Raw genomic sequence first — 56,404 nt, forward strand, 5'->3', positions numbered from 1 at the left:
TGTCGCTCGATTTTTACGAACAGGCGGGGGAGATCCGGTCGCAGCATTACGCGTTCCTGATCGACGAAGCCAGCTTCGATCGCGTGCTCGCGCGCATCCGCGAACGCGGGTTGCCGCACTGGGCCGATCCGGCGAAGCGGCAAGCCGACGACATCTACCGCCACAACGGCGGACGCGGCGTGTACTTCGACGATCCGGACGGCCACTTCCTCGAAGTGATGACGCAGCCGTACGCGCTGAACGGTTAGTGGAAGAAGGCCGGCATCGCGCCGGCCACGGGGCGGCGGGCCTCGCAACCGCGCTGCTTCATGCAAAACGCGCGGCCTCTGCCTGCGCCCCATCCGTCCCGCACTCCACGGCGGCGCGACGGATGGCGCTTCAGCAGGCAGGCCCTTAGTCGGCAGCCTCGGCCGTCTTGCGCGGCCGCCGCGCGCGCGGCGCCGCCTTGCGGGCCGGCTTCTTCGGCTTGGCCGGAGCCGGCGCGTCGGCGACCGCTGCGACCGGTTCGGCGTGTACGGGAGCATCGTGCGCGGGCTCCCCGACAGCATCGCCGCCGGTTTCACCGCGTGCCGGCGCCGCGCCGGCGGCTCGCCCGTCGTCATGTTGCCCGTCGCGATGCATCGCTTCGGCATGCTTGCCGCCGCCGTGCTTCGCGTCGCCCCGCGGGGCGTCGCCTTCCTGCACCGCCGCCTGCCGGCCGGCGTTCTTGCCGTCGCCGCCCTTCTTCGTACCGGCCTTCTTCGCGGGGGTCTTGCGAGCACGCTTGCGTGCGGTCTTCGCATCATCGTGCCCGCCCGCCGGTTCGCCGTGCGCGGCCGCGGCTTCACCGACGGTCACATCGGCTTCGTCCGCTTCGGTGAATTCGACCGCCGTCTCGACCGGCTCGTTCTCCTGCACGAACGGCGTGCCGAACGGCTCGCCGAATGGCGCGCCGAACGGCTCGCCAACCGGCTCGCCGTGCCGCCCACGTCCGCGGTGATGGCGCGGCTCGCGCTCGGCCTGCACCGGCTCCGCCGGGCGCCGGCCGTGCTGGGCCGGTGCGTGGTCGGCCGCCACGGCGTGCTCCGCAGCCGACTGGCGGGCCCGCGACACGAACGCGCCCGACTTGTCGTCGCGCCCCACTTCGAGCAGGCCGCGCGCCTGCGCCTCGTCGAGCAGGTTGCCGAACGCGCGGAACCCGTAATACGACTCGTTGAAATCCGGCTTGCGGCGCTTGATCGCGCTCTTGAGCACCGACGCCCAGATCTTGCCGACGTCGTCGCGCTCCGACGCGAGCGCGTCGAACGTCTCGACCGCCAGCGCGATCGCCTCGGCCTTGCGCGCCTCCATGTCGTGCTTGCGCGACGGCTCGTCGGGCCGCTTCGCGCCGCCGTTGCCCGCGCGCTGCTGCTGTTCGCGCTTCGCGAGCGCACGCTGCTGCTCGCGCACCAGATCGTCGTAGAAGATGAATTCGTCGCAGTTCGCGACCAGCAGGTCCGACGTCGATTTCTTCACGCCGACGCCGATCACCTTCTTCGCGTTCTCGCGCAGCTTCGACACGAGCGGGGAAAAATCCGAATCGCCGCTGATGATCACGAACGTATCGACGTGCGACTTCGTGTAGCAGAGGTCGAGCGCATCCACGACGAGCCGGATGTCGGCCGAATTCTTGCCCGACTGGCGCACGTGCGGAATCTCGATCAGCTCGAAGCTCGCCTCGTGCATCGACGCCTTGAAGCCCTTGTAGCGATCCCAGTCGCAATAGGCCTTCTTCACGACGATGCTGCCTTTCAGCAGCAGGCGCTCCAGCACGGGCTTGATGTCGAATTTCTCGTACTTCGCGTCGCGCACGCCGAGCGCGACGTTCTCGAAGTCGCAGAACACGGCCATGCTGACGTTGTCCAAGGGTAATGCCATGTGTACTCCAACCGGTGGGCCGACGCGTTATTCACGCGTAGCGGCGAAAAATGCATCGCGCACATGATAGCCGGTCGGCGCGTCATTCCCGCATCCGGGTGAATGAATGCACGCCGGCATGCGTCGTGCCGGTACGCCCGCAGCCGGTCGCCCACGCCGGTACGCTCGCGCCGGTACGCCCGCGCCGGTACGCCCCTTATTACGCCCCCACCGCCGGGCCGATTCGACATTACACTTGAGTTATCGGTCGTCCGTCCCTATCTGCACGGATGACGCATCGAGCAAGGAGCGCTTTCATGACGACGAAGGTACTGCTGATTGGCGCGACCGGACGAACGGGCCAGGCCTGCGCGGATCTGCTGCTCAAGCAGCCGGAGTTCGAGGTCACGGCGCTCGTGCGCCGGCACGGCTATGCGCTGGCGGGCGCACGGGTCGTCGAGGCCGATCTGACGAACGATTTCTCGCACGCCTTCCAGGGCATCACGCACGTGATCTACGCGGCCGGCTCCGCCGAATCCGAGGGCGCGGCCGAAGAGGAGCAGATCGACCGCGACGCGGTCGCCCGCGCGGCCGACTACGCGCTCGCGTTCAACGTGCAGAAGCTCGTGGTCGTCAGTTCGTTGTCCGCATACCGGCCGGAGCACGGGCCCGACGCGCTGCGCCACTATTCGCAGATGAAGCGCGAAGGCGACGACCGCGTGATCGCGTCGGGCGTCGATTACGTGATCCTGCGCCCGGGCCCGCTTACGGACGATCCGGGCGTCGGCAAGATCGCGCTGACCGACACGTGGCTCGATCCCGCGCCGCCCGTGTCGCGCCAGGACGTTGCATGGGCCGCGATCGAGGCGATCAAGCTCGGCATCTCGCGCAAGATCGTCGGCTTCGTCGGCGGCGGCGTGCCGATCGAGCAGGCGCTGCGCGCGTAACGGCAACGGGCGGCCACGCACAGGCCGGGCGTTCCGGTGCCCGCGGCCCGCACGACGGGCCGTTTTCACGCGCGCGGGCAGCCGCCTACTGCTTCGGATGCGCGTCGGCCCACGCCTTCACGGCGGCGAGCGTGTTCTCGACGTGCTTGTCGGGCGACAGGCTCGTGTATTCGTAGAGAACCTTCCCTTCCGGCGAAATCACGTAGGACACGCGGTTCGCCCGGTCGAGCGCCGGCAGCTTCGCGTCGTATTCGCGGATGATCTTCGCGTCCGGGTCGGCCGCTACCGGGAACTTGCTGCGGCATTCGCTCACCGAGAACTTCGTCAGCGTGTCGATGTTGTCGGCCGACACGCCGATCACCGTCGCGCCGTAAGCCTTGTAACGGTCGACCGCGTCCGCGAACGCATGCGCCTCGATCGTGCAGCCCTTCGTGAACGCCGCCGGATAGAAGTACAGCACGACCGGCCCCTGCTTCAGCGCGTCCGCGAGCGAGTACGTATACGTCTTGCCGCCCAGCGACGCCTGCGTCGTGAAATCGGGCGCCGCGGCGCCCGGCTTCAGTTGCGCCTGCGCCAGCAGCGCATGGCCGGCCACCAGCGCCGCCATGGCGCCCAGCAACAGTTTTCTCTTCATCTGCGTCCTCATTTCTTATAAAGTCAGCCTCGATGTAGGCCACGTGGGCGTTCGCCTGCCGAACACCGCATCGATGATCCGGACCCGCGGCAGCGCCGCGCGTGGCCGGCCCGTTAAAGATTTCTGACAGTCTGCCGTTATTCCTTCCGGACAACCGGTTCCAGCCCTTCACGTCAGCGAGAAACATGGAAGCCAACAGGAAACAGACGTCACGCAAGGGCTCCTGGCGCAGCGCCTTGCATACGCTGCGCCGCTTCGCTCGGTCGGGCGGCGCGCTGATGCCCGCACGCGCCGTGGCGCCGCGCCGCGACGACTCCGTGCGCGACTGGCTGGAACAGACGGTCGGCACGGTGGATTTCCTCGCCCATGTCGACCGCGAGCTGCGCTTTCTGTACGTGTCCGACGCGAGCCTGCGCTTCATCGGCTACCACCGCGACTACCTGCATACGCTGACGCTGCGCGACCTGATCGCCGAACAGGATACCCCGGCGCTCGAAGGCCTGCTCGCCCGCGCCGCACGCTCCGGCCAGGTCGAGAAGGCGACGATGTGCATCGTCAAGTCGCTCACCTACCCGCTGGACGTCGCGGTCCGCGCGTTCAAGAGCCGCCACCACGGCGTCGACGGCTTCGCGATCGCGGCATTCGACGTGTCGTCGTGGCGCGCGCTCGAGGCACGCCTGACGTACGAAATGCACCATGACCCGATGACGGGGCTCGACAACCTGTCCGCGCTCGTGCCGGCGCTGATGCGCGCGCAGCAGACCGCCGACGAGGACGGCACCTGCGCCGCGCTGCTGCTGCTCGACCTCGACGACTACCAGCGGATCAACCGCGCGCTCGGCTACGACGCGGGCGACACGCCGCTGCGCGAAACCGCGCAGCGGCTGAAGGCGCTCGTCACGCCGAACGAGCAGCTCGCGCGCGTCGCGAGCGACAAGTTCGCGGTCGTGCTGGGCGCACCGGACCGCACGCAGGCGAGCCATGCCGCCGACGCGCTCGCGCGCCGGCTGCAGGCCGCCGTGCGCGAGCCGTACGTATTCCAGGGGCAGACCGTGCACCTGTCCGCGAGCATCGGCATCGCGCTCTACCCCAACGAACGTGCCGCGCCGCATCGGGCGCAGCATCACAGCCCGCTGCTGCGCCGCGCCGACCACGCGCTCGCGCAGGCGAAGGCCTCGGGCGGCAACGCGCTCGCGTTCCACGCGCCCGTCGACGATCCGGCCGACGCCGAACGGCTCAAGCTCGAAGCCGACCTGTACGACGGCGTGCGCAACGGCGAGTTTTCGCTCCATTTCCAGCCGATCACCCACAGCCAGTCGGGCGCGGTGGTCGGCGTCGAGGCGCTGATCCGCTGGCGCCATCCGGTACACGGCCTCGTGCCGCCGGCCACCTTCATCCCGCTCGCCGAATCGATCGGCCTGATCAACTACCTCGGCAACTGGGTGCTCAAGGCCGCGTGCATGCAGCTCGTCGCCTGGGACGGCCAGGGGCTCGCGCTGCAATACGTGGCGGTCAACGTGTCGCCACAGCAGTTCCGCGACCCGCGCTTCACGCAGAGCGTGCGCGAGGCGATCGCGCTGACCGGCATCGACCCGCGCCGTATCGTGCTCGAAATCACCGAAAGCCTGCTGATGCACGATCCCGCGCACGCGAAAATGCTGCTCGAGGAGCTGACCGATCTCGGCATCCGCTTCGCGATCGACGATTTCGGCACCGGCTATTCGAGCCTTGCCTATCTGCAGCGCTTCCCGCTCGCGAAGCTGAAGATCGACCGCAGTTTCGTCGAGAACCTGCTGACGTCGCGCAACGACCGCGCGATCGTGTCGGCGGTGGTCGGCCTCGCACAGACACTCGATCTCGAGCTCGTCGCCGAGGGCGTCGAGACCGAGGCGCAGCGCGAGCTGCTGACGGAGATGGGCTGCAATCACATCCAGGGCTGGCTCGTCTGCCAGGCGCTGCCGTCCGAGGAGCTCGCGCGGCGCTTCGCGGCGCAGCAGCTGCACCTGCACGCCGCCGCCTGACGCGCGCGGCGAACCGGACGGATCCGTATGTCAATCACCGAACACCTGCCCCGCACCGCGCTGCTCGACAAGCTGTGGGCGCGGATGAACGAACGGGGCGATTTCCCGCTGCTGTCGGAATCGCTGCGCGCGACGATGGCCGCGATGAAGAACGACGATCTCGACTTCACCGCGCTCGTGCGCGTCGTGCTGTCGGATTTCGCACTCACGCAGAAAGTGCTGCGGCTCGCGAACTCCGCGATGTACATGGCGTTCGGCGGCAACATCACCACCGTGACCCGCGCGCTGATGGTGCTCGGCATGGATGCCGTCGGCCATCTCGTGGTCGGGCTCAAGCTCGTCGACCATTTCCATCAGAGCACGCCGCGGCGTATCGACGCGAAGCTGGAGCTGAACCGCGCGCTGCTGTCCGGCTGCGTCGCGCGCAAGCTCACCGAGCGCGCCGAACTGCGCGCGGGCGAGGAGGCCGTCGTCTGCACGCTGATGCGCCAGGTCGGCAAGCTGCTGGTGGTCTGCTATCTCGACAGCGAGTGGGACCGCATCCGCCGCCGCGCGGCCGAACTGAACGGCGACGAATCGGCCGCCTGCACCGACGTGCTCGGCGTCGGCTTCGACGAGATCGGTCTCGAGGCAGCCGCGCGCTGGCGGCTGCCCGACGTGATCCGCGCGGGGATGGCCGACGGCGACCACGCGGCGCACGCCGACGCATTCGACGACGAAGACGGCGACGCCCGCCACGCGGGCCCGGCCGCCGACGACGGCCCGGCAGAGCGCATCCGCTGGCTGCGCGCGGTGAGCCGCTGTTCGACCGACGTCGCCGGCGCGCTCGTCATGCCTGCCAGCGCGCAGCGCGACGCGCGCATCGCGGCGCTCGCGCAGCACTACGGCGCCGAGCTCGACATGGAATCCGAGGCGATCGTCGAAATCGCCGAGCGGCTCGCGCGCGAGGAAGCGAGCGACACGGTGATGCGCGAGATCGTCGAGCTGCGCGCGAACGCCGATGCGATCGCGCGCGCGCAGGCCGAACCCGAGGCATGCCTCGAAGCCGGTCTTGCCGACCTGCGTGCGCTGCCGTCCGAGCACGTGCTGACGCCGGTGCTCGCGCTCGCGTCGGAAAGCCTGCTGGCCGGCCTCGCGTTCACGCGCACCGTGATGTTCGTGCGTCACGACGACGGCACGTTCGCCGCGCGCCTGGGCTTCGGCCCCGGCGTCGATACGGCGCTCGACCGGCTGCGCTTCGACGAGCGCTTCGAGCCGGACGTGTTCCATCTCGCGATCACGAACTCGGTCAGCATCTTCATCGAGCAGGCGCGGGAGCCGAAGATGGTGAAGCGCCTGCCCGCGTGGTATCTCGACGCGTTCGACGACACGCGCGCATTCGTGCTGCTGCCCGTACGCGTCGGCGCGACGAGCGTCGCGCTGCTGTACGGCGACTGGGCCGGCGCGCAGCCCGCGCGCAAGATCTCGCAGCAGGAGATGGCCGTGCTCAACGAGCTCGCACGCGAGCTGGGGCGGTTCTTCGCCGCGCAGCCTGGCTGACGGCCGGCCCGCCGCTGCCGTTTTCGCTGCCGAAAAGCAAACCGGCCGCATCGGCGGCCGGTTTTTTACATCGCGCGCGTACGAAACGCTTACTTGAGCGTGACGGGCACGCTGAAGTACTTCTTCGCGAGGTTGTCGATCGTACCGTCGGCCTTCAGTTCCTTCAGCGCCTGATCGAGCGCGGTCTTCAGCGCCGCGTCGTTCTTGCGCAGGCCGAAGCCGACGCCCGAGCCGAGGATCTCGGCGTCGCTGACCGTGCCGCCCGCGAACCCGAAGCCCTGGCCTTGCGGCTTCGTCAGGAAGCCCTTCGAGCCGGCTTCCGAATCCTGGAAGGTCGCGTCGAGACGGCCCGACTTCAGGTCGGCATAGGCCAGATCCTGCGTCTGGTACGGCACGACTTCAACGCCGGCCGGCGCCCACTTCTTCTTCGCGTACGCTTCCTGGATCGTGCCCTGCAGCACGCCGACGCGCTTGCCCTTCAGCGCTTGCGGGGTCGGCAGCAGGCCGCTGCCCTGCTTCGCGATCAGCTGGTTCGGAATCGTGTAGATCGGATCGGTGAACGCGATCGCGTGCTTGCGCTGGTCGGTGATCGTCATGTCCGAGTTGATCGCGTCGAACTTGCGCGCCTGCAGCGCCGGGATCAGGCCGTCGAAGTCGTTCTCGACCCACACGCACTTCGTCTTCAGCTTCGCGCACACCGCGTTGCCGATGTCGATGTCGAAGCCGGTCAGCTTGCCGTCGGGCGTCTTGTATTCGAACGGGGCGTACGAGGCCTCGACGCCGAACCGGATCTCCTTCAGATCCGCGGCAAGCGCGCTGCCTGCCGCCACCGCCGATGCCGCCACCACCGCATGCGCGGCCACTTTACGCCAATCCAACTTCATCAGGTGTTCTCCTCGATACTCGAATGTTCCGAAACGACGGGCGCATCCATCATTGCAGGGTCGGATGACACCGGCAATGCCGACGCCGCGCCGTGATGCGGCGCAACAGCCGCAAGGCCGCGATTGTACCAATCCGCGCGGCCCGGCATGGCGGAGCGGGCGTCGGCGCGCGATGCTGCGCCGCGTGCCCGGCGGCCGCCACGCGACCCGCCGAACTTGCAAGACGGTGTCGCAAACAAGCAAGCGCGACGCACGCGCCGTCTGCGCAGCGGGCGGGCGTCATCGCCAAAATGAAGGGGCCGCGGGACGATGCGCGCCGCGCGTCGCCGCGGCCCGCACGATCGCGCATCGATCAGACGAGTGCGGCCAGCGTCTCGCGCGTCGTGTCGATCACGAGCAGGCCCGCGCGCAGCCCGGGCTTCACGGTCGGGTTCGGAAACACGATCCGTTCCTCGTCGTGCGTCACCGTGTAGCGGTAGTCGCCGTCCCGTGCGAGCACGGTGCCGCGTGCGAATGCGGTGAAGTTCGCGACGTCGGCCGCGACGAACAGCTCGAGCGCGTCGCTCTGCTTCGTGATCTGGTCGATCACGGTGAACACGCGCGGCAGCGGCGGACGGCCGCCCTCGGCCGCGTCTTCACGCCGCTCGCCCGACACGAGCTTGCGCACCGCACGATCGGCCGGCGCGAAACGCGCGAGGTCGTTCTGGCCGAACGGTCGCACCTTGCCGAGCTCCAGCGTGCACGCGAGCGCACCGCACTGCTCGGCCGTGAAATGCGAATACGTGTTGCCCTTCGCAGTGTGCAGCAGCACGGCCGCGATGCGCGCATCGCCGAGCCATTCGACCATCGCGCGCGTGGGCGGCGTGCCCGTGTGCGGCAGCAGCGCGAACTGCTCGAATACCGACGCACGGATCGCCGTATGCATGTCGATGTGCCAGCGCGCGCTGCCCGCCGGCGCCGCCGCGAAGAAGGCGGATGCCGCCGCTTCGAGCCGCGCGGCGCGCGGCGCTTCGCGGCTCGCGGGCACCTGCGCGTGACGGCCGCCGAACAGGCGGTTCAGGTCGTCGTCGAGATAGCGTTCGCCCGCGCGCATCGCCGGCACGTTGCCGAGCACGACGAGCAGCCGGCACGCGAGCGGCAGCGCGCCCGACGCGAGATCGCGCACGAGCATCGACAGCAGCTCGATCGGCGCGGTCTCGTCGCCGTGCACGCCGGCCGACACGAGCACGCTCGCGCGCGCCGCGGCGTCAGCGGCGGCAGGCTCGAACGCGATCAGCCCGTCGCCGAGCCATTGCCAGCGCACCGCGGCGCCCGCGCAGGCGCCGTGCGTTTCGGCCGGCGCATCGCCCGCCAGCGTGAACGCGAGAAAATCGTCGAGCAGCGCGGCGGCCGGCATCCGTGCCTCAGCGCTGGAAGTCATACAGCGAACCGACGCGCAGGATCTGCGTGAGCTCGTCGAGCGCCGTGCGCGATTCGTCGAGCAGCGCCGGATCGGCGAGGTCTTCCGGTGCGAGGCGATCGCGATAGTGCTTGTCGATCCACGCGTCGAGCGACGCGAACAGCGTGTCGTTGATCCACACGTTCGACGTGACGGCCGCGCGCTCCGCTTCGTTCAGCACGACGCGCAGGCGCAGGCAAGCGGGGCCGCCGCCGTTCTTCATGCTTTCGCGCAGGTCGAACACGAGCACGTCGCGGATCGGGCCGTTGCCGGCCGCGAGATGGTCGAGGTAGGCGGCGACCTTCGCGTTCTCACGGCATTCCTGCGGCACGACGAGCACCTGCGAGCCGTCCGCGCGCGACAGCAACTGGCTGTTGAACAGGTAGGACGTGACGGCATCGTTCACGCTCACGGCCGCATCCGGCACCTCGATCACGTTCAGGCGCGCGCCGCGCGCGTCGAGCGCGGCGGTCAGCGTGTCGTAGATCGCCTGCTTGTTGACGAACGCGCGTTCGTGCGTGAACAGCGTGTCGCGGTTGCCGACCGAGATCACGTCGTTGTGGAACACGCCCGCGTCGATCACGTCCGGATCCTGCTGCGCGTAGACCGTCGCTTCCTCCGCGAGCCCGTGGCGATGCGCGACCGCGCGGCTCGCCTCGAACGTCTGGCGCGCCGGGAAACGCTTCGGCTCCGGCCCGCGACGGTATTCCGCGCGGCCGTACACGAAGAATTCGACGCCCGGCTTGCCGTACTCGGCGCAGAAGCGCGTATGGTTCGCCGCGCCTTCGTCGCCGAGCGCCGGCGTGCCCGTCAGCGCTTCATGCACCGCGAAGTGCGCGGGGTCGGCGAACAGCGTCGACAGCGTGCGGCGCGTGGCCTCATGCTCGATCGCGCGATGCAGCTTGCTGCACAGGTTCGCCGGCGTGAAGTGCACGCGGCCGTCGTTCGTATCGGCCGACGGGCTGACGGTGGCCGCGTTCGCGGTCCACATCGCCGACGCCGAGCTCGCCGCGGCGAGCAGTTCGGGCGCCTGCTTCGCGGCCTTCGCGATCACGTCCGCGTCCTTGCCCGAGAAGCCGAGCTCGCGCAACAGGCGCAGCGACGGCCGCTCCTGCGGCGGCAGCACGCCTTGCGCGAAGCCGAGATCCGCGAGCTGCTTCATCTTGCGCAGCCCCTGCTTCGCGGCCGCCTTCGGGTTCGCGGCCGACTTCTCGTTGTTCAGCGACGCCACGTTGCCGAACGACAGCCCGGCGTAGTTGTGGGTCGGGCCGACGAGTCCGTCGAAATTGGCTTCTTGTGCGTTCATCGTCGCTCCCTCGATCAGAAATGCAGGCCCGGCGACAGGCTCGCGGGCAAGGTCAGTTGCGTGCTTTCCACCGACGCCATCGGATACGCGCAATAGTCGGCCGCGTAGTACGCGCTCGGGCGATGGTTGCCCGAGCGGCCCGTGCCGCCGAACGGTGCGGCCGACGATGCGCCGTTGGTCGGGCGGTTCCAGTTGACGATGCCGGCGCGGATCGTGCGGCGGAAGTGCTCCCAGGCCTTCGCGTCGTCGGCGAGCAGCCCGGCGGACAGGCCGAACGCCGTGTCGTTCGCGCGCTCGATCGCTTCGTCGAACGTCGCGTAGCGGACGATCTGCGCGAGCGGGCCGAAGTGCTCTTCGTCGGGCAGGTTCGCGACGCCCGTCACGTCGACGATCGCCGCATTCACGAAGCCGAGGCGCGGATCGCGCTGCGCCATCGCGATGATCGGCTTCGCGCCCTGCTCGACCAGGCGCGCCTGCGCGTCGACCAGCTTCGCGGCCGCGCGTGCCGAGATCACCGCGCCCATGAACGGCTGCGGATCGGCATCGAACACGTCGGCGGTGATCTTCGACGTGACGTCGGCGAAGCGTGCGAGGAAGCGGTCGCCGAACGCGCCCTGCGGCACGAAGATGCGGCGCGCGCACGTGCAGCGCTGGCCGGCCGACAGGAACGCCGACTGGATCGTGTGATGCACGGCCGCGTCGATGTCCTCGACCTCGCCGATCACGAGGGGATTGTTGCCGCCCATCTCGAGCGCGAGCACGATTTCCGGCCGGCCGCCGAACTGCCTGTGCAGCAGCGTGCCGGTATCCGAGCTGCCGGTGAAGAACAGCCCGTCGATCTGCCGATGGTTCGCGAGCGCGATGCCGGTGTCCTTCTCGCCCTGCACGAGGTTCAGCACGCCGGCCGGCAGCCCGGCTTCGCGCCACACCTCGACCGTCGCGCGCGCGACGCCCGGTGCGAGTTCGGACGGCTTGAACACGACCGTGTTGCCGGCGATCAGCGCCGGCACGATATGACCGTTCGGCAAGTGGCCGGGGAAGTTGTACGGGCCGAACACCGCGACGACGCCGTGCGGGCGATGACGCAGCACCGCGACGCCGTCGGCCATGTCCTGGCGCTTCTCGCCGGTGCGTTCCTGGTAGGCCTGGATCGAGATGGCGACCTTCGCGGCCATCGACGCGACTTCGGTGCGCGCTTCCCACAGCGGCTTGCCGGTTTCGCGGCCGATCGCGGTCGCGATCGCTTCCTTGCGCTCGGTGAGCAGCGCGGCGAAACGCTTGACGATGTCGCAGCGCGCGTCGAAGTCGAGCGCCGACCAGCCGACGAACGCGCGGCGCGCGCTCGCCACCGCACGGTCGACGTCGGCCGCCGACGCGCTTTCGCCCTGCCATGCGATCGCGTCGGTGCCCGGGTTGCGCGAAGCGAAGACGGGGCCCGAGCCTGCGACCCAGGCGCCGTCGATGAAGAGTTCCGTCATGATTCGTTTATCCCTGTTTGACTTTGAGCGGCAGCACGCGGACCGGATCGCCGGCCTTCACGTCGAGCGCGGCGGCATCGTCGGCCGACAGCACGAACGAACCGTTCGCGACCACGCCCGGCGCGACGCCGACGCGGAAATCGTCGAGCGACGTGTTCGACACGAGCGACTTCGGTACGTTGTCGGTTGCGTCCGGCACGCCGATCGCGACCGGCACGACGACGCTCTCGCGCACCGTGCGCAGGTCGTTGACGTGGCATTCGAGCACCGGGCCCGCGTCGAAGATGTCGACGTGATTCTGGTAACGCAGCCCTTCGGCCTCGAGCATCTTGCGGGCCGGCAGCGTGTCGCGGTGCGTGAGGCCGACCGCGTCCTGCGCGTCCTGCGGCAGCAGGTCGACGTACACCGGGTAGCGCGGCATCAGTTCCGCGAGGAACGACTTGCGGCCGTGCGAGCTGAGGTAATCGGCCGCGTTGAAATCGATCTGGTAGAAGTGCGAACCGACCGCACGCCAGAACGGCGACGTGCCGTCCTCGTCGAAGTGGCCGCGCAGTTCCGCGCAGATGCGCTCCGGAAAGCGGTCGCGGAACTGCGCGATGAACATGAAGCGCGAGCGCGACAGCAGGCCGCCGACGCCGCCCGTGCGGTAGCGCGGGCTCAGGAACAGCGAGCACACTTCCGCGTAGCCCGTCAGATCGTGCGAGATGTTCAGCGCGGACATCCGCGTCCACACGCCGAGCTCCTGGCTCGCGTGCACGACCGTGCTCACGCGGTAGTTGTAGAACGGCTGCTCGAGGCCGACCTGCGTCTCGATCCCGCACACGCCCGCGATGTCGCCCGTCTTCGAATCTTCCATCACGAAGAAGTAGCCGGCTTCGCCCGGCGCCGCCTTGCCCTCCAGCGTGCGGCGCGAGCGTTCGATGCGCGCGGCGAGCGCGTCGCGGTCGGGCTTGAACGTGGTCAGGCCCGGCCCGGTTTCCTGCGCGAGCGACACGAGCGCGTCGACGTCGCCCGTTTGTACGACACGAACGACGATCATGCTGCGTCTCCCTTCGATTCTTCATCGTCGCGGCGATGCAGCGGCACGCAGCGCACGACATCGCCTTCCTTCACGTCGAGCGCCGCGCGCACGTCGCCGGCCAGCGGCGCCTCGGCGCCCCGCGCGTCGGCCGTCTCGCCCGGCAGGTCGGCCAGCACGCAGCGGAACGATTCGCCGCTGCCCGTCGACACCAGGTACGCGACGTCGCCCTGCTGATGCGCGGCCTCGCGCACGACGCGCTCCGCGCCGTGCTTCACGCACGCGGTGCGATCGACCTGCGCGGTCAATACCGGGCCCGCGTCGAAGATGTCGACGAAGCGGTCGGGCTCGAAGCCTTCCTCCAGATGGATGTCGTATGCGAGCAGCGCCGTTTCGTTCGGCTCGCCGAGCACGCGCTGTGCGGCTTCCGGCAGCAGCGGCACGTAGAGCGGATAGGCCGGCATCACTTCGGCGATGAACGTGCGGCTGCGGCCGCCCGAGGCGATGTCGACGTCGGTGAAATCGCGGCCGAAGAACTTGCGGCCCACCGCTTCCCAGAACGGCGATGCGCCGTTGCCGTCGCTCACGCCGAGCAGCAGCGTGAATACTTCGGGCGTGAAGCGGCGGCGGTTCGCGGCGATGTACATCATCCGGGCGCGCGAGATCAGGTGCGCGGCCGCGTCGCCGCGCAGCGACGGATCGACGTAGAAGCCCGCGAGCCGGCTCTTGCCGGTCAACTCGTGCGACATCGTGAGCGCATGGATCTTGCGGTTCACGTGCAGCTCGCGCGACGCGTGGATCAGCGCGTCGTTGCGGAACGCGTAGAACGGTTCCGAGTAGCCGGCCGCGGCCACGATGCTCGCCGTGCCGAGCAGCTTGCCGGTCGACGAATCCTCGAGTACGAAGAGGTAGAACTCCTCGCCGGCGAAGTCGACGTCCGCGCGAAACGAATCTTCCGAGAGCGCCACACGCGCTTCGAGCGCCGCGCGGTCGTGCGGCAGCGAGTGCAGGACCGGCTGCGCGGTGCGCGCCATGTGCGCGAGCGCATCGAGATCCGTGAGTTTGCCGGGGCGAACAAATAGCATCGTCGTTCCTGTCTGCGATGGGAGCGCCGATCAGCGCGCGGTGGCTTCCTGGGCCGCGACCACCTGCTCGACTGCCTTCTCGAAGCGCTTCACGCCTTCGTCGAGCAGGTCGAACGGGATCACGAGCGACGGCACGAAGCGCAGCACGTTCGGGCCGGCGATGAGCATGATCAGGCCTTGCTCGGCGGCGGCGGTGACGAAGTCCTTCGCGCGGCCGTCGAATGCGGCGGTGAGTTCGGCGCCGACCAGGAGGCCCTTGCCGCGGATGTCCTTGAAGATGCCGAAGCGCGCGTTGATGCGTTCGAGCGCGCCCTTCAGGCGCACGCTGCGTTCGCGCACGCCTTCGAGCAGGGCCGGGTCGCCGATCAGTTCGACGACCTTGTCGGCGATCGCCGATGCGAGCGGGTTGCCGCCGTACGTCGTGCCGTGCACGCCGACCTTGAAGTGCGCGGCCAGTTCGTTCGTCGTCAGCATCGCGCCGATCGGGAAGCCGTTGCCGAGCGCTTTCGCGGTCGTCAGGATGTCGGGCGTGACGCCCGTGTCCATGTAGGCGTAGAACTGGCCCGTGCGGCCGACGCCCGTTTGCACTTCGTCGAAGATCAGCAGGGCGTCGTTCGCGTCGCACGCTTCGCGCAGTGCCTTGAGGAACGCCGGATCGGCGGGAATCACGCCGCCTTCGCCCTGCACCGGCTCGACGATCACCGCGCAGGTTTTCGGGCCGATCGCGGCCTTCGCGGCTTCGATGTCGTTGAACGGCAGGTGCTTGATGCCTTCCGGCACGGGGCCGAAGCCTTCCGAGTATTTCGGCTGGCCGCCGACGCTGACCGTGAAGAACGTGCGGCCGTGGAACGACTGCACGAACGACACGATTTCGACCTTGTCGGCGCCGTGGCGGTCGAAGGCGACGCGGCGCGCGAGTTTCAGCGCGGCTTCGTTCGCTTCCGCGCCCGAGTTCGCGAAGAATGCGCGGTCGGCGAAGGTCAGCGATTCGAGGCGCTTCGCGAGGCGCAGGACCGGTTCGTTCGTGTAGCCGTTGCCGATGTGCCAGAGCTTGCGGCCTTGTTCGTCCAGCACCTTCAGCAGTTCCGGGTGGCCGTGGCCGAGTGACGTGACCGCGATGCCGCAGGCGAAGTCGATGTATTCACGGCCGGCCGTGTCCCATACGCGCGAGCCCTCTGCACGGTCCGGCACGAACGGCGCGGGAGAGAATACCGGCACCATCACTTCGTCGAATGTCTGGCGGGTCACGGTCGAGGTCGTCATGGTCGTTCCTTTCGGTTTCGTAAGAGGGTTCAACAGGATCAAGTTTAGGTAAGGGTGACGCAAGCGTCTTGCGCAATTGCGACGGGTTCTATCGGAAGGTTTGGGTTTTGCCCTTCCGGGCAGGTCGGTTGGTTGATGTGGGTCGGTATTTTGCGGCTTTTTCTCGCTGTCTCGGGGGCGCTTCCGGGGTCGTGAAATTCCTGTGATCGTGTCGGTCTATTAGCGTCGCCCCTCCGCGGGGCAGCGGTCACTTTTCTTTGTCTTGCCAAAGAAAAGTAACCAAAAGAAAGGCGCTCAGATAACGCATGACTTACCGGTGCCATGGCGCCCCAGAGTGGTCCGCACAAAAGTGTCCGCGCCAGTCAGGACCCCAGAGTGGTTCGAGCAAGGGTTCTGACACCACTGGCCACCCCACGGAGCGGTATACCGTCCGCTAGCTCCGTCCTCGCTTCGCTCGGCCGACAGGTCCATCCATCCCCAGCCAGCTGCCATCGCTCGCCCCTGGACGAAAGACAACTTCCGAAATGCAGGAATTTGCCGCTCCGCCGCGAGAAAATTGGGGCCGCAAACACATCGCGGTCGCGAGAACATCTTCAAGAGATTGGGCTACCAATGCCGCGAAAAAAGTGCCTGGCGGCGGGTAGTCGTGCAGAGAAGCGTGAATGCAACCGCGCCCTTGAAGTACCTGTCGGCCGAGCGAAGCGAGGACGGAGCTAGCGGGCGGTATACCGCTCCGTGGGGTAGCGAGTGGTGTCAGAACCATTGCTCGAACCACTCTGGGTTCGTGGCTGGCGCGGACACTTTTGTGCGATCCACTCTGAGTGCCATGGCACCGGGAGGTCATGCGTTTTCGGGCGCCTTTCTTTTGGTTACTTTTCTTTGGCAAGACAAAGAAAAGTGACCGCTGCCCCGCGCAGGGGCGACGCTAATAGACCGACACGATCACAGGTACTTCACGAGAGAGCAAACCGCACGACCGCTCACCACCCCGAACATCACCCCTTCTCGCGCTCGACGAGCGCCCCTCCACGAGGTTCACTGCCGCCGCCAGTCTGCTTCTCGAGCCACGCTCGCCGGTCTTCCCGAGGCGTAACCCCGAACCTTTCGCGGTAAGCATTAGAGAAGTGCGCGGCAGAAGAGAACCCACAAGCGAGAGAAACCTGAACGACCGACTTGCTGGTCCGCTGCAACTGCGTCCGAGCCTTGAGCAGCCGAAGATTGAGGTAATACTTCGAGGGCATCGCCCCGAGATACTGCCGAAAGAGCCGCTCCAGTTGCCGGCGCGAAACGCCGACGAGCCCGGCGATCTCAGCGGTCGTCAACGGATCTTCGATATTGGCTTCCATCAACAGCAAAGCATCATTCAACCGAGGATGTCGCTCACCGGGCGCGGTAACAAAAGGAATCCGCTGCCGTTCCTCACCGCTGCGCAGCGTGCCGGCCCCAAGCGCATCGGCAATCCGCTCCGCGAGGTCCGCCCCATGTTCGCGGCCGATCATGGCCAGCATGAAATCGACGGTCGCCTGCCCACCGGCACAGGTCGCCCGATCGCGATCGATCTCGAAGATCTGCTGCGTGACGATCGACCGCTCGAACTGCTCGGCGAACTGCTGATACGTCTCCCAATTCACGCTCACGCGATACCCGGAAAGCTGCCCCGCCATCGCCAGCCACCACACGCCGTGATGAATGCCGGTCACAACGGGGGTGCGCTGCCCGACCCGCGCGAGACTCGCGAGAAACAACCGGTAATCGGCAAACTGCTGAAACCGCTCCGACACGACGATCAACCAGTCGCACGCGATCGCATCGTTGAACGCCGCATCGGCATGCCACTGCGCGCCGCCCGCGAGCGGCACCGGCCGCCCATCCCACGAACACACCTGCCAACGGTACAAAAGCCGCCCGTCGATCTCGTTCGCGAGATTCAGCGCATCGACGATCGGCCCCACGCCCGACATCGACACGGGCGGCAATGCAACGATCGCCACCTGCGTCGTGCGGGTGGCGCCTGCGGGACGAGACACCGGTACCACGTTGAAACCCGCCCTGTCGCGTTACTTGAGGCTGCCCGACAGGAACTGCTTGAGCCGCTCGCTCTGCGGACGCACCAGCACCTCCTTCGGATCGCCCTCTTCCTCGGTCCGCCCCTGATGCAGGAACATCACGTGGTTCGACACGTTGCGCGCGAATCCCATCTCGTGCGTGACGACGATCATCGTGCGGCCTTCCTCGGCCAGCTTCTGCATCACCTTCAGCACTTCGCCCACCAGCTCCGGATCGAGCGCGGAAGTCGGCTCGTCGAACAGCATCACGTCAGGATGCATCGCCAGCGCCCGCGCGATCGCCACGCGCTGCTGCTGGCCGCCCGACAAATGCGACGGATACTGCTTCTCGACGCGCGGCGGCAAACCGACCTTCTCCAGATACTCGCGCGCACGCTCCTCGGCCTCCTTCTTCGAAATGCCGAGCACGTGCACGGGCGCCTCCATCACGTTCTCCAGCACGTTCATGTGCGCCCACAGGTTGAAGTGCTGGAACACCATCGCAAGCTTCGTGCGGATGCGCTGCAACTGCTTGTGATCGGCGACTTCGAGCGCGCCGGCGCGGTCGGTCTTCGTGCGCACGGCCTCGCCGTCGACGACGATCTGCCCCGCATTCGGCCGCTCGAGGAAATTGATGCAGCGCAGGAACGTGCTCTTGCCCGAGCCGCTCGCGCCGATGATGCTGATGACGTCGCCGGCCTTCGCGTTCAGCGACACGCCCTTGAGCACCTCGTTGTCGCCATAGCGCTTGTGGATATCGACCGCGGCAAGCTTGACGGAAGCGGACGCGCTCGTTTGAGTGATCTCGGCCAACTGGCTCTCCTCGAAGTAATTCAATGACGGGCGGCCGCGAGATACGCGAGCCAGTGGCGCTCCGCGCGGCGAAACGCCGCGACGAGTGCGAACGATACCGCAAGATAGATCAGCGCGGCGATCCCGAACGACTGGAACGCCATGTAGGTCGCGGAATTGGCGTCGCGCGCGACCTTCAGGATGTCCGGCACGGTCGCCGTGAACGCGACGGTCGTCGCGTGCAGCATCAGGATCACCTCGTTGCTGTACAGCGGCAGCGCACGGCGCAGCGCCGACGGCAGGATCACGCGGCGGTACATCGTGAACGGCGACATCCCGTACGCGCGCGCCGCCTCGACCTCTCCATGCGGAATCGCACGGATCGCTCCGGCGAAGATCTCGGTGGTGTACGCGCAGGTGTTCAGCGCGAACGCGAGGATCGCGCAGTTGAAACCGCTGCGGAAAAACGCATCGAGCAGCGAGTGCGAGCGCACGAACTCGAGGCTGTACATGCCCGTGTACATCAGCAGCAACTGCACGTAGAGCGGCGTGCCGCGGAACACGTACGTGTAGAACCGCACGGGCGTCGACACCCACTTGTTCCTCGACACGCGCGCGACCGCGAGCGGCACCGCGCACACGAAGCCGAGCGAAATCGATGCGACGAGCAGCCACAGCGTGACCGCGAGGCCGGACAGGCGCTGGCCGTCCCAGAAAAGGAACGCCTTGCCGAATTCCTGAAGGATCTCGATCATAGTTCTGCGTGCCGCACGCCCATGGAATAACGCTTCTCGAGCTGGATCAGCACGAGGTTGGAAACGGTCGTGATCGCAAGGTAGATCAGCGCCGCGACGAGGATGAAGAAGAACATGTTGAACGTGCTCTTGCCGGCGTCCTGCGCGGCCTTCACGACGTCCGCGAGACCGATGATCGACACCAGCGCGGTCGCCTTCACGAGCACCTGCCAGTTGTTGCCGATGCCCGGCAGCGCAAAGCGCATCATCTGCGGAAACATGATCCGCGCGAACACGCGCGCGCCGCTCATCCCGTAAGCCGAACCGGCTTCGAGCTGGCCGCGCGGCACCGACAGGAATGCGCCGCGAAACGTCTCGGTGAAGTACGCGCCGTAGATGAAGCCGAGCGTCAGCACGCCGGCCACGAACGGATCGATGTCGATCTGGTTCCAGCCGACGAGGTCGGTGAACTGGTTCAGCCAGATCTGGATGCTGTAGAACAGCAGCAGCATCAGCACAAGATCGGGCACCGAGCGGATCAGCGTCGTATAACCGGTCGCGATCGCTCGCAGCACCCGGTTGTGCGACAGCTTCGCCACCGCGCCGATCAGCCCCAGCGCCACCGCGGTGGCGAGCGACAGCACCGACAGCTCGATGGTCTGCACGGTGCCGGCCCAGAGGACGGGACCAAAGCCGTAAAGGAACACGCGCGTCTCCAGAGTTGAATGAATGCCGACGCGCATGCCTGTCCCGCGCCGGAGTGACGCGGATAGTCGCAAGCGAAATTATTTGCCTCAAATCACCATGCGGGCGATTGCTGCGTCGCAACAATTCGTCCCACCATTTCTGCACACGACCTACGTCGCTGTTTCAAAAGGAAAAAAACCGCTCCCTGACAGTCGGATGACATGCCGGGAAGCGGTTTTTTTGCAATTTTCCGGTCGCTTTTTCGATATAGCGCCGGACTGGCCATCGGGCCGAATGGGCAGGTCGGGACACACGCCACACAATCGCTTGCTCATGCCCGCGACGCGCTGCGCGACTGGCTGAAGAAGCGCCGCGCGTGAGCGTCACCGCCCTTTCAGGATGTCGGAGCGCGAAGTCGTGTAGACGAGCCCGTCCGGGCCGAAATGAACGTTGAAGAACGCGTCGGTGTTGACGCCGTCCTCGAGCCAGCGCCAGCTCCAGACCGTCTCCGGCTTCAGCGGATACTGCGCGATGTCGCCGGGCTTGCCGAGCAGGCGCCGCACCTCCTCCTCGTCCATCCCCGGGCGCACTTTCGCGAAATTCTCGGCGGTCAGTACCTGCGTCGCGCCCGTGTAGCGCCCGTTCGCATCGAGATCGACGAACCAGGTCTGGTTGCCCATCGGGCCGCGCGGATATTCGAGACGCTTCGAGCCGTCGGTGAACGTGCGCTCGGTCTCGGGCTTGCCCATCGTGCCGCGCACGTCGGCCTCGGTCGATTCGCCGACCTTCAGCCCCTTCAGCAGCAGCGGCGCGGGCTTGATCGCGTTGAAGAAATCCCTGATACGTTGCACGTCGAGATGGCCCTGGTCGTCGCAACCGGTCAGCGCCAGCGCGGCGGCCAGCATCGTCACGGAAAGCAGCCGGAAACGGAAAATCATCGGAAGAATGGCGCGTGGAGAAAACACGCGGCAAGGATACCCGCGCGACGCCAAAAGCGCGAGACGGGCCGCGCGGGCCGTCCGCTGTTCAATGCGTCGTTTCGGTTTCGGTCCGGGTTTCGGGCGCCCGATTCGCCGGGGGCGCCGCGCGCGGCCCGGCCGGCGGCGCGCCCAGGCGGCGGCGCGTGCGCACCAGCTCGGCAAGCTGCCACGAGCCGAGCGCGAGGCAGCCGAACAGCACCTCGCGGCCGCGCTTGACCACCGCGAGCGACAGCGCCGTCTCGCGGTCGACGCCGAACATCTGCGCGAGCAGCACGACGGTCGCCTCCTGCACGCCGAGCCCGCCCGGCACCATGAACGCCGCATGACGCACGGCCTGCGTCATCGCCTCGATCGCGATCGCGCCGCCGATCGACACCGGGTGGCCGAGCAGCGCGAGCGCCCAATAGATCTCGAGCGCGCCGAGCACGTAGCCGGACAGTTGCCAGAAGAACGCGCTGAACAGCAGGCCCGTGCGCGACATCAGCGAATCGATGTCGGCGTCGAGCCGGCGGCCGTCGACGCCCTGCAGCAGCCGGTGCGAATCGCCGAGCAGGCGGCCCGCGAAACGCTCGATCGCATGGAAGATGCCGCCGCGCCGCATCAGCACCACGCCGAGCACCGGCAACGGCAGCGTCAGCAGCAGCGCGAGGCCGATCGTGCCGCCGCCCATGTTGTCGGTCGTCGAGAGCAGCAGCACGAGGCCGAGCGCCGCGAACGCATACTGGACGACGATCGTCACGAGCACCTCGACGATCACCGACGCGGTCACGCGGCTCGCGTCGGGCACCTGCCAGCGCGCGAGCCGGATGCCGACGATCTCGCCGCCGATGCCGACCACCGGCAGCAGCCGGTTCACCGCCTCGCGCACGGTCGCGATCCACCACAGGAACGGCAGCGAGCCGCGCCGGTCGAGCAGTTGGTGCCATGCGTACGCATCGAGCAACAGCGGCAGCGCGTGGAACGGCACGAGCCACAGCAGCGCGTAGCCGGCGCGCGCGAGCATCTGCGATACGTCATCGACGCCTTCGTGCAGCCCCAGCGCGAGCAGGATGCCGATGCCGATCGGCCAGCCGAGCCACTTGATCCACTTGCTCATGACGGCTGCGCTCCCGCTGCGCGCGACGCGTGCGCGCCGCGCCGCGCCGCAGGCCCGCCGAACACGTCGGCGAAGCCGCCGGTCGCGACGCCCGCCGCCTTCAGCGCGGCCGCGACGCGCGGCGACAGCAGCGCATCGAGTTCGTCGACCGGGCGATAGCCGGCCATCGTCGGCGTGATCGGGCCATCGCCCGCTTCGGCCGGATGGCAGTAGATCTCGCCGACGCCCGGCGGCAGCTTCGCGAGCGCGTCGAGCAGCACGGCCTCGTCCATCGCGCCCGTATGCTCGATGCCGACCACGTAGTCGTTGTGCGCGAGCCCCGCGCGGTCGAGCCGCGCGCGCACCAGCGCGATCCACGGCTTCAGCAGCGCGGGCGCGCTCGTTTCGTACGGCAGCCGTACCGCGCGCAGCCCGTAGTCGCGGCCGATCTCGACGATCATCGACAGCACGGTCGGATGCAGGTGGAAATGCTTGTGCGCGTTCACGTGGTCGAGCGGCAGGCCGCTCGCCGCGAACGCGTCGAACTGCGCACGGATTTCCCGGCGCAGTTGCGCGCGCACGTGCGGCAGGAAGAAGAAGCGACAACCGTCCTTCGCCATCGCGTCGCCGAAGCGCCCGTCGGGCCCGACGAGCGCGGGAATCTCATGCGCGGGCAGCGTGGCCGGCCCGTCCGCGAGCACCAGATGCAGCCCGACCGCGAGCGACGGCAGCCGCCGCGCGCGCTCGATCGCATCCTGCGCGGCGGGTGCGCCGACCATCAGGCTCGCGGCGTTCAGCACGCCGTCGCGGTGCGCGCGCTCGACCGCCGCGTTGACGCGTGGGTGCAGCCCGAAGTCGTCCGCGGTGAAGATCAGCGCCCGCGCCGCCCGCTGCGTCGCCACGGATCAGGCCTCGTGCGCGCGCAGGAAGCGGAAGAACTCGACGCCTTCGCGCAGGCGCCGCTTCATCATGTCCCAGCTCGTCAGCATCTCGCGCACGATTTCCCAGATCTTCGACGGACGGAAGTAGAACTCGCGATAGAACTGTTCGAGGTGGTGATAGATCTCGTCGCGCGACAGGTGCGCATAGCCGATCGCCGCGAGCTGCACGCCCTCCTTGCTGACGAGGTTGATCGTCTTGTTCTCTTCCATCCAGCCGTTTTCGACGGCCTGCTTGTACAGCGTCGTGCCCGGATACGGTGCGGCGAGCGACACCTGGATCGTGTGCGGGTTGATTTCCTTCGCGTACTCGATCGTCTTCTTGATGGTTTCCTTCGTCTCGCCCGGCAGCCCGAGGATGAAGGTGCCGTGGATCTTGATGCCGAGCTTCTTGCAGTCCGCGCTGAAGCGGCGCGCGAAATCGGTGCGCACGCCCTTCTTGATGTTCACGAGGATCTGGTCGTCGCCCGATTCGAAGCCGACCAGCAGCAGGCGCAAGCCGTTTTCCTTCATGATCTTCAGCGACTTGTACGGCACGTTGGCCTTCGCGTTGCACGACCAGGTCATGCCGAGCTTGCCCAGGCCGATCGCGATGGCTTCGGCGCGCGGCAGATCGTCGGTGAAGGTGTCGTCATCGAACATCAGCTCCTTCACTTCCGGCATGTTGTCGCGGATCCACTTCGCTTCCGCGAGCACGTTCTCGACCGAGCGCGTGCGGTAGCGATGCCCGCTGACCGTCTGCGGCCACAGGCAGAACGTGCAGCGCGACTTGCAGCCGCGGCCCGTGTAGATCGACACGTACGGATAGTTCAGGTAGCCGATGAAGTAGTTGTCGATCTTCAGGTCGCGCTTGTAGACGGGCGCGACGAACGGCAGTTCGTCCATGTTCTCGAGGATCGGACGCGCTTCGTTGTGCTCGATCGAGCCGTCCTTCGCGCGCCAGCTCAAGCCCTTGATCTCGGCGAACGGCTTGCCTTCGGCGAGCTCCTTGCAGGTGTAGTCGAATTCCTCGCGGCACACGAAGTCGATGGCGTCGCTCGCCGTGAGCGAGTTGTGCGGATCGACCATCACCTTCGCGCCCACCATGCCGACCAGCATCGACGGCTTCATCTTCTTCAGATCCTGCGCGAACATCGCGTCGGTCGGGAACGACGGCGTGCTCGTGTGGATGATCACGAGGTCGTAGTCGTTGGCGATCTTCAGCGTTTCCTCGACCGACAGGCCGTCGGCCGGCGCGTCGACGACGCGGCTGCCCGGCACGAGCGCGGCCGGCTGCGCGAGCCAGGTCGGATACCAGAAGGAACGGATTTCGCGCTTCGCCTGATAGCGCGAGCCGGCTCCGCCGTCGAAGCCGTCATACGAAGGGGCCTGCAAGAACAGCGTTTTCATGAATGCTCCGGTAGCCTGCATAGTTCGTTTCGTTACAACGATTCAGTCAAAAAATCCGCGGGCCGCCATGCCGGCGCCCGCCTCTTCGTCATGTCGCGCCGCGCGGCTGCGCCGTGCGACGCGTGTCGGCCCGCGGGCCGGGTCCGATCGCCAGCCCTAGCGGCCGTCCACTGCTTCCACGGCCGCCGTCGCGCGTTCGCCGCCGACGACCGTCATCCTCGCGCCGCGCCACACGACATGGGTGCCGAACACGGCCGCGAGCCACTCCAGCGCGAGCAGCGTGTCGCGCACCGGGACGAGCGGCAGGTCGCGCCAGAACGCGCGCCAGCCGTCCTCGCCGCGCGCGTGCAGCACGAGCCGCCCGAATGCGCCGAGCGCGGCCGCCCCGCCCGCCAGCGTGCCGGCGAAGGTGCCGTCGAGGCGCCACGCGAGCGCCGCGCCGATCGCGAGCCACGGCGCGGTAAACGTGATGAACAGGAACGCGAAGCCGGCCGGGTTCAGCGAACGGATCGTGCGCAGCCAGCGCGTCTCGCGGCGCCACAGCGGCCCGAACGACGGTTCGATCACGTCAGTCGCGACCTCGACCTCGGACAGCACGGTGCGCCGCCCGAGCCGACGCGGCAGCTCGGCCAGCCAGAAATCGTCCGCCAGTTCGTCCTTCAGTGCGAAGAGGCCGCCGATCCGCTCGAGCGTGTCGCGCGTGAGCGCGAGCGTCGCGCCGAAGCCGAAGCGGCTCGAGCGGCCGAGGTGCGTGATGCGCACCGACGGCGCGAACCAGGCGTCGACGAACAGCGCGCCGATGCGCGTCCAGAAGCCGCCGACGCTGCGCGCATGATACAGGCACGTGACGACCCCGACCGACGCGTCGGCGAGCGGCGCCGTCACGCGCTCCAGATAGTCGGGCTGCACCGCGATGTCGCTGTCCGCGATCACGATGCGTCCGTATTTCGCGCGCTCGGCGAGATTGATCAGGTTGCTGACCTTCAGGTTCTTGCCGTGCACGCGCGCGTCGACCACGAGCGTGATGTCGCACGCCGGATGAGCGGCGCGCAGCCGCTCGACGACGGCGATGGCCGGATCGGCCGGCGATGCGACGCCGAACAGCACCTCGTAGCAAGGGTGGCGCTGCGTGCAGAAGGTCGCGAGGTTGTCGTACAGGTGCGGCTCCGCGCCGCACAACGGCTTCAGCACGCTGACCGGCTCGAAGCCGTCGCGCACCGCCGTGCGCGGCGTGCGCGGCCGCGGCGCGAAGGCCGCGACGAGCGCATAGCCGGCCGCGGCGAGCGTGAACGCGATCAGGAGCCAGTCGAGCAGCGTGACGATCGGCGTCATGCGCGACGCCTCCCGGCGACCTGGGCGCCATGGCAAACGCTCGAGCGTGATTGAACGTGATGCGGTATTCCGACTACGACGAACGCGGGCACGACCCGACTCCTTGTTCCTGCAGCGTCTGTAATGGGGGAGGCACGACCCGTCGTTCGGGTGCGGCCATGCCCGGCTTCGCGTGGCGTATCCCCGCGCAGCGCCCGGACGGCATGCGGGAAGACTCGAATGGCTCCATCGGCACAAGATGGGCAGGCGCCGGATTTTAACAGTCGGCGCGCGCCCGGCGCTCGGCGTTCCGGGAAACGGACTAGTGCGATTCCAGCAAAGCTGAGCGGTCGACGAGCCCGATCGGCCCGGCCACGTTCACGTTAGCGTAAGTACTTTGCAGGCGTATTGCAGTCTTTAAAATCAGACATTTCGTGCAAATTTGTATGTCGATGCGGTTTCATTTCCAATCGCCGTAAAGTTTGGTCATTAATTGGCGATTGAATTGATTTTTGCAACGATCATCGCAAGGAACCCTGCGTCCCTGTAAGGCGCATGGGTATGCGCGCGCCGCCAGCACGTTCCGGAACCCTTTGGCAAAATCGTAGGCGTTTGTTGCGTCAGCGCATCACCACGCCACCCGTTTCGAAGGTCTTCCGATGACACCGTTTTCCGTACTCGATCTCGCCCCCATCCCGGCCGGCGCCGACGCCTCGCAAGCGTTCCGCAACACCGTCGATCTCGCACAGCACGCGGAACGCTGGGGCTACCGGCGCTACTGGCTGGCCGAGCATCACAACATGCCGGGCATCGCGAGCGCGGCCACCGCCGTCGTGATCGGCCACGTCGCGGGCGCCACGCGCACGATCCGGGTCGGCTCGGGCGGCATCATGCTGCCGAACCATGCGCCGCTCGTGATCGCCGAACAGTTCGGCACGCTCGCGTCGCTGTATCCGGGGCGCATCGACCTCGGCCTCGGCCGCGCGCCCGGCACCGACCAGACCACGTCGCGCGCGCTGCGCCGCGACCTGATCGGCAGCGCGGATTCGTTTCCGGACGACGTCGCGGAGCTGCAGCGCTACTTCGCGGAGCCGGTGCCCGGCCAGCGCGTGCGGGCGGTGCCCGGCGCGGGGCTCGACGTCCCGGTGTGGCTGCTCGGTTCGAGCCTGTTCAGCGCGCAGCTCGCGGCGATGCTCGGGCTGCCGTTCGCGTTCGCGTCGCACTTCGCGCCGGATTACCTGATGCGCGCGCTCGAGATCTATCGCGCGCAGTACCGGCCGTCGGCCGCGTGGCCGAAGCCGCATGCGATGGTGGGCGTCAACGTGTTCGCGGCCGAGACCGACGACGAGGCACGGCGCCTGTTCACGTCGCTGCAGCAGCAGTTCATCAACCTGCGGCGCGGCACGCCGGGCAAGCTGCCGCCGCCCGTCGACGTGCTCGAGGCGAACGAACTCGAACTCGCGACCGTCGCGCATTCGCTGTCGTTCGCGGCGGTCGGCTCGCGCGACACGGTGCGCGACAAGCTGCGCGAGCGCATCGCGCAGACGGGCGCCGACGAGCTGATCATCACCGCGCAGATCTACGATCACGCCGCGCGGCTGCGCTCGTTCGAACTGGCCGCGCAGATCCGCGACGAGCTCGCGAACGAGGCAGGCTGACCGCCCGACGGTGCGCGGCCGGCGGCCTGCTCCGCGTCACTGCGGGCGCACGGCCTCCAGCCCGTCGAGCAGCGCCTTGTGGAACGCGTCGGGGTCCTGGATCTGCGGCGCGTGCCCGAGCGCCGGGAATTCGACGAGCTGCGCGCCGGGAATCGCGGCCTGCGTGCGCTTCGCGAGCTCCGGATAGCGGCCGAGCTTCGCATGCACGTCGGGCGGCGCGGCGTCCTTGCCGATCGCGGTCGTGTCCTTGTCGCCGATCATCAACAGCGTCGGCACGCGGATCGCGCCGAATTCGTAGACCACCGGCTGCGTGAAGATCATGTCGTAGATCAGCGCGGAGTTCCACGCGACCGCGTCGCGGCCGGCGCCGCGATACATCCCGGCGAGCATCTGCACCCAACGCTCGTACGACGGCGACCACTTGCCCGCATAGTAGGTCGCCTGCTCGTAGCGGCGGATGCCGTCGGCCGTGGTCTTCTGCTCGCGCGCATACCAGTAGTCGACCGACAGCGGCGGCACGCCGAGCGCCTTCCAGTCCTCGAGGCCGATCGGGTTCACGAGCACGAGCTGGTCGGTCGCCTTCGGATACATCAGCGCGTAGCGGACCGCGAGCATCCCGCCCGTCGAATGGCCGATGATCGTCGCCGACTTCACGCCGAGCGATTCGAGCAGCGCGTGCGTGTTGCGCGCGAGTTGCTGGAAGCTGTACTGGTAGCGCTCGGGCTTCGACGACTTGCAGAAACCGATCTGGTCCGGCGCGATCACGCGATAGCCGGCGCGGCTCAGCACGTCGATCGTGTCTTCCCAGGTCGCCGCGCAGAAGTTCTTGCCGTGCAGCAGCACGACGGTGCGGCCGTTCGGGTGCGCGGGCTGCACGTCGAGGTACGCCATCTCGAGGGTTTCCCGCTGCGACACGAACGCGTACGCGTGCACGGGCGCCGGATACGCAAACCCTTCCAGCCGCGGGCCGTACGCGGGCCCGTCGTTGGCGGCGGGCGTCGCGGCAACGCCCGCAACGGGCAGCGCGCACGCGGCGGCGGCGCTCGCGCCGAGCACCGCGGCACGCGCGACGGACAACATCTTGCAAATCGAAAGCATGGCGATCACGGTGATGGGGGGACGCGCGCGGGCCGCCGGAGTGCAGCGGGACGGGCTCGCGCCCCGCGATTCTACGCGCTCGCGTGACGACGGCGCGCAACACTCCGGGGCCGCGCGACTTCCGCGCGTATGACGAACTCGGGTATCGTGTGACGTGACCCTGAAACGCGTGCAGGCGAATTCCCATGAAAAACGTCCTCAGCATTCAGTCGCACGTCATCTACGGCCATGCCGGCAACAGTGCGGCCGTGTTTCCGATGCAGCGCCTCGGCGTCAACGTCTGGCCGCTCAACACCGTCCAGTTGTCGAATCACATGCAGTACGGCCACTGGGCCGGCAGCGCGATCGATGCCGCGAAGATGGAACAGCTCGTCGACGGCATCGCCGCCATCGGCGCGCTCAAACGTTGCGACGCGGTGCTGTCCGGCTTCCTCGGCTCGCCGCCGCAGGCGCGCGCGGCGGTCGAGATCGTGCGCTCGGTGAAGGCGATGAATCCGAACGCGTGGTACTTCTGCGATCCGGCGATGGGCCAGACGGGCGGCATCCGGCCCGAGCCCGGCGTCGAGGAATTCATCGTCCAGGAGGTGCCCGCGCTCGCCGACGGCATGTCGCCGAACCATACCGAACTGCAGAAGCTCGCCGGGCGGCACATCGAGACCGTCGCCGAAGCCGTCGACGCCTGCCGCGCGCTGATCCGCCGCGGCCCGCAGATCATCCTCGTCAAGCACCTGCACGACCGCAACAGCCCGGCCGACCGTTTCAACATGCTCGCCGTCACCGAAACCGAAGCGTGGATCGGCCAGCGGCCGCTGTATGCGTTTCCGCGCCACCCGGTCGGCGTCGGCGACCTCACCAGCGCGATCTTCGTCGCGTGCCGGCTGCGCGGCGACTCCGTGCGCGCCGCGTTCGAACACACGCTCGCGGCCGTGCATGCGGTCGTGAAGGCCACCTACGACGCACGCCGTTACGAACTCGAACTCGTCGCCGCGCAGGACGAGATCGCCCGCCCGAGCGAATGGTTCGGCGCGTGGGTGACCGACGCCTGACGCGCCGGCACCGCGTTGCGCTGCTCCGCCGCGCTGCTTTCCTGCTTTCCCCGTTACACCACGACCGCCGGCGATGCGCATCCCGATACCGGTTCGCCGTCCATGCAAACGTTTCCGGACTTCACATGAATGACACCGATTCCTCGCTATGCTCGCGGCGGCACGCACCGACGCAGCCGCATCCTGCGATTCGGTGCGCGCCTTTCCCGCAGGTCCCGCCAATCGGCTCCCCCTTTACCGCACGATAACGACCATGACCCGATCGAACCGTCGTGACTTCCTGCGCGTCGCCGCCGGCACTGCCGGCGCCGCCGCGCTGAACCTGTTTCCGCCCGTGATCCGGGATGCGCTCGCGATTCCCGCGAACCGCCGCACCGGCACGATCCGCGACATCGAACACATCGTGATCCTGATGCAGGAGAACCGCTCGTTCGACCACTACTTCGGCACGATGCGCGGTGTCCGCGGCTTCGGCGACCCGCGCCCATTGCGCCTCGCGAACGGCAAGTCGGTGTTTCACCAGCCGGTCGGCCCGGCCGAACTGCTGCCGTTCCACCCCGGCGCGGACAAGCTCGGCCTGCAGTTCCTGCAGGACCTGCCGCACGGCTGGCAGGACATGCACGCCGCGTGGAACAAGGGCCGCTACGATCAGTGGGTGCCGAACAAGGGCACCACGACGATGGCGTACCTCAAGCGCGACGACATCCCGTTCCATTACCAGCTCGCCGACGCGTTCACGATCTGCGACGCGTACCACTGCGCGATCCCGAGCTCGACCGACCCGAACCGCTACTACATGTGGACGGGCTACGTCGGCAACGACGGCACGGGCGGCGGCCCGGTGCTCGGCAACGAGGAAAAGGGCTACGGCTGGACGACGTATCCGGAAGTGCTCGAACAGGCCGGCGTGTCGTGGAAGATCTACCAGGACGTCGGCACGGGGCTCGACGCGAACGGCTCGTGGGGCTGGACGCAGAACCCGTACATCGGCAACTACGGCGACAACGCGCTGCTCTACTTCAACCAGTACCGCACCGCGCTGCCCGGCACGCCGCTGTACGACAAGGCGCGCACCGGCACCAACATCAGCGCCGGCGGCACGCTGTTCGACGTGCTGCAACAGGACGTGAAGAACGGCACGCTGCCGCAGGTGTCGTGGATCTGCGCGCCGGAAGCGTATTCCGAGCACCCGAACTGGCCCGCGAACTACGGCGCGTGGTACATCGAGCAGGTGCTGAAGGCGCTCGTGTCGAATCCCGACGTGTGGAGCAAGACCGCCCTCTTCATCACGTACGACGAAAACGACGGCTTCTTCGATCACGTGCCGCCGCCGTTCGCGCCGCAGTCGCGCGAGAACGGGCTGTCGACGGTCGCGACGACCAACGAGGTTTTCGCCGGCGACGCATCGCACATGGCCGGCCCGTACGGGCTCGGGCCGCGCGTGCCGATGCTGGTCGTGTCGCCGTGGACCAAGGGCGGCTGGGTCTGCTCGCAGACCTTCGATCACACGTCGCTGCTGCAATTCATCGAGGCGCGGTTCGGCGCGCAGTATCCGGTCACGGCCGCCAACGTGTCGCCGTGGCGTCGCGCGGTGTGCGGCGACCTGACCGCCGCGTTCGATTTCGCGACGGCCGACGCCGGCTGGCCGACGCTGCCCGATACGAGCGGCTACGCGCCGCCGGATCGCAATCGCCACCCCGATTACATCCCGGTGCCGCCGGTGCTGCAGAAGCTGCCGAAACAGGAAGCCGGGCTGCGCCCGGCGCGCGCGCTGCCGTACGAGCTGTTCGTGCACGGCCGCGTCGAAGCCGCGAACGGCCAGTTCCGGCTGACCTTCGCGAACACGGGCCGCGCGGGCGCCGCGTTCCAGGTCCAGTCGCGCAACCGCGTCGACGGCCCGTGGACGTACACGGTCGAAGCCGGCAAACGCATCGCCGATACGTGGAGCGCGGCCGCGTCGCTCGGCCTGTACGACCTCGACGTATACGGCCCGAACGGCTTCTATTGCCATTTCCGCGGCCCGTTCGCGACCGGCGTCGGCAGCGCGAACGTGAACCCCGAAGTGATCTACGGCTACGACGTCGCGAACGGCAACATCACGCTGCGCCTGATGAACCGCGGCCACAAGGCCGTGCGGCTCAAGGTCACGAACGCGTACGGCCACGGTCACGCGCGTACGTTCGATCTCGCGCCGGGCGCGCACGTCGACGATTACTGGGACCTGCGCGGCAGCCACGGCTGGTACGACCTGACCGTCAGCGACGGCCAGCAGCTCGGCTTCCTGCGCCGCTTCGCCGGCCACGTCGAAACGGGCCGCCCGAGCACCAGCGACCCGCTGATCCGCACGACCGCGTCGCACGACGACGCCGAGGCCGCCTCGGACGCCCTGTCCGACTGACGTCGGCCCACGCGCGGCGCGGCCCCGACAGGCCGCGCCGCGCCCTTGCCCCGCACCGCTCCCCCCTTCTGCGCGCCCGTTCCGTTCGCGACGGGAAACTCCCGATACCGGCCGTGGCCGGTCGCGCGGAAGCTATGCGCAAATCCGCATCGAATGCGCGGCAAATTTCCAAGACCCGCGCATATCGGCGACCTATATATCGAGGCAATCGGGGCTCTTCGCGGAGCCTGCCGGGAGATGTTTCCGAGGGTCACGATGCCGACCTCCCCGCCCGATTCCGAGAAGCGGTCGAACCGCCCGCCCGTCGCACGCGCCCGGCCCGTCCTGGTGCGCGCGGTATCCACTCGCCGGTGTCGAACAAGAGGAACAACATGAAATTCCGTCATTCCGTGCTGTCGGTGTCCATCGCCTCCGCGCTTGCCCTCCTCTCGCAACAGGCCGCGCAGGCGGCCGACACAACCGACGTGAAGGTCGGCTTCGCCGCGCCGCTCACCGGCGTGAACGCCGGCTACGGCAAGGATCTGCAAAACGGTGTCCAGCTCGCGCTCGACGATGCGGTCGCGCAGAAGGTGCAGATCGCCGGCAAGCCCGCCCGCTTCAATCTCGTCGTGCAGGACGACCAGGCCGATCCGCGCATCGGCGTGCAGGCCGCGCAGGCGCTGGTCGACCAGAACGTGTCGGTCGTGGTCGGCCACTTCAATTCGGGGACGACGATCCCGGCGTCGGTGGTCTACGACAAGGCCGGCATTCCGGTCATCGACCCGGCCGCGACCAACCCGACGCTCACGTCGCGCGGGCTCGCGAACATGTTCATGGTGATCGCGACCGACGGCCAGAATGCCGGCAACGCGGGCAAGTACGCGGTCGAGGTGACGAAGGCGAAGCGCATTGCGATCATCGACGACCGCACCGCGTTCGGCCAGGGCGAGGCCGACGAATTCGAGAAGGCCGTGAAGGCCGCGGGCGGCAACCTCATCGGCCGCGAGTTCACCAACAACCAGGCGGTCGATTTCCGCGCGCAGATCACGAGCCTGAAGGCCAAGAATCCCGACCTGATCTTCTTCGGCGGCCTCGATTCGCTCGCCGCGAACTTCATCAAGCAGATGCGCCAGCTCGGGCTGAATGCACAGTTCGTCGGCGGCGGCGGCGTGAAGGACAACGAGTTCATCAAGATCGCGGGCCCGGCCGCCGAAGGCGCGATGGCATGGGAATACGGCCGTCCGCTCGACGAGCTGCCGCAGGGCAAGGATTTCGAGGCACGCTTCAAGAAGCGCTTCGGCGTCGACGTGCTGTCGTATGCGCAGTTCGGCTACGACGCGGCGTGGGCGGCGATCAAGGCGATGCAGGCGGCCAACTCGACCGACCCGAAGGCCTATCGCCCGGCGCTCAAGAAAATCGACTTCGAAGGCGTGACCGGCCGCATCTCGTTCGCGAACGACGGCTCGCTGAAGAGCGGGATGTCGACGCTGTACCAGGTGAAGAATGGCGCGTGGAAGACGATCGTGACGAAGGGAGGCTGATCGGCGACGGAGGCGGCCGGCGGCGGAAACGCCGCCTCGCCGCTGAGACCGGCGCCGCCCGCACCGATCTCGTATGACGACTGATGTTGAAGCGATTCGAGGCAGGCCCGCCGCCGCGCGGCCCCCACGCCCCAGCCAGCGGTCAGCCGGCCTCGGCCTCCGCCGCCTCGTGCGCGCGGCGCAGCCGCTCGCGACTGTTCGTGAGGTGCGTGCGCATCGCGGCGCGGGCCGCTTCCGGGTCGTGGCGCGCGATCGCCTCGTAGATGTCCTCGTGCTCGTGGTTCAGCCGGCCCACGTAACGCTCGAGGTCGTCGCCGGCAAAGCGCGCCGAGTTCACGCGCGTGCGCGGGATGATCGACGTGCCGAGCTGCGTCATGATGTCGACGAAATAGCGGTTGCCGGTGGATTGCGCGATCTGCAGGTGGAACTGGAAGTCGAGCTGCGCGGTGTCGCGGCCGCCGCCCGCGCCCGTCGCGATCGCGTCGAGCGCGCGTCGCAGCGCGGCGAGGTCGGCATCGTTCGCGCGCTGCGCGGCCAGGCTCGCGCACTCGCTTTCGAGGCTGATGCGCAGCTCCAGCACCGCGAGCACGTCGCGCAGCGTCGTGATCGTCGCGGGATCGATGCCGAGCGTCTGGCGGCGCGACGGCTCCAGCACGAAGCTGCCGATGCCGTGGCGCGTCTCGACGAGGCCGCTCGCCTGCATCCGCGAGATCGCCTCGCGCACGACCGTGCGGCTCACGCCCTGCGCCGCCATGACTTCGGTTTCGGTCGGCAGCTTGTCGCCGGGACGCAGCGTGCCGTTTTCGATCTGCGCGGTCAGCGCGTCGACGACATCTTGTGCGAGGCTGCGTGCGCGACGGCGCGGCGCTGCGGGAAGCGTAGGCACGGACATGTGGCCGGTTCCTTTTTGAATGATCGTAATGTGAGCCGAGGGTTTACGCGGGGTTTGAGCGAAAGCCGATGATTCATTATACTGCGTCACAAGTCATCCGACGACTGATGATCGGCGCACGGATCTCCTGTCGACTCAGGTCGGCCGTTCAGCACCGCCCCGGTCCCGTGCCTGACAATCGGGCCGCGTTCGCGTTTCGCGCGCCGCCGGCCCGGTTGCCGCTTTCACCCCGTTTCGGGTTGCGTCGACATGCGGGCCTTGCGCGCCGCGCACATCGGTTGTCGAATGATCGCACCTCCCGCCGCGCGCGGCAAAGCTTTTGCCGCACGGCATCGCCCACTCTCTCGCCATCGCCGCCCATGAACGCCGTCACTGCCTCGCCCTCCCCCGACACGCCGCGCATCGTCGACCTGCAAGCGATTCCGGTCGCCGGCCACGACAGCATGCTGCTCAACCTGAGCGGCGCGCACGGCCCGTTCTTCACCCGCAACCTCGTGATCCTGAAGGACAGCGCGGGTCGCACGGGCGTCGGCGAAGTGCCGGGCGGCGAAAGCATCCGCCGCACGCTCGACGACGCGCGCGCGCTCGTCGTCGGCCAGCCGGTCGGCAACTATCATGCGGTGCTCAACGACGTGCGGCGCACCTTCGCCGACCGCGACGCGAGCGGCCGCGGGCTGCAGACCTTCGACCTGCGCACGACGATCCACGCAGTCACCGCGCTCGAGGCCGCGCTGCTCGACCTGCTCGGTCAGCATCTCGGCGTGCCGGTCGCCGCGCTGCTCGGCGAAGGCCAGCAGCGCGAGCGTGTCGAGATGCTCGGCTACCTGTTCTACATCGGCGATCGCACGAAGACGGCGCTGCCCTATCGCGACGGCCGCGGCGCGACCGACGACTGGACACGCGTGCGCGACGAAGCCGCGCTGACGCCCGAAGCCGTCGTGCGGCTCGCCGAAGCCGCGCATGCGCGCTACGGCTTCAACGACTTCAAGCTGAAGGGCGGCGTATTCGAAGGGGCAAGCGAGATCGAGGCCGTGACGGCGCTCGCCGAGCGCTTCCCCGACGCGCGCGTGACGCTCGATCCGAACGGCGCATGGTCGCTCGAGGAGGCCGTGCGGCTGTGCCGCGACCAGCATCACGTGCTCGCGTACGCGGAAGATCCCTGCGGCGCGGAGAACGGTTACTCGGGCCGCGAGGTGATGGCCGAATTCCGCCGCGCGACGGGGCTGCCGACGGCGACCAACATGATCGCGACCGACTGGCGGCAGATGGGCCATGCGGTGCAGCTGCACGCCGTCGACATCCCGCTCGCCGATCCGCACTTCTGGACGATGCAGGGCTCGGTGCGGGTCGCGCAGATGTGCCGCGACTGGGGCCTCACGTGGGGTTCGCATTCGAACAACCACTTCGACGTGTCGCTCGCGATGTTCACGCACGTCGCGGCCGCGGCGCCGGGCCAGGTCACCGCGATCGATACGCACTGGATCTGGCAGGACGGCGAACGGCTGACGCGCGAGCCGCTGAAGATCGAGAACGGTCTGGTGGACGTGCCGAAGCGGCCGGGGCTCGGCATCGACATCGACATGGATGCGGTCGCGCTCGCGCACGAGCTGTACAAGCAGCACGGCCTCGGCGCCCGCGACGACGCGGCGGCGATGCAGTATCTGATTCCGGGCTGGACGTTCAACAACAAGCGCCCGTGCCTCGTGCGCTGAGCACGGACCGACCGGGCGGCAACGTCGCCCGGTCACGCCCGGGCGGCCGCCTCTAGCCGGGGATCACTGACCGGGCGTCCCTGACCGGGCGTCCCTGACCGGACGTCCCTAGCCGGCCGCGCCTAGCCGGCCGCGCCTAGCCGGCCGCGCCAATCCCCCGCGCCATCCCCGACGCGGCGAACACGATGACGATCACCAGCACCGCCTGCCAGTGGCCGATCCGCACATAGGTGCGCGCACGGCCGATATCGGGCATCTGCTGCCGCCGCGCGGCGACACGCCAGCGGATCAGCCCCAGCATCGGCACGACCTCGAGCAGCAGGATCAGCACGAGCGCGGTCATCTTCAGGTGAAAGAGCGGTTCGTGCAGGTAGTACGCGGTCCCTTTTTCGAAACCGCCGAACGCACGCGCGAGGCCCGTCGCGATCAGGACGAGCGCGGACAGCCCCCCCCCAGAGCGCATCCGCCTTGAACACGCCGGGCAAATCGGCCGCCTGCGCCGACGCGACGAGCCGGCGCAACGCGCGGTTACGCGCCGCGATCGCGGCAAACGCGACGCCGAACGCACTCAGGTGGATGGCAGCCAGCAACCAACGGACGATCATCGCGCCTCCTTGTCGCCCGCGTCCGTGCGCGGGCCGTGTCAGACGATTTGCTTGAGCGCCGCGTCGAGCGCGAGCACCGCGACGCGGTCGCCTTCGGTCGCGAGCGGCGTGCGCATCACGATCTGCCGGTTGTGGCCGACAGCCGCCGGCGAATCCCACAGCAGCTCCACCTTCGGTCGATTGAACAGGCTGCCGCGACGCGGCGGCACGACCGCCGGCTGCGCGCCTTGCTCGCCCTGTTCGCCCGCGGCGGGCGCCGCGCGGCCGGGCCAGCGCACCGACAGTTCGCGCGCGTCGTACTGGCCGACCTTGCGGCTTTCCATCCAGACGATCGCGGTGCGCGTCAGCATGTCGAGCGAGATCGCATACCGGCCGACCGCGAAGCGGCGCGCGGCCACGTTGGTCCGCCACAGCGGCCGCGGCCGGCAGATCCACACGATCGCCGCGTACAGCGCCGGCGCGGCGACGAGCCAGCCGTTGGTGGCCGTCACCGCGTGCAGCGCGCGGCGCCAGCCGGCCGCCCACGTGAAGGCGCCGATCGACCACACCGCGAACAGGAAACCGATCAGCGCGAACGCGCGCAGCGCCTGGCGCAGCCACTGCGGCAGCGGATGGAACGGCCGCTCGGCCCGTGCGGCGGCACCCGGCAGCGCGAGCAGCAGGAAGATCAGGATGAGGTAGATGAATGCCCACGGCGACGACACCATCGCCGACAGCGACGAGCGATAGCCCATCTGGGACATCGAGAACAGCCAGCGCGCGAGCAGCACGAGACCGATCGCGCGCAACGCGAAGATCACACCGGCGCCGGGGGCCGGCGCTGCGCGCGTGGTTTTCGTTCTCGCCAAAACTGCTCTCCTCTGGATATTCGTACCGGGCCGGATTTCACGGCACGGCCATTATAGGGACATTACCGTCTGGACAGACGGCCGGATGGCGTGCCGGGCCGCTTCGAAGGCGGTTCGCGCCGCCGGGCGCGGCGAGAATACAACACATCCGCGCCGCGGATGTGACGACGCCCCGCCGGAAGACCCGGACGGGGCGTCGTACGGTCGCGCGCCGCCATGCGGCGGCGGCCCGCAATCAGCTCGCGTTGACTTCGCGGAGCACCGTGCGGCGCTTCTGGCGCAGCAGTTCCTCGTAGCCCTTCACGTAGTTCTGCGCCATCACCTTCGACGAGAAACGGGCTTCGAACGCGGCGCGAACCTTCTCGCGCGGCAGCGTATCGAGGCGCTTGAGCGCGGCGACGGCCGACAGTTCGTCTTCGACGACGAAGCCCGACACGCCGTTGTCGATCACTTCCGGCACCGAGCCGCGCTTGAACGCGATCACCGGCGTGCCGCAAGCCATTGCCTCGATCATCACCAGGCCGAACGGCTCCGGCCAGTCGATCGGGAACAGCAGCGCGTGCGCGTTGCCGAGGAATTCGGTCTTTTCGGCTTCGCTGATTTCACCGATGTACTCGACGTGCGGCAGCGCGAACAGCGGCTTGATCTTCTCTTCGTAGTACGCGCGGTCGGCCTTGTCGAGCTTCGCGGCGATCTTGATCGGCAGGCCGGCCTGCTCGGCGATGCGGATCGCGGTGTCGACGCGCTTTTCCGGCGAGATGCGGCCGAGGAACGCGAGGTAGCTCGGCTTCACGTTCGGGATCGGCGTCAGCAGGTTTTCCGGCAGGCCGTGATACACGGTCGACAGCCAGTTCGCCTGCGGCAGCGGGATGCGCTGGTTGTCGGAGATCGACACGACCGGCACGTCGCTGAATGCGTTGAAGATCGGCTGCAGCTCCGGCAGGTCGAGACGGCCGTGCATCGTCGTCAGATGCGGGACCGGCTGGCGCGAGAACAGCGAGAACGGGTAGTAGTCGATGTGGCAGTGCAGGACATCGAACTCTTCCGCGCGGCGGCGCACCTGCTCGAGGAGCAGCATGTGCGGGGCCATCACGTCGCGGATGGTCGGGTCGAGGCGCAGCGCCTGCGGCCAGCACGCTTCGAGCTTCGCGGAGGTCTGCGAATCGCCGCTCGCGAAGAGCGTGACGTCATGCCCCATCTCGACGAGTGCTTCGGTGAGGTAGGACACCACTCGCTCGGTACCGCCGTACAGTTTCGGGGGCACCGCTTCATGCAACGGAGCGATTTGGGCGATTCGCATGCGTAACTCCTAAAAAATCGGCAAAAAACCAGGTATGGGTCGGCAACCTGCCGGGGGCCGGGATGCATGTCGTCCGAAAGCCGGACGAATCAGCCTGCCGGGGCGTCGAACCCGCGCTGCTCAAGGAGCGTCGTCGACGCGACAGGCATAGAACGTTTGAAACGAAGACCCGTTGACAGGGGTTCGTAAAAAACCTGGAATCGAACCCGGAGCCGATTATCTAGGGTTAATCCCGATACGGCGCACGACATTTCAAACTCTTTACTTTGTTACAAAGGCGCAACACTTTGCAACCCGCGGACTCGGGCGTCCGTTCTAGAGTGGAAGGCCGTTTTGGCGATCCTCGTTAACCCGCAGCTGCCGGCAGCGTGATTCCGGCACACGCGGCAGGACGGGATGCCGGATTTTATCTCAAAATCGAACGCGAGCCCCTGGCCAAGGCAAGATTCGCGCAGCGCGACGCGCGGCCTTGTTTACAATGCCGGATTATTCAGTCCGAGCGCGCCGGCCTGCGATCCAGCCGCCACGCTCAATCACCGAATCACCGCACGCATATTTTGGAATCTCTCACCCCTGCCCAGCGCAACGCCCACAACGCGAAGCTGTCGAGCTACGCGCATCGGCCGATCGCGTTCCTGTTCCGCTACATCCGCCTCCATCCGGTCGCCCACCTGGTGGTGCTCTGCAGCGTGCTGGCCGCCGTCGGCTGCGCGCTCGGCTCCCAATATGCGATCAAGCACCTGATCGACGTGCTGGCGACCGGGCGGCATCATCCCGGCCCGCTGTGGAGCGCGTTCGCGCTGCTCGTCGGCCTGATCGCGGCCGACAACCTGCTGTGGCGCGTCGGCGGCTGGGTCGCCGCGCACACGTTCGTCGCGGTCACCGGCGACCTGCGGCGCGACCTGTTCCAGTACCTGATCGGCCATTCGCCGACGTATTACTCGGAGAAGCAGCCGGGCACGCTCGCCAGCCGCATCACGGCCACGTCGAACGCGGTCTACACGTCGGAGAACACGATGGCGTGGAACGTGCTGCCGCCGTGCATCGCGGTGATGGGCGCGATCCTGATGATCATCGTCGTCAATCCGCTGATGGCGGCCGGCCTGCTCGGCTGTTCGGCCGTGCTGTCCGTCATCCTGTTCAAGCTGGCCGGCCGCGGCTCGGCGCGCCATCACGCGTTCGCGGCGAAGGCCGCGGCGGTCGACGGCGAGCTCGTCGACGTGATCGGCAACATGGGCCTCGTGCGCGCGTTCGGGATGACGCTGCGCGAACAGAAGCGCTTCAGCGCGACGGTCAAGGCGGAGATGGATGCGCGCCAGCAAAGCCTGCTCTATCTCGAAAAGCTGCGCCTGCTGCACGCGGTGATCACCGCGATGCTGTCCGCCGGCCTGCTCGGCTGGGCGCTGTGGCTGTGGGACCAGGGCCGCGCGACGTCGGGCGACATCGTGCTCGTCAGCTCGCTCGGCTTCACGATCCTGCACGGCACGCGCGACCTCGCGGTCGCGCTCGTCGACGTCACGCAGCACGTCGCACGCCTGTCCGAAGCGGTGAAGACGCTGCTCGAACCGCACGGGATGCCGGACCGTTCCGACGCGCAACCGCTGTCGGCCACGGGCGGCCGCGTCGACTTCGAGCGCGTGACGTTCGCGTACCCGCACCGCCGCGCGATCCTCGACCATTTCGACCTCCATATCGAGCCGGGCCAGCGCGTCAGCCTGATCGGCAAGTCGGGCGCCGGCAAGTCGACCGTGCTGGCGCTCCTGCAGCGCTTCTACGACACGCAGGACGGTGTCGTGAAGATCGACGGCCAGGACGTGAAGGGCATCACGCAGGACAGCCTGCGCCATGCGATCGCGCTGGTGCCGCAGGACATCTCGCTGCTGCACCGGACGATCTACGACAACATCGCGTACGGCCGCCCCGACGCGACCCGCGAGGAAGTGCTCGCCGCGGCGCGCGACGCGCGCTGCGCGGAATTCATCGAGGCGATGCCGGAAGGCTATGACACGATCGTCGGCGACCGCGGCGTCAAGCTGTCGGGCGGCCAGCGCCAGCGCATCGCGATCGCGCGCGCGATCCTGAAGGATGCGCCGATCCTGCTGCTCGACGAAGCGACGTCGGCGCTCGACAGCGCGTCCGAGGAAGCGATCCAGAGCGCGCTCGACCGCCTGATGGTCGGCCGCACGGTGATCGCGATCGCGCACCGCCTGTCGACGCTGCGCAACTTCGACCGCATCATCGTGATGAGCAACGGCAAGGTGATCGACGACGGCCCGCCCGACGTGCTGCGCAACCGTCCCGGCCTGTACCGCGACCTGCTCGCGAAGCAGCACGGCCGCCATCACGCGGCGCCCGCCGACGGCAACACGCCCACCGGCGAACGCGTGGCCTGACGCGCCGGCATACCGCCGACGAAAAAGCCGCCTTGCTTGCGCACGGCGGCTTTTTCTATTGCAGCGGGTGCAATCCGGTCAGACCTGCTGCAAATCGCGCAGGAAATTGTCCCGCCACACCGACACGTTGTTCTCGCGAAGCTGCGCGATCATGTCCGCGTAGCGCGCACGCCGCTCGGCGAGCGGCATCGTCAATGCCTGCGACAGCGCATCGGCCATCCCGTCGATATCGATCGGATTGACGATCAGCGCGCCGGTAAGCTCGCGTGCGGCGCCCGCGAAGCGCGACAGCACCAGCACGCCCGGATCGTCCGGATTCTGCGCGGACACGTACTCCTTCGCGACGAGGTTCATCCCGTCGCGCAGCGGCGTCACGAAGCCCACGCGCGCGAGCCGGTACAGCGCGGCCAGCAGCTGGCGGTCGTACTGGCGGTGAATGTAGAGGATCGGCGCCCAGTCGAGTTCCGCGTAGCGCCCGTTGATGCGCCCCGATTCCGCCTCGAGCTGCAGGCGGATGTCCTGGTATGCGCGCAGGTCCGCGCGCGTCGACGGCGCGATCTGCAGGAACGACACGCGGTTGCGGATCGACGCCTGGTGCTCGAGCAGCTTCTCGAAGGCCCGGAAGCGTTCGACGAGCCCCTTCGAATAATCGAGCCGGTCGACGCTCATGATCAGTTGCCGCCCGCGTAGCGACGTCGCGAGCGTACGCACCGCCTTGCCGTTTTCGCCCGCCTGCGCGAGCGACGCGATCTCGTCCGGATACACGCCGATCGGATAGGCGGCCGCGCGCAGCGTCTGGCCGAACGCATGCACGCTTACCGTATTCCCGTCGCGCTCGACGTCGCCGCCCGCCTCGAACTCGACGTAGTCGCAGAACGCGCGCAGGTCGGGCTCGGTCTGGAAGCCGAGCAGATCGAACGCGCACAGCGACTCGACGAGCTCGCGGTGCGGCGGCACGTTGACGAGCACCTGCGCGGCCGGAAACGGGATGTGCAGGAAGAAGCCGATGCGGTTCTTCACGCCGGCGTCGCGCAGCGCGCGCGCGAACGGAATCAGGTGATAGTCGTGCACCCAGATCACGTCGTCGTCCTGCAGCAGCGGCACGAGCTGCTGCGCGAGCCACACGTTGACGCGGCGGTAGCCGTCGAATTCGTGGCGATCGTACTGGATCAGGTCCGCGCGGTAATGGAACGCGGGCCACAGCGTCGCGTTCGAGAAACCGCGGTAATACTGGTCGTAATCGCGGCGCGACAGCCCGACGGTCGCGAACGTCACGGGCCCGCGCTCCTCGATGCGGATCTGCGGCTGCGGCGCGCCGGACGCGACCACGTCGCCGCTCCAGCCGAACCACATGCCGCCGGTTTCCTTCAGCGCGTCGTAGACGCCGATCGCGAGGCCGCCCGCCGCCGGTTCGCCTTCCGAGATCGGCGCGACGCGGTTTGAAACGATGATGAGCCGGCTCATGCGTGCGGCTGCCCCGCGCCGAGCCAGCGTGCGATCTGCTCATGCAGGGCATCGACCGAATCGAGCCGCATGCGCGCGGACGTCTCGCCCGCGCCGACCTTGATCGACAGGCCGCCGCGCGCATTGACCACCGCGAAGCCCTTCTCGTCGGTCAGGTCGTCGCCCGCGAACAGCGGCACGCGGCCCGCAAACGGCGGCTCGTCGAGGAACGCGGCCAGCGCGCGGCCCTTGTCGACGCCCTTCGGCTTGATCTCGAACACCATCTTGCCCGGTTGCAGCACGTACGCATCCGCATAGTCGGCGACGAGGCGCTCGGCCGCCTCGCGCGCCACCGCCTCGCGCTCGGGCGCATTGCGAAAGTGCAGCGCGACGGCCGCGCCCTTGATTTCGAGCAACATGCCCGGATGGCGGTCGACCACGTCGGCAAGCTCGCGCTCGATGCGCAGCAGGCGTTCGTCGTTGAAGCCGATGCGCTGCGTGTCGCCGTTCGCATCGCGGCGCTCCGCGCCGTGCAGGCCGGCGATCGGCAGGTCGGGCATCTTCAGGAACGTGTCGAGGTTGTCGATGCCGCGCCCGGACACGATCGCGACCGCGCCGTGCGAGCGGCGCGACAATTCGTCGAGCAGCGTCAGCAGCGACGGCGGAACGCGAATGCTGTCGGGCGTCGGCGCCAGCTCGACGAGCGTGCCGTCGAAGTCGAAGAAGAACGCGGTATCGGTCAGGGACAGGGAAGCCGGAACGGATTGCATCGATTCGATAGTCTGAGGGCCGGCCGGCACACGCCGGCCGCCACTGCGCGAATGGAGTTGTGCGCATCTTACCGCGCCTGCGCCCCCCAGATGGGCGAAACCGGGGCAGCGCGAACCTCGCGCCGCCCCACCGCGTCAACTGCGACATATTGCCCCGCTGGCCGGCACCGTACCGGTTTCAAAAGGACGCAGGCGCGCGAATTGCGCTACAGTCGCAACCGCCTGCCGCGCGACGCATGGCATCGCGCCGGCCGGTCACCCATTTCGCCCGATCGAGCCCAGGATGCCGTCTCGCCTCTCCCGCCTCATCCGCAGGTCCGCGGCCCTCGCTGCCGCCGTGGCGCTCGCCGCGTGCACGCGCGACGAGCCGCGCTGGAACCTGACCAACGTCACCGGCCACCTGCCCGACCTGTCGTTCAGGCTGACCGGCGGCGACGGCCGTCCCGTCGACGCCGATGCGTTCCGCGGCCGGGTCGCGCTCGTCTACTTCGGCTACACGCACTGCCCCGATGTCTGCCCCGAAACCTTGGCGCGGCTGATGGACGTGCTCGCGAAGCTCGGCCCCCGGGCGGACAACGTGCGCATCCTGTTCGTATCGGTCGATCCCGCGCGCGATACGCCGCAGGCGATGCAGTCCTATGTCGCCGCGTTCGACCCCGCGCATGCGCGCGGGCTGACCGGCACCGACGGCCAGATCGAGTCGCTCGCCAAGCGCTATCGCGTCGCGTACCAGATGGAAAAACGCGATCCGTCCGGCGGCTACGAAGTCACGCACAGCTCGGCCGTCTACATCTTCGACGCGACCGGCCGCGCACGCCTGCTCGCGACCGATCGCGATTCGCCCGACGCCATCGCCGCCGATGTGCGCCGGATCATCGACACCGCCTCCACGACCTGAACCGCGCCATGAACACGAAAACGACACTCAAGACGCTCGCCCTCCTCGCCGCGCTGTGCGCCGGCGCCCACGCATATGCCTCCGGCGCGATCAGCGCGCAGAACGCGTGGGTGCGCTGGCTGCCGAACAAGCTGCCCGCCGGCGGCTACGTGACGCTCGTGAACACCGGCGACAAGCCGATCGACCTCGTCAACGTCGACAGCCCCGACTACGGGATGGCGATGCTGCACCAGACGGTATCGAACGGCTCGACGCAGAAGATGGAAATGGTCGACAAGCTGACCATCCCCGCGCGCGGCAAGGTCGACATCGCGCCGGGCGGCTATCACTTCATGCTCGAGGAGCCAAAGCACGCGATCAAACCGGGCGACACCGTGCACCTGCGCCTGAAATTCTCCGACGGCGAAACGGTCGATGCGCCGTTCGCCGTGAAATCGCCGGCCAAGGCGAAGTGATGCGCGCGCGATGAACCTCCTGTACTGGCTCGATCCGTGGGAACCGTCGCCGACCGTGGTCATCGCGGTGCTCACGGCCGCCGTGCTGTTCGCGCGCGGCGTGAAGAAGGCGAAGGTGTCGCCGCTGCGGCAGTTCTCGTTCTGGTTCGGGCTGACGGCGCTCTACATCGCGCTGCATACGCGGCTCGACTATTTCTTCGAGCACGAATTCTTCCTGCACCGCGCGCAGCACCTCGTGCTGCATCACCTCGGGCCGTTCTTCATCGCGCTGTCCTATCCGGGCGCGGCGATCCGGGCGGGCATTCCGTTCCGCTGGCGGCAGCGCTTCGTGCGTCCCGCGCTTGCGTGGGCGCCGGTACGGGCGACGCTCGACGTGGTGTTCCATCCGGTCGTCGCGGTCGTGCTGTTCGTCGGGCTGATCTATTTCTGGCTGCTGTCGCCGATCCACTTCATCGCGATGCTCGACTGGCGCCTGTATCGCGTGATGAACTGGAGCATGGTGATCGACGGGCTGCTGTTCTGGTGGCTCGTCGTCGATCCGCGTCCCGCGCCGCCCGCGCGGCTGTCGCCGGGCCGCCGGATCCTGATCGTCGTCGCGGCGATCCCGCCTCAGATCGCGCTCGGCGCGCTGATCTTCTTCACGCCGCACGAGCTGTATCCGATCTACTCGATCTGCGGCCGCGCGTTCACGTGGCTGAGCCCGATGCGCGACCAGCAGATCGGCGGCCTGCTGCTGTGGATTCCCGGCTCGATGATGAGCGTGATCGGCGCGCTGATCGCGCTGCGGCACTGGCTGCGGCTGTCCGCGCGCGGGCGCCTGATCGGCGAACGGGCCGCGCAGCCTGCGGACGAGCCGCCGGTCGCACGCGCCGCGCACTGACCGCCGCGGCGCGCGTCACGCGCGCGCGCTGCGCATCCACACGTGCGGAATGCCGTCCTCGTCGTGCACGTCCGAACTCGGCGTGAAGCCGAATGCCCCGTAGAAACGCTGCAAGTGGGCCTGCGCATGCAGGCTCACCGGCGTTTCCGGCCACTGCGCACGGATATGCTCGAGCGCGCGCGACAGCAGCCCGTTGCCGAGGCCCGCGCCGCGAAACGCGGCGGTCGTCAGCACGCGGCCGATGCGCACGTCGGTGTGCTGCGCGTCGGGCAGCAGCACGCGCAGATAACCGGCCAGGCGGCCGGCCGGATCGAAGGCCGCCAGATGCCACGCGGCCTGATCCGCATCGTCGATGTCGCGATACACGCAGTTCTGTTCGACGACGAAGACGGCGCTGCGCGCTTCGAGGATCGAATAGATTTCGCGCGCCGTCAGCGCGTCGAAGGGTTTCCAGCGCCAGTCGAGATCGGCGGTGCTCGGAAGTGCGGCGGGTGCGGATGCGTTCATGTGGGGTCCTGATTCGGGCGCGCCGGCCGGCGCGCGGCAACCGTCGATTATGCCCCGAAGCGCGTATCCCGCGCGACTGCCTGCCCGCACGCGAAAAAAAGCCCCGCATCGCGCGGGGCCTGCCCGTCATGCCGTCATGCCGTCATGCCGGCATCCGACCGAAGCGGCCGTTGTTGAAGTCCTCGATCGCGGTGCGAATCTCCGCTTGCGAGTTCATCACGAACGGGCCGTAACCGACGACCGGCTCGTCGATCGGCTCGCCGCTCAGGATCAGCAGCTTCGCGTCGCCGTTCGCCTCGATCTCGACGTCTCGGCCGTCGCGGCCGAGTTGCACGAACTGCGCTTCGCGCGCCACCGTCTCGCCGTTCACCTGCACGGTGCCGCTCAGCACGACTACCGCGAGCGTCCGCCCTTCGGCGATCGGGAACCGCGCGTGGCCGCCCGCCACGAGCCGCACGTCCCACACGTCGATCGGCGTATGCGTGCGGGCCGGGCCGCGCCGCCCGTCGAGTTCGCCGGCGATGATCCGCGCCCGCCCGGCGCCTTCCGGCAGCTCGACCACCGGGATATCGGCGTTCAGCAGCGTCTGGTAGCCCGGCGCGCCCATCTTGTCCGCGGCGGGCAGGTTCACCCACAGCTGCACCATCTCGAGCGGGCCGCCCCGCTTCGTGAACGCCTCCGAGTGGAATTCCTCGTGCAGGATCCCGCTCGCGGCCGTCATCCACTGCACGTCGCCCGGGCCGATCGTGCCGCCCGCGCCGGTCGAGTCGCGGTGCGCGACTTCGCCGTCGTAGACGATCGTCACCGTTTCGAAGCCGCGGTGCGGGTGCTGGCCGACCCCGCGCGGCGCCGAAGCCGGCTCGAAGTTCGCGGGCCCGGCGTAGTCGAGCAGCAGGAACGGGCTCAGATGCGCGCCGTGAGACTGGTAGCTGAACATCGAACGCACCGGGAAACCGTCGCCGACCCAATGGCCGCGCGGCGCACTGTAGACACCCTGGATCTTCTTCATTGCCCTTCTCCATATTGCGGCGAAACCCGTGTTTCGCATCTTGAATAACAATATAGAGATGGAACGATCCATCCGGTAGACTGCCGAAATCGCACTCAGCGTTCCATTTCATGAACGATAAAGCGCGGGATCTCAACGATCTCTACTACTTCGTGCAGGTCGTCGAACACGGCGGCTTCGCGCCGGCCGGACGCGCGCTGGACATGCCGAAATCGAAGCTGAGCCGCCGCATCGCGCTGCTCGAGGCGCGGCTCGGCATGCGGCTGATCCAGCGTTCGACGCGCCGCTTCACGGTCACCGACGTCGGCCAGACCTATTACGCGCATTGCCGCGCGATGCTCGTCGAGGCCGACGCCGCCGACGAGGCGATCGCGCTGCTGCACGAGGAGCCGCGCGGCATCGTGCGCGTCAGTTGCCCGATCGTGCTGCTCGATTCGCTGGTCGGCACGATGATCGCCGCGTTCATGGCCGCCTGCCCGCGCGTCGAGATCCATCTCGAAGCGACCAACCGGCGCGTCGACGTGGTCGGCGAAGGGATCGACGTCGCGATCCGCGTGCGTCCGCCGCCGCTCGAGGACAGCGATCTCGCGCTGCGCGTGCTCGCCGAGCGCGGCCAGTGTCTCGTCGCGAGCCCCGCGCTGCTGCGCGAGCACGGCGTGCCGGCCGTTCCCGCCGATCTCGCGCGCCTGCCGAGCCTCGATCACGGCGTGCCGCAGTCCACCCACGTGTGGCGGCTGCGCAGGCCCGACGGCGCGCAGGCGGAAATCCATCACCAGCCGCGCCTCGTCACGGGCGGCATGCTCGCGCTGCGCGCGGCGGCCGTCGCAGGCGTCGGCATCGTGCAGCTGCCGACGATGATGGTGCGCGACGAAGTCGCACGCGGCGAACTGACGACCGTCCTGCCCGACTGGGCGCCGCGCCGCGAGATCGTGCACGCGGTGTTCGCATCGCGTCGCGGGCTGCTGCCCGCGGTCCGAGCGCTGCTCGACTTTCTGGCGGAGCGGTTCGCCGAGCTCGAACCCGACTGAGCGCACCGCGTCCCACCACATCGTGCGCTGCAGACCGCCCGCGCGTGCCGTAGACTGCGGTACGCGCAGTGCGCCGTCAGTGCGCCTTTTGACAACCCCTATCGCTTTCCCGCCATGTTCACGCTGTCCAACGACCCCACCGCCTCCAAGGCCGATCAATACGCGACGCTCGTCGAGCAGGCCCGCGCGCTCGTCGAATCCGAACGCGACCTGACCGCCAATGCGGCGAATTTCTCCGCGCTTGTCTATCACTCGCTCGATCGCCTGAACTGGGCCGGCTTCTACTTCTTCGACGGCACCGAGCTCGTGGTCGGGCCGTTCCAGGGCAAGCCCGCGTGCGTGCGAATCGCCCTCGGCAAGGGCGTGTGCGGCACGGCCGCGCAAACCCGCGAGACGCAGGTCGTGCGCGACGTGCACGACTTCCCCGGCCATATCGCGTGCGATGCGGCGTCGGAATCGGAAATCGTCGTGCCGCTGGTGGCGGGCGACGGTACGCTGATCGGCGTATGGGATGTCGACAGCCCGGTCGCCGCGCGCTTCGACGACGAAGACCGCAAAGGAATGGAAGCGCTGTGCCGCGTGTTCGTCGAACACGCGTGGCGGAAGGCGCGCGGTTGACCGTCGCTGCGCGGCGGCGCCGGCCGCCGCGAACGACACGGGCCCCGCGAAGGGGCCCGTTTCATTGCAACGCCGCGCCGCCGGATGCGGCGCGCTGGCCGCATCAGGCCGCGTCAGGCTGCGTGCGCGCCGGAAGACGCGGCGAACGCCTGCGGCGTCGCATCCTCGGTCAGCACCTCGAAGCCCGTTTCCGTCACCACGACCATGTGCTCCCACTGCGCGGACAGCGAATGGTCCTTCGTGACGACCGTCCAGCCGTCGGCCAGCACGCGCGTATCGCGCTTGCCCGCGTTGAGCATCGGCTCGATCGTGAAGATCATCCCCGGCCGCAGCGGTACGCCGGTGCCCGGGCGGCCGTAGTGCAGCACCTGCGGCTCGTCGTGATAGACGTCGCCGATGCCGTGCCCGCAATACTCGCGCACCACGCTGAACCCTTCGCGATGTGCGACCTGCTGGATCGCGTAGCCGACGTCGCCAAGCGTCGCGCCCGGACGCACCGCGCGGATGCCGGCATGCATCGCCTCGTAGGTCGCCGCAACGAGCCGCCGCGCGAGTTCGTTCGGTTCGCCGACGAAATACATGCGGCTCGTGTCGCCGAACCAGCCGTCCTTGATCACCGCGATGTCGAGGTTCACGATGTCGCCGTCGCGCATCGGCCGCGACGTCGGAATGCCATGACAGACCACGTGGTTCACCGACGTGCACAGCGTCTTCGGATAGCCGTGGTAGCCGATGTTCGCGGGGATCGCGCCCAGCTCGTCGACGATGTACTCGCGACAGCGCGCGTCCAGCTCGTCGGTGGTGACGCCCGGCTTCACATGCTCGGTGATCATCGTCAGCACCTGCGACGCGAGCTTCGCGGCTTCGCGCGATTTCGCGATTTCCGCGGCGCCGCGGATCGGGATTTCTCGCTTCGCCATTACGCCACCTGCTCGATGTGATGCGCGACCGGTTCCGCCGCCCTCGCGTCGCCGCCCCGCGCCTCGGCTTCGATCAACATCTTGCAGATGTCGCCGTAGGACAGCGCCGGGTTGAGTTCCGCCAGCATCCCGACGCGCAGCCAGTGTTCGGCCTGCGCGTTGATCGACCGGCTCAGCGCCGTGCTCGTCGAGCGCAGCCGTTCATGCATGTGCTCGGAAATCTTGATGATGCCCATATATCCCCAATTAAACGAAACGTAGCTGTTTCGTATATTACGCCGCACGCGACGCCCGGGCAAGCCATTCGACTCCCGCCTCGCTCGACGAGCCGCGGCGAATGCCGTTGACATCGAATTCCAGTTTGCTGGAAAATCAATCCATCATGCAAGAATCTGCGATCACCGCAGCCGACGATACCGGCATCAACGAACGCATTGCCCGGCGCGTGCGCGATCTGCGCACCGTTCGAGGCTACACGCTCGACGCGCTGGCCGCGCGCTCCGGCGTCAGCCGTTCGATGATCTCGCTCATCGAACGCGCATCGGCCAGCCCGACCGCCGTCGTGCTCGACAAGCTCGCGGCCGGCCTCGGCGTATCGCTGGCCGGGCTGTTCGGCGGCGACCGGAACGATGCGCCCGCCCAGCCGCTCGCACGGCGCGCGCAGCAGGTCGAATGGCGCGATCCGGCGTCCGGCTATGTGCGGCGCAACCTGTCGCCGGCCGGCTGGCCGTCGCCGATCCAGCTCGTCGAGGTCGATTTCCCGCCCGGCGCGCGCGTCGCGTACGACAGCGGCGGGCGCGAAAGCGCGCTGCATCAGCAGGTGTGGATCATCAGCGGCCGCGTCGACGTCACGTTCGGCGACACGCTTCACGAACTTCACGAAGGCGACTGTCTGGCCATGCGGCTCGACCAGCCGCTGATCTTCAGCAATCCGTCGTCGCATGCCGCGCGCTATGTCGTCGCGATCTGCGATGCATCCGCCGCCGTGCGGAGCGCATGATGCGTGCATCACGTGCGCAAGCGGTTTAAAGCCAACAGGAAGGAACCCGCATGAATTCCCCGACACCGCGCGACGACGTGCGCCTGATCGATTGCAGCGAGGCCGACCACGCGGCGGCCATCCTCGAGATCCTGAACGACGCGATCCTGAACTCGACCGCGCTGTACGACTACCGGCCGCGCCCGCCGGAAGCGATGGTCGCGTGGTTCGCGACGAAGCGCGCGGGCGGCTTTCCGGTCATCGGCGCCGTCGACGCGGCGGGCACGCTGCTCGGCTTCGCGAGCTGGGGCACGTTCCGCGCATTTCCGGCGTTCAAGTACACGGTTGAACACAGCGTCTACGTGCGCCATGACCAGCGCGGTCGCGGGCTCGGCGAACTGCTGCTGCGCGAAGTGGTCCGGCGTGCACGCGAAGCGCAGGTGCACGTGCTGGTGGGCTGCATCGACGCGGCCAATGCCGGCAGCATCGCACTGCATACGAAGCTGGGGTTCGTGCACGCAGGCACGATCGCGGAAGCGGGATTCAAGTTCGGCCGCTGGCTCGATGCGGCGTTCTATCAGTTGAAGCTCGAGACACCGGCACAGCCGGTGGACGGGTGATCTCGCCTCGCGTGGCGGCCGTCGCACCCACCGCGACGCGGCAAAGGAAGTGCCCCGCGGGACTTTTCTCGTCCGTAAATGACAAGTCTTCGCGGAGTCACCGACGGCCCGAAACGAAAATAACTTCGACAATCCTCCGCGGGTGGGCCACCGTCAAACCGACGACTGAAAGCTGGAAACCTTGTTCCGACCGGTTGCCTTCGCGTAATACAACGCCTCGTCGGCCGCCTTGATGATCGCTCCAGGCTCGCCGTCCTGATCCGGCACCCAACTCGCCAACCCGATACTGGCGGTCACGCGCCCGTATTCGCTTCCCGCGTGCTCGAGCGCCAGTTCGTTGATCGCCGCGCGTATTCGTTCAGCAGTCTGGGCTGCCCCCGTCTCTGGTGTGTCAGGCAGCAGCACGACGAATTCCTCTCCGCCGTAGCGAGCCGCTGTATCGATCGGTCGGCGAATGTTGTCGCCGATGCAGCGCGCGACTGCAGCCAGCGCATCGTCGCCCGCCTGGTGGCCATAGGTATCGTTGTAGGCCTTGAAACGATCGACATCGACGAACAGCAACGAGAAAACGGAATGGGCTCGCCGCGCACGGCGCCACTCCCGGTCCAGAACCTCGCCAAAGGTGCGGCGATTGTTGAGGCCGGTGAGCCCGTCGGTGCGAGCCAGCAGTTCGAGCTCGGATTCAGCGCGCATCCGACGCCGCAGCTGCGCGCTGAGAAATACGGATAGCGCAATGAAGGCTGCGCCGAATGTCGCGACGAGTAGACCGATCGTCGTGGCGCGGCGGCGCCACGCGGCATAAATGTCCTGCTCCGCTTCTGCGACCATGATGATCAGTGGCAGATTCGGAAAATTCTTGAAGTAGTAGAGACGGCGCACGCCGTCGATCGACGACGTTTCCGAGAACGAGCCATCGGGTGCGCGCTGGAAGCGCTGAAAGGTTGCGGCTTTGCCGAGATCGCGCCCGATGGTCCGGACGTCGTACGGCTGCCGCATGATCATGATGCCGTCCTTGCCGATCAGCGATATCGAGCCATGTTGTCCCAATGACAATCCGGCGAACAGCTTGTGGAAATATTCGAGGTTGATCGCGATCAGCGCGATACCGGCAAACGAGCCATCCGGATTCGATATGCGCCGCGACAGCGCAATGCTGAGCATGCCGGCGCGCAAGCGCGACGCGAATGGGTCGCTGACATAGAGCCCCACGTTCGGGTTGTCGCGATGGACGGTGAAGTACTTGCGATCGGCAAAATTGCCCTTGCGCGGCACGTCGTTGGCCGAATCCAGAATGATGTTTCCGTCGGCATCGAGCACCAGTTGGGATCCGATGAATTGCGCCGTCATTGCATGATCGAACAACACGCCCCGCCGCAGCGCGGGCGCCGCTGCCATCACGTCGGGACGTTGCAGACCATGGATCAGCGCCTGCAAGGACAGATCGTAGAGTTCGAAGTTGCGCTCGATGTCGCGCTCGGCCATCAGGCCGAGATTGCGCGAGGTTTCGCTGGCCCGCTCCAGTGCGTCGTGACGGCTTTGGAACAGTTGCAGCACGCACAGGCCCATCAGCGCGCATGCGATCACGACACCGACTGCCACAACGAAATAAGGGGCTGCCGTCCGGGGTTGCATGAATCTCCTCGCTGCTCATTGTGCACGCCCGCACCGGGCGTGAGTGCGCATACAGGATCGGCTCGACGCATTGACGGGTGCAGCGCCAAACTGACCGAAAACCGGAAACGGCTAGAGTCTATCGAACGTGAAGCGCCGACAAAACAGTACCGGTGGCCCGCTCTTCCGAGATTATTAAATAATATGAGGAAACCATGTTCCCGACAGAATATGTGAGGCCCGCCACGGTCAGCCGGCCCGTGCGGCGACACATGCCGATCAGCGCATCATTGCACCACGCTTCCACCCTCGTGCAGTTTCGCTTCGCTGTATTTGCGGTGATCAGTTATGTCGGGACTAGCACCCGCAGGCGGGCGCCCATGCTCGGCGCACAAAAAGAAAAAGCCCTGATTTCTCAGGGCTTTTTCTTTTCTTACTTGGAGGCGCGAGCCGGAGTCGAACCGGCCTAAACGGCTTTGCAGGCCGTGGCGAAACTTGCAAATTCAATGATCTACGTTGATTAGCCACTCAAATTAGCCACTTTGCGAATGATCGGCGCAGCCCCCTAGAATGGGACGTCTACTACCGGCGAGTACTCCAGATCAACCCAATGGACGATTTGGGAAGCGCACACCGCCAACAGATCTGTTTCAGCAAGGCACCCGGCCACCGCCCATCATGCACCATCGCTGCGTCTCCTGTTGCGGAGGCGCATACGGTAGTCCGGTCCTCGGGTCGATGTGGTCATACTGCCCCGTGGGGTGTCGAGCCCTCCACGCGGCTTGATCGGCATACTGTTGCTCGATCGCGGCTTGCTCTCGTGCCAGATCGGCCTTCTGCGCATCGTCGAGTTTCTTCGTCATGGTCACGAGCCGCGCGAACTTTGGATCGCGAACATCCTGCAGGGGCGGTAACGGTGGCGCAGGCGGCATGATGAGCACAGGGCCGGTGTATTTCGGTATCGGCAACTTGGATGGTCGCCCGAACTTTGCCGCCATATTCATCTCCCACAAAGCAGCGTCCATTCCGAGCACATGTTCGTAGTCGCGATTGACAACCGCCAGCGTGACCGGCCCCGACGGCGTCGGCAATGGCTGCAGGGAAGGTGGAAGCGTCTGTCGAGCCTCGGGATAAATGGTGCGGGCATAAGCGATTGCTGCGGCGGAGTACTGCTGCAGCACTGCCTCGTACGCTTCCAGTATCTGCGCTCGACCATAGCCGCCAGGATTCTCAAACATCGGCTTATATGCCAACACTTTCTGGCTATACAACGCATTTGCATTCCGCTGCTCTGCGGCAGATCGTTGTTGAGGATCCATCGGCGCAGACGCCGATAGGGGCGCACACCCTGAAAACACGCTGGCGACAAGCAATATCCCGACTGTCGCGCGCACAAGCAACGAGCGTTGACGCGACATATCCGCGATCATCTGGTTGACCAAGGCGAGCGGCGACGAGAGTCGTGGGTTTGAAGGTGTAATCTTGTGGGCCCCTGCCATGTGCGTCCGTCTTTGTGAGATGTTAGTCCGCAGAGTTTAGCGGAAAGGTTGCTCGTACCGATGTAGGGGAAGTCGCCCACTCGCCCCTGCAGCGGCCACCTACACGTTCAGCACGAATGTCCGCAAACGAAATAGTACGGCTGCTCAAATTCTATCTTTCAATGGCGGTTCTTGGCTGAAATGCGAACTTCGCGAGAGAAGATCTGGGCCGACGCGAGCCGCCAAAGTAACTTTTCGCCTGCACCATGACGATCCTCTCGCCCGATGCGATTGCCTCGCTCCGTCAAGCACTTCGCAGACAGACTGGCTCGCACGCGAGGCCCAAAAATCCACGGCAGGTCAGTGGTGCATGTCCGCCGAGCGCTGCGGCTCATGGAAAAAATGGTCTGCGCGGCCGAGCTGGAGCTGAAGAAGAACGGCTATCCCGATCCGTTCGCGCTTGACCAGCTCCGCCGCATGATCGACGGCGCTCGCTTCGATTGACAATAGTTGACTGAGCGCGAGGTGGCCAACGATCAGACGTTCCCCCGGAAATGGTAAATTCATACGAAAACCAAACCTACGAGAGAACATATGGCCAGAGCCATGATCTGCGTCGGCGATACGACGACGCATGGCGGCCGCGTGCTGGAGGGCAGCGCGACCTCGACCATTGATGGAAAGCCCGTTGCCGGCGTCGGACACAAGCCGGGCGTTGGCTGGATGCTATATCTTCCGAAGGTCATCACGGCCCAGCAAGTCCCGGAAGCACGCGAATTGATTCCCGTTCCCGAAGCTGGTCGGCTGCAGACTGGGACGATCATTGTGAGCGTCCCGGATGCCGCTTTTTCAGTGGATAACTCCGAATACGTCGAGGTTGCCAACCGTATCGAAATTCGGCTCGTCGACCAGGATCTTCTGCCGACATTCGCAGATCTGTAAGCAGGATGCACTACGTTCGCTATGAGTGACAATATTGTTTGGGTCGTTGATGTCGAAGCAAGTCTTGATGAAGTGCCGATTCTCGTAGATCGAGGGATTTCATGGCTTGTCGAGAATTCCATCATGCAATCCGTGCCCGAAAGCGCAAATGCGCTGGGTGGTGGCGACCTCTATCGTCCCGGCTCGAAAGCTGCTGCTTGGTCAGAGCAAATTAGCATGGGGAATGTGTGGTGCGGTGTCGAGCTAAAGACGGATCGAACGGTATTTCATTCCGGCCCGGGACCTCACGATGTGCGTTGTCCTCACTGCGGTCGGTCTCATTCACTCGGTGACGTGCCGTGGAGTGACGCCGTCGGCGCGTGGTTCTCGAACGAAGCTGACGACACACTGGCCTGCCCTACATGCCGGCGCTCGGCACGCATCATCGACTGGACTTTCCTTGAGCTCGACTGGGCATTTGGCAATCTTGGCTTCGGCTTTACCAATTGGCTGATCGCTCCACGCCTCGCGGTCGAACTGGGCAAGGTTCTTGGGCATAGAGTCAAGATAGTGCACCAGCACATTTGATGGCGCCGCAAAGAGAGTGTTTCGAAGCAGACGCGGCGCGGTATTGCGAAGAGACGGAACCGATCCGCGCTTGCGCAGGTATTCCCGCACCAGATCCAGTGTCGTCGCGATCGCTTCGCGTTGCTGCACTACGTCGGCTGGCACAATGCCAGCAACGAGCAGATGCTCAAGACGAGCGACATACGCATCGCCCTCTTCCTCGGATTGAAACGTCAGGGAAAGTGGCCTTGGGAGGAGTTTCGAACGTCGCATGATGTATTCCCACGTTCCGGAGAGTCGCGCTCGCGTCGTCGCTATACGCAGATGTGTACTCGCCTATACGGCCAAAGAGCCGACTTAGGCGTGGTTACGCGTGTTTGAAGAACGAGAGCGCCGCAGAAAAAAGAAAAGCCCTGACGAATCAGGGCTTTATCTCGTTCTACTTGGAGGCGCGAGCCGGAGTCGAACCGGCCTAAACGGCTTTGCAGGCCGCTGCATAACCGCTTTGCTATCGCGCCAAAAGCGGACTGTCCGGATGCCGTGAGGCAAGCGACAGATTTTTATTCGAGGACCGGAAGTCCATCAAATAAAAAGGGAAGCGTGGCTTCCCATGACTTGGAGCGGGAGACGAGTCTCGAACTCGCGACCTCAACCTTGGCAAGGTTGCGCTCTACCAACTGAGCTACTCCCGCATGTGTCCTGCATCTGCAGCGCTTCGCCGTACCACGCGCTGCCAGAAAAAATCTGGAGCGGGAGACGAGTCTCGAACTCGCGACCTCAACCTTGGCAAG

49 protein-coding genes, 3 tRNA genes and 3 pseudogenes (2 of these 55 only partly in view) are annotated in these 56,404 nt (G+C 67.2%); 20 read left to right on the forward strand and 35 right to left on the reverse strand.

Going from position 1 to position 56,404, the window contains the following annotated elements:
- Nucleotides 1–248 carry the 3' portion of a VOC family protein gene (locus LGN10_RS04275; protein WP_226221957.1) on the forward strand. It extends 136 nt beyond the left edge of the window, so the window shows 248 of its 384 coding nt (coding positions 137–384); its start codon lies off the left edge, out of view; its stop codon occupies nt 246–248.
- Nucleotides 249–393: 145 nt separating this feature from the next.
- Here LGN10_RS04275 and LGN10_RS04280 read toward each other — a convergent pair whose 3' ends face one another.
- On the reverse strand, nt 394–1,896 hold the full coding sequence (locus LGN10_RS04280; protein WP_226221958.1) for an NYN domain-containing protein: 1,503 nt from the start codon (nt 1,894–1,896) through the stop codon (nt 394–396).
- A 296-nt stretch (nt 1,897–2,192) separates the two neighbouring features.
- Between LGN10_RS04280 and LGN10_RS04285 the strand changes: the two genes are divergently transcribed.
- Nucleotides 2,193–2,822, forward strand: a complete 630-nt coding sequence (locus LGN10_RS04285) for an SDR family oxidoreductase (RefSeq protein ID WP_099316228.1) — start codon at nt 2,193–2,195, stop codon at nt 2,820–2,822.
- 85 nt (nt 2,823–2,907) lie between these two features.
- Here the strand turns inward: LGN10_RS04285 and LGN10_RS04290 are convergent, their stop codons facing one another.
- On the reverse strand, nt 2,908–3,456 hold the full coding sequence (locus LGN10_RS04290; protein ID WP_059573953.1) for a peroxiredoxin: 549 nt from the start codon (nt 3,454–3,456) through the stop codon (nt 2,908–2,910).
- 278 nt (nt 3,457–3,734) lie between these two features.
- Here LGN10_RS04290 and cdpA point away from each other — a divergent pair, with 278 nt between their 5' ends.
- Together cdpA and LGN10_RS04300 are read left to right on the forward strand one after the other, a co-directional pair.
- Complete coding sequence (gene cdpA / locus LGN10_RS04295; protein WP_226222064.1) at nt 3,735–5,477, forward strand: cyclic di-GMP phosphodiesterase CdpA; 1,743 nt, start codon at nt 3,735–3,737, stop codon at nt 5,475–5,477.
- 27 nt (nt 5,478–5,504) lie between these two features.
- Complete coding sequence (locus LGN10_RS04300; protein ID WP_226221959.1) at nt 5,505–7,016, forward strand: HDOD domain-containing protein; 1,512 nt, start codon at nt 5,505–5,507, stop codon at nt 7,014–7,016.
- Nucleotides 7,017–7,105: 89 nt separating this feature from the next.
- On the opposite strand, the gene LGN10_RS04305 is transcribed toward LGN10_RS04300, so the two are convergent.
- From LGN10_RS04305 to hpnI, 16 genes are all read right to left on the reverse strand, one after another.
- Nucleotides 7,106–7,900 (reverse strand): ABC transporter substrate-binding protein, encoded by a 795-nt coding sequence (locus LGN10_RS04305; RefSeq protein ID WP_059644035.1) that lies wholly within the window; start codon nt 7,898–7,900, stop codon nt 7,106–7,108.
- Between the two features lie 352 nt (nt 7,901–8,252).
- Nucleotides 8,253–9,296, reverse strand: a complete 1,044-nt coding sequence (gene astE / locus LGN10_RS04310; RefSeq protein WP_226222066.1) for a succinylglutamate desuccinylase — start codon at nt 9,294–9,296, stop codon at nt 8,253–8,255.
- A 7-nt stretch (nt 9,297–9,303) separates the two neighbouring features.
- The gene (gene astB / locus LGN10_RS04315) at nt 9,304–10,644 is read right to left on the reverse strand and encodes an N-succinylarginine dihydrolase (RefSeq protein ID WP_059573958.1); all 1,341 of its coding nucleotides are present in this window, start codon (nt 10,642–10,644) and stop codon (nt 9,304–9,306) included.
- Nucleotides 10,645–10,658: 14 nt separating this feature from the next.
- Nucleotides 10,659–12,122 (reverse strand): succinylglutamate-semialdehyde dehydrogenase, encoded by a 1,464-nt coding sequence (gene astD, locus LGN10_RS04320; protein WP_226221960.1) that lies wholly within the window; start codon nt 12,120–12,122, stop codon nt 10,659–10,661.
- Between the two features lie 7 nt (nt 12,123–12,129).
- Entirely contained in the window at nt 12,130–13,161 is a 1,032-nt protein-coding gene (gene astA, locus LGN10_RS04325) for an arginine N-succinyltransferase (RefSeq protein WP_059644024.1), read from the reverse strand.
- Nucleotides 13,158–14,225: an arginine/ornithine succinyltransferase subunit alpha gene (aruF, locus tag LGN10_RS04330; protein ID WP_059573961.1), complete on the reverse strand. Its 1,068-nt coding sequence runs from the start codon at nt 14,223–14,225 to the stop codon at nt 13,158–13,160. The genes astA and aruF overlap by 4 nt, the downstream gene beginning before the upstream one ends.
- 30 nt (nt 14,226–14,255) lie before the next feature.
- Nucleotides 14,256–15,488 carry an aspartate aminotransferase family protein gene (locus LGN10_RS04335; RefSeq protein ID WP_059573962.1) on the reverse strand — a complete coding sequence of 411 codons (1,233 nt, stop codon included), beginning with the start codon at nt 15,486–15,488 and terminating at the stop codon, nt 14,256–14,258.
- Between the two features lie 995 nt (nt 15,489–16,483).
- Complete coding sequence (locus tag LGN10_RS04340; RefSeq protein WP_226221962.1) at nt 16,484–17,524, reverse strand: GlxA family transcriptional regulator; 1,041 nt, start codon at nt 17,522–17,524, stop codon at nt 16,484–16,486.
- 21 nt (nt 17,525–17,545) lie between these two features.
- On the reverse strand, nt 17,546–18,346 hold the full coding sequence (locus LGN10_RS04345) for an ABC transporter ATP-binding protein (RefSeq protein WP_006488736.1): 801 nt from the start codon (nt 18,344–18,346) through the stop codon (nt 17,546–17,548).
- A gap of 20 nt (nt 18,347–18,366) precedes the next feature.
- On the reverse strand, nt 18,367–19,080 hold the full coding sequence (locus LGN10_RS04350) for an ABC transporter permease (protein WP_059573964.1): 714 nt from the start codon (nt 19,078–19,080) through the stop codon (nt 18,367–18,369).
- Nucleotides 19,077–19,766 (reverse strand): ABC transporter permease, encoded by a 690-nt coding sequence (locus LGN10_RS04355; RefSeq protein WP_012328180.1) that lies wholly within the window; start codon nt 19,764–19,766, stop codon nt 19,077–19,079. The genes LGN10_RS04350 and LGN10_RS04355 overlap by 4 nt, the downstream gene beginning before the upstream one ends.
- Before the next feature lie 363 nt (nt 19,767–20,129).
- Nucleotides 20,130–20,684: a hypothetical protein gene (locus tag LGN10_RS04360; RefSeq protein WP_060965778.1), complete on the reverse strand. Its 555-nt coding sequence runs from the start codon at nt 20,682–20,684 to the stop codon at nt 20,130–20,132.
- Between the two features lie 88 nt (nt 20,685–20,772).
- Nucleotides 20,773–21,822 (reverse strand): HpnL family protein, encoded by a 1,050-nt coding sequence (locus tag LGN10_RS04365; RefSeq protein WP_226221964.1) that lies wholly within the window; start codon nt 21,820–21,822, stop codon nt 20,773–20,775.
- Nucleotides 21,819–22,703: a hopanoid biosynthesis-associated protein HpnK gene (gene hpnK / locus LGN10_RS04370; protein ID WP_060965776.1), complete on the reverse strand. Its 885-nt coding sequence runs from the start codon at nt 22,701–22,703 to the stop codon at nt 21,819–21,821. Before hpnK ends, LGN10_RS04365 begins: the two co-directional genes overlap by 4 nt.
- A gap of 3 nt (nt 22,704–22,706) precedes the next feature.
- Nucleotides 22,707–24,149 carry a hopanoid biosynthesis associated radical SAM protein HpnJ gene (hpnJ, locus tag LGN10_RS04375; RefSeq protein WP_306532324.1) on the reverse strand — a complete coding sequence of 481 codons (1,443 nt, stop codon included), beginning with the start codon at nt 24,147–24,149 and terminating at the stop codon, nt 22,707–22,709.
- Between the two features lie 135 nt (nt 24,150–24,284).
- Nucleotides 24,285–25,460 (reverse strand): bacteriohopanetetrol glucosamine biosynthesis glycosyltransferase HpnI, encoded by a 1,176-nt coding sequence (gene hpnI / locus LGN10_RS04380; protein WP_226221966.1) that lies wholly within the window; start codon nt 25,458–25,460, stop codon nt 24,285–24,287.
- A gap of 638 nt (nt 25,461–26,098) precedes the next feature.
- Between hpnI and LGN10_RS04385 the strand changes: the two genes are divergently transcribed.
- A complete protein-coding gene (locus LGN10_RS04385; protein ID WP_059573969.1) occupies nt 26,099–27,097 on the forward strand; it encodes an LLM class flavin-dependent oxidoreductase in 999 nt (332 codons plus the stop codon).
- Nucleotides 27,098–27,133: 36 nt separating this feature from the next.
- On the opposite strand, the gene LGN10_RS04390 is transcribed toward LGN10_RS04385, so the two are convergent.
- Nucleotides 27,134–28,195, reverse strand: a complete 1,062-nt coding sequence (locus LGN10_RS04390; RefSeq protein WP_226221968.1) for an alpha/beta fold hydrolase — start codon at nt 28,193–28,195, stop codon at nt 27,134–27,136.
- 185 nt (nt 28,196–28,380) lie between these two features.
- Here LGN10_RS04390 and pdxY point away from each other — a divergent pair, with 185 nt between their 5' ends.
- From pdxY to LGN10_RS04405, 3 genes are all read left to right on the forward strand, one after another.
- Nucleotides 28,381–29,241 carry a pyridoxal kinase PdxY gene (pdxY, locus tag LGN10_RS04395; protein WP_226221970.1) on the forward strand — a complete coding sequence of 287 codons (861 nt, stop codon included), beginning with the start codon at nt 28,381–28,383 and terminating at the stop codon, nt 29,239–29,241.
- 253 nt (nt 29,242–29,494) lie between these two features.
- Nucleotides 29,495–31,639: a phosphocholine-specific phospholipase C gene (locus tag LGN10_RS04400; protein WP_226221972.1), complete on the forward strand. Its 2,145-nt coding sequence runs from the start codon at nt 29,495–29,497 to the stop codon at nt 31,637–31,639.
- A gap of 371 nt (nt 31,640–32,010) precedes the next feature.
- Nucleotides 32,011–33,159: a branched-chain amino acid ABC transporter substrate-binding protein gene (locus LGN10_RS04405; protein ID WP_124657609.1), complete on the forward strand. Its 1,149-nt coding sequence runs from the start codon at nt 32,011–32,013 to the stop codon at nt 33,157–33,159.
- Between the two features lie 142 nt (nt 33,160–33,301).
- Here LGN10_RS04405 and LGN10_RS04410 read toward each other — a convergent pair whose 3' ends face one another.
- Complete coding sequence (locus LGN10_RS04410; RefSeq protein WP_011544971.1) at nt 33,302–34,051, reverse strand: FadR/GntR family transcriptional regulator; 750 nt, start codon at nt 34,049–34,051, stop codon at nt 33,302–33,304.
- 359 nt (nt 34,052–34,410) lie between these two features.
- On the opposite strand from LGN10_RS04410, the gene gudD reads away from it, so the two are divergent.
- Nucleotides 34,411–35,763, forward strand: coding sequence for a glucarate dehydratase (gene gudD / locus LGN10_RS04415; RefSeq protein ID WP_226221974.1), 1,353 nt, complete (start codon nt 34,411–34,413; stop codon nt 35,761–35,763).
- A gap of 136 nt (nt 35,764–35,899) precedes the next feature.
- Here gudD and LGN10_RS04420 read toward each other — a convergent pair.
- The 3 genes and pseudogenes from LGN10_RS04420 to LGN10_RS04430 all read right to left on the reverse strand — a co-directional run bounded on the left by LGN10_RS04420 (nt 35,900) and on the right by LGN10_RS04430 (nt 38,516).
- Nucleotides 35,900–36,368 (reverse strand): annotated as a pseudogene (locus LGN10_RS04420) (DUF2214 family protein).
- Nucleotides 36,369–36,406: 38 nt separating this feature from the next.
- Complete coding sequence (locus LGN10_RS04425; RefSeq protein WP_226221976.1) at nt 36,407–37,216, reverse strand: hypothetical protein; 810 nt, start codon at nt 37,214–37,216, stop codon at nt 36,407–36,409.
- A gap of 235 nt (nt 37,217–37,451) precedes the next feature.
- A complete protein-coding gene (locus LGN10_RS04430; RefSeq protein WP_034186533.1) occupies nt 37,452–38,516 on the reverse strand; it encodes a glycosyltransferase family 4 protein in 1,065 nt (354 codons plus the stop codon).
- Nucleotides 38,517–39,073: 557 nt separating this feature from the next.
- Here LGN10_RS04430 and LGN10_RS04435 point away from each other — a divergent pair.
- The gene (locus tag LGN10_RS04435) at nt 39,074–40,909 is read left to right on the forward strand and encodes an ABC transporter ATP-binding protein (RefSeq protein ID WP_226221978.1); all 1,836 of its coding nucleotides are present in this window, start codon (nt 39,074–39,076) and stop codon (nt 40,907–40,909) included.
- A 78-nt stretch (nt 40,910–40,987) separates the two neighbouring features.
- Here the strand turns inward: LGN10_RS04435 and otsA are convergent, their stop codons facing one another.
- Entirely contained in the window at nt 40,988–42,373 is a 1,386-nt protein-coding gene (gene otsA, locus LGN10_RS04440; protein WP_059573978.1) for an alpha,alpha-trehalose-phosphate synthase (UDP-forming), read from the reverse strand.
- Complete coding sequence (otsB, locus tag LGN10_RS04445; RefSeq protein WP_059573979.1) at nt 42,370–43,122, reverse strand: trehalose-phosphatase; 753 nt, start codon at nt 43,120–43,122, stop codon at nt 42,370–42,372. Before otsB ends, otsA begins: the two co-directional genes overlap by 4 nt.
- A gap of 283 nt (nt 43,123–43,405) precedes the next feature.
- Here otsB and LGN10_RS04450 point away from each other — a divergent pair, with 283 nt between their 5' ends.
- Genes LGN10_RS04450 through LGN10_RS04460 form a run of 3 tightly spaced genes read left to right on the forward strand, consistent with a single transcriptional unit; the run spans nt 43,406 to nt 45,355 of the window.
- On the forward strand, nt 43,406–44,020 hold the full coding sequence (locus LGN10_RS04450) for an SCO family protein (RefSeq protein ID WP_059573980.1): 615 nt from the start codon (nt 43,406–43,408) through the stop codon (nt 44,018–44,020).
- A gap of 8 nt (nt 44,021–44,028) precedes the next feature.
- Nucleotides 44,029–44,475, forward strand: coding sequence for a copper chaperone PCu(A)C (locus LGN10_RS04455; RefSeq protein WP_226221980.1), 447 nt, complete (start codon nt 44,029–44,031; stop codon nt 44,473–44,475).
- Between the two features lie 10 nt (nt 44,476–44,485).
- Nucleotides 44,486–45,355, forward strand: coding sequence for a cytochrome c oxidase assembly protein (locus LGN10_RS04460; RefSeq protein WP_059638305.1), 870 nt, complete (start codon nt 44,486–44,488; stop codon nt 45,353–45,355).
- A 15-nt stretch (nt 45,356–45,370) separates the two neighbouring features.
- Here the strand turns inward: LGN10_RS04460 and LGN10_RS04465 are convergent, their stop codons facing one another.
- Both LGN10_RS04465 and LGN10_RS04470 read right to left on the reverse strand, forming a co-directional pair.
- Nucleotides 45,371–45,862, reverse strand: coding sequence for a GNAT family N-acetyltransferase (locus LGN10_RS04465; RefSeq protein WP_059638303.1), 492 nt, complete (start codon nt 45,860–45,862; stop codon nt 45,371–45,373).
- A gap of 142 nt (nt 45,863–46,004) precedes the next feature.
- On the reverse strand, nt 46,005–46,871 hold the full coding sequence (locus LGN10_RS04470) for a pirin family protein (protein ID WP_059638301.1): 867 nt from the start codon (nt 46,869–46,871) through the stop codon (nt 46,005–46,007).
- Nucleotides 46,872–46,981: 110 nt separating this feature from the next.
- Here LGN10_RS04470 and LGN10_RS04475 point away from each other — a divergent pair, with 110 nt between their 5' ends.
- Both LGN10_RS04475 and LGN10_RS04480 read left to right on the forward strand, forming a co-directional pair.
- Nucleotides 46,982–47,899 (forward strand): LysR family transcriptional regulator, encoded by a 918-nt coding sequence (locus LGN10_RS04475; RefSeq protein ID WP_226221982.1) that lies wholly within the window; start codon nt 46,982–46,984, stop codon nt 47,897–47,899.
- Between the two features lie 114 nt (nt 47,900–48,013).
- Entirely contained in the window at nt 48,014–48,517 is a 504-nt protein-coding gene (locus LGN10_RS04480) for a GAF domain-containing protein (protein WP_059573986.1), read from the forward strand.
- A gap of 113 nt (nt 48,518–48,630) precedes the next feature.
- Here LGN10_RS04480 and map read toward each other — a convergent pair whose 3' ends face one another.
- Both map and LGN10_RS04490 read right to left on the reverse strand, forming a co-directional pair.
- Nucleotides 48,631–49,437, reverse strand: coding sequence for a type I methionyl aminopeptidase (gene map / locus LGN10_RS04485; protein WP_059573987.1), 807 nt, complete (start codon nt 49,435–49,437; stop codon nt 48,631–48,633).
- Nucleotides 49,437–49,673, reverse strand: coding sequence for a ParD-like family protein (locus tag LGN10_RS04490; protein WP_059573988.1), 237 nt, complete (start codon nt 49,671–49,673; stop codon nt 49,437–49,439). The genes map and LGN10_RS04490 overlap by 1 nt, the downstream gene beginning before the upstream one ends.
- Nucleotides 49,674–49,819: 146 nt before the next feature.
- Here LGN10_RS04490 and LGN10_RS04495 point away from each other — a divergent pair, with 146 nt between their 5' ends.
- Entirely contained in the window at nt 49,820–50,437 is a 618-nt protein-coding gene (locus LGN10_RS04495) for a helix-turn-helix domain-containing protein (protein ID WP_099316209.1), read from the forward strand.
- A 50-nt stretch (nt 50,438–50,487) separates the two neighbouring features.
- Nucleotides 50,488–51,036 carry a GNAT family N-acetyltransferase gene (locus LGN10_RS04500; protein WP_059638291.1) on the forward strand — a complete coding sequence of 183 codons (549 nt, stop codon included), beginning with the start codon at nt 50,488–50,490 and terminating at the stop codon, nt 51,034–51,036.
- Between the two features lie 153 nt (nt 51,037–51,189).
- Here the strand turns inward: LGN10_RS04500 and LGN10_RS04505 are convergent, their stop codons facing one another.
- Nucleotides 51,190–52,668 (reverse strand): sensor domain-containing diguanylate cyclase, encoded by a 1,479-nt coding sequence (locus LGN10_RS04505; protein WP_226221984.1) that lies wholly within the window; start codon nt 52,666–52,668, stop codon nt 51,190–51,192.
- Between the two features lie 194 nt (nt 52,669–52,862).
- On the opposite strand from LGN10_RS04505, the gene LGN10_RS04510 reads away from it, so the two are divergent.
- The gene (locus LGN10_RS04510) at nt 52,863–53,117 is read left to right on the forward strand and encodes a hypothetical protein (RefSeq protein WP_059573992.1); all 255 of its coding nucleotides are present in this window, start codon (nt 52,863–52,865) and stop codon (nt 53,115–53,117) included.
- Between the two features lie 180 nt (nt 53,118–53,297).
- Here the strand turns inward: LGN10_RS04510 and LGN10_RS04515 are convergent, their stop codons facing one another.
- Nucleotides 53,298–53,966, reverse strand: a complete 669-nt coding sequence (locus LGN10_RS04515) for a hypothetical protein (RefSeq protein ID WP_179231716.1) — start codon at nt 53,964–53,966, stop codon at nt 53,298–53,300.
- A 765-nt stretch (nt 53,967–54,731) separates the two neighbouring features.
- On the opposite strand from LGN10_RS04515, the pseudogene LGN10_RS33465 reads away from it, so the two are divergent.
- Both LGN10_RS33465 and LGN10_RS04520 read left to right on the forward strand, forming a co-directional pair.
- Nucleotides 54,732–54,821: pseudogene (locus LGN10_RS33465) on the forward strand (PAAR domain-containing protein); the annotation flags it as partial.
- 9 nt (nt 54,822–54,830) lie between these two features.
- Nucleotides 54,831–55,067 (forward strand): annotated as a pseudogene (locus LGN10_RS04520) (hypothetical protein); the annotation flags it as partial.
- Nucleotides 55,068–55,388: 321 nt separating this feature from the next.
- Here the strand turns inward: LGN10_RS04520 and LGN10_RS04525 are convergent.
- The 4 genes from LGN10_RS04525 to LGN10_RS04540 form a co-directional block, all read right to left on the reverse strand.
- Entirely contained in the window at nt 55,389–55,886 is a 498-nt protein-coding gene (locus tag LGN10_RS04525; RefSeq protein ID WP_196485781.1) for a hypothetical protein, read from the reverse strand.
- A gap of 171 nt (nt 55,887–56,057) precedes the next feature.
- Nucleotides 56,058–56,131, reverse strand: a tRNA-Cys gene (locus LGN10_RS04530).
- A gap of 98 nt (nt 56,132–56,229) precedes the next feature.
- Nucleotides 56,230–56,305, reverse strand: a tRNA-Gly gene (locus LGN10_RS04535).
- A 53-nt stretch (nt 56,306–56,358) separates the two neighbouring features.
- A tRNA-Gly gene (locus LGN10_RS04540) sits at nt 56,359–56,404 on the reverse strand (it continues 30 nt past the right edge of the window).

The sequence above is a fragment of the Burkholderia sp. AU32262 genome (assembly GCF_020419985.1).
GTDB lineage: Bacteria > Pseudomonadota > Gammaproteobacteria > Burkholderiales > Burkholderiaceae > Burkholderia > Burkholderia semiarida.

Excerpts from the sequence above, each read along its gene's own strand:
- LGN10_RS04470 (WP_059638301.1), bottom strand. The coding sequence starts at position 46,871 with ATGAAGAAGATCCAGGGTGTCTACAGTGCGCCGCGCGGCCATTGGGTC.
- LGN10_RS04500 (WP_059638291.1), top strand. The coding sequence starts at position 50,488 with ATGAATTCCCCGACACCGCGCGACGACGTGCGCCTGATCGATTGCAGC.
- LGN10_RS04515 (WP_179231716.1), bottom strand. The coding sequence starts at position 53,966 with ATGGATCCTCAACAACGATCTGCCGCAGAGCAGCGGAATGCAAATGCG.
- LGN10_RS04300 (WP_226221959.1), top strand. The coding sequence starts at position 5,505 with ATGTCAATCACCGAACACCTGCCCCGCACCGCGCTGCTCGACAAGCTG.
- LGN10_RS04450 (WP_059573980.1), top strand. The coding sequence starts at position 43,406 with ATGCCGTCTCGCCTCTCCCGCCTCATCCGCAGGTCCGCGGCCCTCGCT.
- LGN10_RS04280 (WP_226221958.1), bottom strand. The coding sequence starts at position 1,896 with ATGGCATTACCCTTGGACAACGTCAGCATGGCCGTGTTCTGCGACTTC.
- LGN10_RS04335 (WP_059573962.1), bottom strand. The coding sequence starts at position 15,488 with ATGACGACCTCGACCGTGACCCGCCAGACATTCGACGAAGTGATGGTG.
- gudD (WP_226221974.1), top strand. The coding sequence starts at position 34,411 with ATGAACGCCGTCACTGCCTCGCCCTCCCCCGACACGCCGCGCATCGTC.
- LGN10_RS04510 (WP_059573992.1), top strand. The coding sequence starts at position 52,863 with ATGTTCCCGACAGAATATGTGAGGCCCGCCACGGTCAGCCGGCCCGTG.
- otsA (WP_059573978.1), bottom strand. The coding sequence starts at position 42,373 with ATGAGCCGGCTCATCATCGTTTCAAACCGCGTCGCGCCGATCTCGGAA.
- LGN10_RS04405 (WP_124657609.1), top strand. The coding sequence starts at position 32,011 with ATGAAATTCCGTCATTCCGTGCTGTCGGTGTCCATCGCCTCCGCGCTT.
- LGN10_RS04430 (WP_034186533.1), bottom strand. The coding sequence starts at position 38,516 with ATGCGAATCGCCCAAATCGCTCCGTTGCATGAAGCGGTGCCCCCGAAA.
- LGN10_RS04400 (WP_226221972.1), top strand. The coding sequence starts at position 29,495 with ATGACCCGATCGAACCGTCGTGACTTCCTGCGCGTCGCCGCCGGCACT.
- LGN10_RS04290 (WP_059573953.1), bottom strand. The coding sequence starts at position 3,456 with ATGAAGAGAAAACTGTTGCTGGGCGCCATGGCGGCGCTGGTGGCCGGC.
- LGN10_RS04525 (WP_196485781.1), bottom strand. The coding sequence starts at position 55,886 with ATGCGACGTTCGAAACTCCTCCCAAGGCCACTTTCCCTGACGTTTCAA.
- LGN10_RS04505 (WP_226221984.1), bottom strand. The coding sequence starts at position 52,668 with ATGCAACCCCGGACGGCAGCCCCTTATTTCGTTGTGGCAGTCGGTGTC.
- LGN10_RS04410 (WP_011544971.1), bottom strand. The coding sequence starts at position 34,051 with ATGTCCGTGCCTACGCTTCCCGCAGCGCCGCGCCGTCGCGCACGCAGC.
- LGN10_RS04495 (WP_099316209.1), top strand. The coding sequence starts at position 49,820 with ATGCAAGAATCTGCGATCACCGCAGCCGACGATACCGGCATCAACGAA.
- LGN10_RS04475 (WP_226221982.1), top strand. The coding sequence starts at position 46,982 with ATGAACGATAAAGCGCGGGATCTCAACGATCTCTACTACTTCGTGCAG.
- LGN10_RS04455 (WP_226221980.1), top strand. The coding sequence starts at position 44,029 with ATGAACACGAAAACGACACTCAAGACGCTCGCCCTCCTCGCCGCGCTG.
- LGN10_RS04350 (WP_059573964.1), bottom strand. The coding sequence starts at position 19,080 with ATGATCGAGATCCTTCAGGAATTCGGCAAGGCGTTCCTTTTCTGGGAC.
- aruF (WP_059573961.1), bottom strand. The coding sequence starts at position 14,225 with ATGCTATTTGTTCGCCCCGGCAAACTCACGGATCTCGATGCGCTCGCG.
- astD (WP_226221960.1), bottom strand. The coding sequence starts at position 12,122 with ATGACGGAACTCTTCATCGACGGCGCCTGGGTCGCAGGCTCGGGCCCC.
- astA (WP_059644024.1), bottom strand. The coding sequence starts at position 13,161 with ATGATCGTCGTTCGTGTCGTACAAACGGGCGACGTCGACGCGCTCGTG.
- hpnI (WP_226221966.1), bottom strand. The coding sequence starts at position 25,460 with ATGACGCCGATCGTCACGCTGCTCGACTGGCTCCTGATCGCGTTCACG.
- cdpA (WP_226222064.1), top strand. The coding sequence starts at position 3,735 with ATGCCCGCACGCGCCGTGGCGCCGCGCCGCGACGACTCCGTGCGCGAC.
- LGN10_RS04285 (WP_099316228.1), top strand. The coding sequence starts at position 2,193 with ATGACGACGAAGGTACTGCTGATTGGCGCGACCGGACGAACGGGCCAG.
- hpnJ (WP_306532324.1), bottom strand. The coding sequence starts at position 24,149 with ATGCAGGCTACCGGAGCATTCATGAAAACGCTGTTCTTGCAGGCCCCT.
- map (WP_059573987.1), bottom strand. The coding sequence starts at position 49,437 with ATGGCGAAGCGAGAAATCCCGATCCGCGGCGCCGCGGAAATCGCGAAA.
- LGN10_RS04480 (WP_059573986.1), top strand. The coding sequence starts at position 48,014 with ATGTTCACGCTGTCCAACGACCCCACCGCCTCCAAGGCCGATCAATAC.
- LGN10_RS04385 (WP_059573969.1), top strand. The coding sequence starts at position 26,099 with ATGACACCGTTTTCCGTACTCGATCTCGCCCCCATCCCGGCCGGCGCC.
- LGN10_RS04490 (WP_059573988.1), bottom strand. The coding sequence starts at position 49,673 with ATGGGCATCATCAAGATTTCCGAGCACATGCATGAACGGCTGCGCTCG.
- astE (WP_226222066.1), bottom strand. The coding sequence starts at position 9,296 with ATGCCGGCCGCCGCGCTGCTCGACGATTTTCTCGCGTTCACGCTGGCG.
- astB (WP_059573958.1), bottom strand. The coding sequence starts at position 10,644 with ATGAACGCACAAGAAGCCAATTTCGACGGACTCGTCGGCCCGACCCAC.
- LGN10_RS04390 (WP_226221968.1), bottom strand. The coding sequence starts at position 28,195 with ATGCTTTCGATTTGCAAGATGTTGTCCGTCGCGCGTGCCGCGGTGCTC.
- LGN10_RS04365 (WP_226221964.1), bottom strand. The coding sequence starts at position 21,822 with ATGAGCAAGTGGATCAAGTGGCTCGGCTGGCCGATCGGCATCGGCATC.
- pdxY (WP_226221970.1), top strand. The coding sequence starts at position 28,381 with ATGAAAAACGTCCTCAGCATTCAGTCGCACGTCATCTACGGCCATGCC.
- LGN10_RS04360 (WP_060965778.1), bottom strand. The coding sequence starts at position 20,684 with ATGATTTTCCGTTTCCGGCTGCTTTCCGTGACGATGCTGGCCGCCGCG.
- LGN10_RS04460 (WP_059638305.1), top strand. The coding sequence starts at position 44,486 with ATGAACCTCCTGTACTGGCTCGATCCGTGGGAACCGTCGCCGACCGTG.
- otsB (WP_059573979.1), bottom strand. The coding sequence starts at position 43,122 with ATGCAATCCGTTCCGGCTTCCCTGTCCCTGACCGATACCGCGTTCTTC.
- LGN10_RS04305 (WP_059644035.1), bottom strand. The coding sequence starts at position 7,900 with ATGAAGTTGGATTGGCGTAAAGTGGCCGCGCATGCGGTGGTGGCGGCA.
- LGN10_RS04465 (WP_059638303.1), bottom strand. The coding sequence starts at position 45,862 with ATGAACGCATCCGCACCCGCCGCACTTCCGAGCACCGCCGATCTCGAC.